We start from the raw sequence: 56083 nt of genomic DNA, 5'->3' as shown, positions 1-56083 counted from the left end.
AACGGGCTGCCGCATCTGGCAGCCACCGGTTCGCCGCTGACGGGGTGAACAAAATGCAGTTCGCTGGCATGCAGCATCAGCCGCGGCGCTCGTTCCGTGCCCGGCAACGCCAGCCCGCCATACAGATCGCAGCCCAGGATCGGGTGGCCCAGATAGTGTGCATGGATGCGTAGCTGGTGAGTTCGCCCGGTTTCCGGCGCAAATTGCACCCTCGTTAACGGTAGCTGCGCGCCATTCTCCAGCTCACGATAAAACCGCTCAATCACCTTGTAACGAGAGCGGGCGGGCTTGCCGCTGACGGCGCAAATCGACATCAGCGGAAACAGCGCCGGATCTTTGGCAATCGCCGCGTCGATCACTCCTTCCTCTTTTTCAAGATGCCCGCAAAGCAGCGCGGTATACACCTTGGCAACAGAACGCTGGCTGAACTGCTGGCAAAGCAACGCATTGACTGCCTTATTCAGCGCAATCACCATCAGCCCGGACGTGCCGAAATCCAGGCGATGCACCAGCGTGCAGCCGGGGAATATCTTCACCAGCCGATGGTGCACCGAGTCAAGATTCTGCGGGTTTTTCCCTGAAAGGCTGAGCAAGCCGGAAGGTTTATTGATCAACGCCAGATGCTCGTCCTGATAAAGAATTTCTATCTCATCAAAACAAGGCGGGGCAATAAACGTATCAATAATCGTAGACATTGGGCTGCCCGGCTAGAGAATGGAGCCGGATGATAGCGAATTTCACGAAGCCAGGCTAATTTAGCCCCGCAAAAGGGGCCATTAAGGCCCCTGTTTAAACTTATCTGGCTGAACTATTTGTCCTCGCCGGTAATATTTTTCACTTCCTCTGCCGTTGCGGCCGGCGCGCCGTTGCCCCAGGAGCCGCGCACGTAGTTCACCACGTCAGTCATCTCTTTGTCCGACAGCACGCCTTTGTAGCCTGGCATCATGAACGGAATAGTGCCCTGGGTTTGCGGCGTGTGCGCCCCGTCGGCAATCACGCGGATAAGCGAGGACGGATCTTTCGCCATTACCGCCGAGTTGCCCACCAGCGACGGCACGTTAAAGTCCGTGCCCTTCCCGTCCGGGCTGTGGCAGGTGGAACAGTAGCGCATGTAGAGGGTTTTACCGTCGGACGGTTGAGAAACCACGGCAGCATTCACCGGCGTCGCCGTTGGGTTTTGCGGCTTGAAGTTGGCGATATACAGCGCGATAGCTTCCAGGTCGGCATCCGTCAGGTACTGGGTACTTTGGGTGACCACTTCCCCCATTGGCCCAGCAATAGCGTGATGCTGGCTGCGGCCTTTGCTCAGCAAGTCTTTCACTTCCTGGATGGACATATTCATGCCGCGCAGGGAAGGCGCATACCAGCCGTCGATCATCGCCCCGCTCAGGAATTCCGGGCTGGAATCATCGTAGCCTTTCTCCTGCATCGCCATGCCGCGCGGCGTATGGCAGGCGCCGCAGTGGCCCGGCCCCTGCACCAGATAAGCCCCGCGTTTGATTTTCTCCGCGTTATCTCCGCGGGCTTCAACCACCACGCCGCCGGATTTCACGTCATCCACGAACAGGCCGTTCCAGACGCGCAGCGGCCAGCGGGCCGACAGCAGCAGCGGAATATCATTCTCTTTATTGGCGGTCGCCGCCGGGGCAACGTCCTGCATAAAGTAGTCGTACAGCGCCTTCACGTCTTCATCGGTCATTTTGGCGTAGGAAGGATAAGGCATCGCCGGGTAAAGGGCGTGGCCATCTTTGGCTATCCCCTGGCGAACCGCCTTCTCGAAATCTTCGTAGCTGTAATTGCCAATGCCGTGGGTTTTGTCCGGCGTGATGTTGGTGGCGTAGATATCCCCCACCGGCGTGGAAAACTTTTTGCCTCCGGCCATCGCCTGGCCGCCGTCTACGGTGTGGCAGGCGACGCAGTCTGACGCGCGCGCCACATACTCACCTTGCGATACGGCAGCGTAGCCGCTGGCAGAAAAGAGGATCGAGATAGCCGCTAAAATACGTTTCATTTTCTGGTTACCCCATCGCCACAAGTTCGTTGACTGCGCGCCATGCCTGGTCGATAGCCGCGTGAGCGTAAGCGCTCCAGTCTGAGTCAGAGTTAGCAATCGTGATGCGGCCTATCGGCTGGCGGGCACGGTTGATAATTTCCGGCATCTTTTCCATATCATCGCTGAGCGAGTTTGCGTAGTAGGCGTAGCCATGCGCCCAGCGGTTGACCGTGATGGCCGCAATATCGCGCTCGTGGTCAAAGCCGGTGTGGCCTAGCATCTCCTGCAGCTGAGAGCGGATCATCTGCTCGTGGGCTTCAAAGGTAGAACCCAGCAGGAATGCACGGCCCCGGCGGAACTGCTCGCGCGGAGACATGTTGCTGCCCGGATAAGTCGGCACATACACCATGTGGATACACATCGGGTCGTCCGGCGTCTGCGGGTGATGGTAATCGCCCATGCTGACCGGGTAATCTAGCTTCACGCGGCTGTACGGCGCTGCCGGGGAATAGAATTCATGCACGCCGGTGTTTTTGAAAGCACGCCAGTTGTTGACCACCACGTTGGTGTAGACCAGCGGCGCTTTGACGTTGAGGCGCAGATCTTCTTTCTGCTGCTCCGGCGCCTCCGGCACGATGTACGGGATCATCATGTTGTAGCCCGCCATGATGGCGTTGCGGCTCTTCACGCAATGCAGCTTGCCGCTCTGATTGTTGATATAGCGCACCACCACGCCGTTATCGGCATTGGCGGCGTTAATCACGCTGCTGTTGAGGCGAATGCGGGTACCGTTTTCCGGCCTGTCCAGCAGCTCGTAGTGCAGCCTTGCGGTGACGGAATCTTCCATCGTACTGCCCGGCAGCGCGTCAGGAATCAGTTTGCGCACCATCAGGCGCGTCAGCCCGGCGTTGCCATCCGGGAAGTGGTAGGTGTATGGCTCTTCGAGGTCGGCCAGCGCTTCGCCGTCCAGCGGCGGTAAATTCATCGCCTCCATGCCCGGCAGCGCGCAGGCGCGCGCGTCGCTGCAGCTCACGCCTTCAATGCCGATGGCGAAGAAGTCGTTGGTACGCTGCTGGAAATACATCAGCGCCATTTTGCTTAAGCCGACTTTCTTCTCAAGGAATTCATGATAGCTGTGGGTATCCAGCCATTCGCTTTTCTGCTCGACCGTCATGCCTGGCAGGTAATCGGCAGGGTTGACGTGCAGATCCAGCAGCGCCTTGCGGTCTGCCTCGCTCAGCGGGAAGTCATTGATAAAGGCTTCGATGCTGCGGCCATTGAGCCTGTCCGGCGGAATATCGTCCGACACCGCGCGACCGGGGTCGCCGCTAACGATTTTGGTTTCACCGAAGTTCTTTTTGTCGAAGAACACGCCGCGGCTCAGGTTCTGGTCCGGGTAGAAAGTGGCGTCAAAGCTGCTTTTCATTCGCGTGATGCTGACGCCCAGAGAATCCATCAGGCCGTGAACCACCGGGCTGAAGTTGCTGTTCGGCGACTGGAATGACTCGCTGCCGCCGTAACCGAGCAGGGTTTTACCGCCGACGTTGAACTGGTTACGCTTGGCGTGACCGCCGAAGTCGTCGTGGTTGTCGAAGATCAGGATTTTGGCCTCCTTCCCCATTTTTTCGCGCCAGAAGCAGGCCGCCGCCAGGCCGCTGATCCCGCCGCCGACAATCACCAGGTCGTACTCTTCTTCTACCGGCAGCTTACCGAAGTCGAATTTTTCGTGCTCGCGGCCAAGGGCGTGCGCCATTTCGAACGAGCCAGGGTGGTTGCCGCGCAGACCCGTTAGCCCCGGCGGGTAGTAATCTGCATTTATCACGGCGCTGCCGGGTGCTTTGCCGTTTGCCCTCACCAGTTCCAGAGGCGTTAAACCAGAGACAATTGCAATTGCCATCCCGTTAAGAAAGTCACGTCGGGTAATAGACATAGATAACCTTTTTTATCAGTCTGTTAGACATATTATTCACTAAATGATAACAAACTCACTGCCGCTTCGCTACGCGATAAGCCTGTTAACTATAGTGTCTTTTCTGGTAACGGGTTGCCGGTGCGCCGCCCGCGGGTAACGACCAGTAAGCGACGTGCTGCGGGCTATTGCCGAGGTTTGAGCTCTTCGTCGAGTTTCTTCGAGTCGTAGTAATCGCCCTGCCAGGTAATTTTGCCGTGGCTGACTTTGATAAAGCTCACGCCTTCAAATTTGATCGGGTTGTTGGTTGCCGGGCTGCCGCCCCACTCGCCGCTGTTGGTGCCGGTGAACGTCCAGCGGAAAGCGATGGTGTCGTGGTTATAAACCGGCTCGCTGGTCATCTGCCAGTGCAGATCCGGCACCGCTTTAATAAACGCGCCAATCACCTCTTTCTCGGCTTTTTCTTTCCCTTCAACCGGTGTGCCGACGGCGGCGTCGTAATAAACCATGTCGCTGGCAAGATACTGGGCCGCCTGCCCGGCCTGGTGGGCATTCCACGCGGCCATATAATTTTTCACGACGGAAAGCGGAGCGCTTTCGGCCAGTGCCAGGGTTGAAAAGAAAAACAGCGACAGCGCAACAGCATTAACTCTTTTCATCGCAGGGATCCTTATTCAGTGATGTCGCACATGATGTGTTTGATGCGGGTGTATTCGTCGAGGGAGTAAGACGAGAGGTCTTTGCCGTAGCCGGACTTTTTAAACCCGCCGTGGGGCATTTCCGCGCACAGCGGGATGTGGTTGTTGATCCACACGGTGCCGAAATCGAGACGGGTGCTAAAGCGCTGCGCCCGGCTGTGGCTGCTGGTCCAGACGCTTGCCGCCAGACCATACTCTACGTCGTTGGCTCTGCTGAGCGCTTCTTCTTCGCTGCTGAAGGACTGGATAGTCATCACCGGGCCAAAAACTTCATGCTGGATGGCCTCATCGCGCTGCTTCAGCCCGGAAACGATCGTCGGCTCAAAGTAGAAGCCGGGACCCGCGCCCTTTTTGCCGCCGGTTTCAATTTTTGCATGGGCAGGAAGCCGTTCAATAAAGCCCGTCACCTGCTCCAGCTGGTTGCGGCTGTTGAGGGCGCCATACAAAGCCTCGCGATCGTCCGGCTCGCCGAAGGTGATTGATTTGGTTTTCTGAATCAGCTTTTCAAGGAAAGCGTCGTAGGCGGAGGCTTCAACGATGATACGCGTGGCAGCGGTGCAATCCTGCCCGGCATTAGAGAAACCGGCAGCGGTTATCACCTCGACCGCTTTGTTCATGTCCGCATCGGCAAACACCACCACCGGCGCTTTGCCACCTAATTCGAGGTGCGCTTTGGTCAGGTTGGCGGCAGCAGAGGCGGCAACCTGCAGCCCGGCGCGAACGGAACCGGTGATCGACACCAGCGAGGCTTCCGGGTTGGATACCACCAGCGAGCCCGTCCCCGCTTTGCCCAGTACCACGTTGAAGGCGCCCTGAGGGAACAAAGGTGCCGCAATTTCGGCCAGAATCAGCGTACTGATAGGCGTCGTATCGCTCGGTTTCAGCACCACGGTGTTGCCCGCCGCAAGCGCCGGAGCGATTTTCCATACCGCCATCATGAATGGGTAGTTCCACGGCGTTACCTGCCCGACAATGCCCAGCGGTTCACGGCGAATGGTTGAGGTAAACCCGGCGGCATATTCCCCGGAAGCTTTTCCCTCAAGGCAACGGGCCGCCCCGGCAAAGAAGCGGATAGCGTCGCAGGACGCCGCGATTTCATCGCGCTCGATAAAGTGTTTAAGCTGCCCCGTTTCCTGACTTTGCACCTCCACAATCCGCGCGGCATTACGTTCAATTTCATCGGCAAGTTTCAGCAAGGCACGCTGCCGCTCGGACGGCAGGGAATGTTTCCATTCCGAGAACGCCGCTTTTGCCGCCGCGTAAGCCAGGTTAACTTCTTCCGCGCCGCCGTCAGGGGATTGCGCATAAACCTCGCCGTTGACCGGGCTGACCAGGTCAAACAATGTGGCTGGCTGGCCCGCCACATAGTGCCCGTTGATAAAATGCTTCAGGGTTTGCATCGCCTTCTCCTAAAGTTAAATATAAACAATATTATGTAATATCTTTTGAGTGGCGACTTTTCAATCTGCGCTTGATAGCAACATGATCAACCCCACAATTTAACAACATTTTTACATTGCAATGCCGGGAAAGCGGTGAAAACCGCCGTTTCTGGTAGCCCGTCGATGCCTTTCTTAAAGGCCCGGGCTGTGCTATCAATAACCGTTGATTCAGGGAATTTTAATCAGAGAGCACTATGATTACTCATGCAGTAATATTCGCACCTATAGGACAGGCAAGTCGATCCGATCAAATTGTGCAGCGGCTTTCAAATGCAATTATTACTGGTTTGCTTGAGGCAAATGAGCAGCTTCCAAATGAGGCTGACCTTGCCAAAATGATGGGCGTTTCCCACATAACAATACGCGAAGCCTTAAATACGCTGCGGGCCAATAATTTAATCCACACCATTCGTGGGAGAAATGGCGGCAGCTTTGTTTGCGAAAATAGCGGCGAATTTCAGACGCCACTTCACCCTTTTAAAGCCATCAGCTCCGACTATATTTCTGACCTCGGCGAAATGCATTGCGCCATCATTAGCCATAGCGCAAAGCTGGCCTCCAGGCGCATGACCGGCGCGGATATCACCCGGCTGCGGGAATTTGTTGAAGCGCTGAAATCTGCCGGCACGCCGGAGCTAAAAACTCAGGCGGATATGCGTTGCCTGCTGGCACTTTCCGCCAGCTCCCAGTCAGCCAGGCTTGCCAACCAGGAACTGCTGCTGCAGGCGGAATGGGCTTCACTGGTGGCCATTCTTTATCGCGATGAAGCCATTCATCGGGAAGTGATTGATGTTTACACCGAATTGATCGCCGCGCTGGAAACCCATCACGAGCAGGAGGCGGTGCGGTTAGCCACGCAACTCATCGACACCTTCACCTTCTATCTCATTGAAAGCAAATTAAAATATAAATAAAACTGACACAACAACACGGGCATCGCCATGAATGTACCTGCAAGCCTCATCCCTTTTACCCGTAAAATCGACGACATCATTACCACCACCATCCAGGCAACCATTGCGCTTGCCGGGCAGGTTGAGTCCACGCTGACCGCGTTTCACGGCGACGATCATAAATTGCTCCTGGATCCCGCGGTAAAAAGAGCTATCCAGGAACACATTAAAGAGACGCTGAACGAAACGCCTTACTGCTCAGGCTCCGGCTTTGCCAGCCACATTGCAGGCAGCACGGAAGAGAAAGAGTACTGGCTGCTGGAGTGGTGGTACAAAAAGGCTGACGGCGTGAAAAAGGTGAATCTCGACCTCGATCAGGCCACCCAGCAGCGGCTGGATTTCAGAACCTTTGAGTGGTTTAAAGACGCGCAGGAAAATGGCCAGGCATATATTCACGGCCCTTATGTCGATTACGTCTGTAATACGTCTTATACCTTAACGTCAGCGATGCCGGTTTATTTGCACCAGCGTTTCATCGGCGTGGCGGCAATTGATGTGCTGGTCAGCGAAGTAGAGGAAGAATTACTTCCGCTGTTCAATAACCACAAAGTTATGCTGACTAATTTAGATAAGCGGATTATTTTCTCTACTTATCCTAAATACCGCGTCGGTGAATTATTGAATACCGCTGAGGCGGCTGAAGTCTATAACACAGAATACTGCACGTTATATGAGCTGATTAAAAAAGGGCCATAAGGCCCTTAACGTTGCGGACAAAGTGGAAAAAAAGGGCCCGAGGGCCCTGGATTAATATTCGCGAGAGAGATTTAGCCGTTTGGCGTATTCTATGGCGTCATTCTCAGGCGCATCGGAGTGGCCAAACGGTCTGGCAATAGACATATAAATCAGCCCCGAGCCGATAACCAGCGCCAGGCCAATCAGCACCGTCCAGCGGTCGATAAAGGTTGCGCTGTCCGCAGGCTGGGCCAGCAGCCAGATCCCGCCGATACCGTAGGCCAGCGCCAGCACGTTCACCAGCATGCCCCATGATCCCAGCGTCCATTCTCCCGCAGGCTTCCAGCCCTTGAGGCGCTGGCGCAGCGCGGCCAGGATCACCATCTGGAAGGAGACGTAAATCCCTATCACGGCAAACGCGGTGATCCGGGCAAGGTTATCCGGCTGGAAATATACCCAGACGCAAATCACCATCGGCAGCAGGCAGCTTACCAACATCGCATTGTCCGGCACGCTATGCTTCGAGATCTTTGCCATCCACTCGCTGCCCGGTAGCATTTTGTCGCGAGAGAACGAGAAGATCAGGCGACTCAGCGCGGCCTGCAGCGACAGGATACAGGAGAGCATCGCCACAATCGCAATCACAATAAACAACGTGGCGCCCTTTTCGCCCAGCGCATCATTCAGTATCGCCGGGATCGGATCGGCTATTTTGCCGTTCACGATGTTCATCAGATCCGGGGAGGAAAGCAGGTAACCGAGGATAGAGATCACCGCTGAGATCGCCCCGAAGACAATGCTAAGGATCATCGCCACCGGGATTTTACGCCCCGGGTTTTTCACCTCTTCCGCCACGTTGCCGCAGGCTTCGAAGCCGAAAAACATAAACAGACCCATTAGCGAGGCCGACATAAAGGCCGTGCCGTAGCTGCCGTCTTTCGCCAGCGCGCCCATGGCGTCAAACACCACGGAGAAAGGCTGATTGCGGTGGAAAATCAGCAGGTAAATGCCGAGGGCAATGACGCTGATGATTTCGCACCAGAAGCCGAATCTAGCAACTCTCGCCAGGTTTTTCGTCCCGGACATGTTGACGCCCATCATGATGGTGAGCAGCACCACGGAAGTGAGCAGCATCGCAAACGGCGTGTCGCCGTAATGGAAAAGCGAGGCCACGAAGGTCGAGGTGTATTCCACGATAGACGTAATAGTCACCACCAGCGCCCAGAGGTAAATCCACGCGGCAATCCACGCGTATTTCTTCCCCCACAGCCTTCTGGCCCACGGATACAGCCCGCCGGTAATGGGATATTGCGAAGCCACCTCGCCAAACACTAAGGCAACCAGCAGCTGCCCGCAGGCGGCAATCAGGATCCACCAGATGGCTGGCGGCCCGGCGAGGGTTATCGCCAGCGCAAACAGGGAGTACACCGCGGTCAACGGTGAGAGGTAGGTAAAACCAAGCGCAAAGTTCGATACCAGGCCGATGGAGCGGTTGAACTGCTGGCCCTTCTCCGGCTGGGGATCGGTACTTTTTGTAGCAGATGTCTGTTCCATATGTCTTTCTCTTTAGGGGCATAGTTGCAGGCAATGGCTACATTTTATAAAACATATTAAGTTATATGTATATTGTGCTTTGTCACAATTTTGTTAGATATAATGTTATTGTATTGTTAAATTCAGAAAGCAAAAGAAACAGGGATGAAAGCCATCTCAGAGGTGGGAAAAGCGTCAGCCACGGTGTTCGCGGGGCACCGGTCACCCAGCACTCCGCCTGCAGCGCAAAGCGCGTTTATCTGGCAAAAGCCTGCACGCCGATTCCCTGAGAGATAAACAGGTTGCGGATTGCCTGCGCCATAGCAAGCGCCCCCGCGCTATCGCCATGAACGCAAATGGAGTCGGCCAGGATGGGGGTAAATACACCTTCGACTGACGCCACGCCGCCCTCGGTAATCAGCTGCAGCATACGCGCGGCAACCTGCCCGGCATCGTGCAGCACAGCACCGGGTTCACGTCTTGACACCAGCGAACCATCGGAGTGATAGGCCCGATCGGCAAAGGCTTCGCTGACGGTAGTCACGCCTTTTTGCTGCGCCCACGTCAGCAGCGGTGAGCCTGCCAGCACCACCAGCGGCAAAGAGGCATCAAACGCCAGAATGGCATCCAGCACCGCATCGGCCTGGCGCCTGTCATGCGCGATAGTGTTATACAACGCCCCATGCGGTTTCACATACTGAACACGCGTTTCCACTGCCTGAGCCAGCCCCTGCAACGCGCCGATCTGGTAAATGACGTCCGCCGTCAGTTCGTCGCTGGCAATATCCATATTGCGCCGCCCAAACCCGACGAGATCCGGATACGCCACGTGCGCGCCCACGGCAACGCCCTGCACTTTTGCGGCGCGTAGCGTTTCGAGTATGCCCGCAGGCGACCCGGCGTGAAAACCGCAGGCCACGTTGGCGCTGCTGACAATTCGCAGGATCGCGGCGTCATCCCCCATTGTCCACTGGCCGAAGCTTTCACCTAAATCACTGTTTAAATCGATATTTTTTTTCATAGTCAGCCTTTACGCAGCGGCTTATTTTTTATCAACAGCGCCAGGACGAAGCCCAACACCATAACGCCCGCCGAAATTATAAACACGGAATGAATCGCTGAGCCAAAAGCCTGCAAATAATCGTTACGGATCGCCGCAGGCAGTTCGTGTACCGCCTGCGCGCCAGGCTGGCGCGGCAGTGGCATCCCCGCCTGGGACGGCGAATAAGTTCGCCCTGGCGATTTGCTGAGAGTGCAAAGATACCTGCTTAACCGCCGCCTGAACTGCATCAAAACGCTGAAAAGCGATTTAATTCGTTACTGGCAAATTGATCCTGTCGCCTCGCGTTGTGGGCTGAGAGATAACCAGAAACTCAACCTCTTTATCTGAATCATTACGGGCCTGATGTTTTGCCTGCGGCGGGATCGGAATGCCCCTGCCCGCCGGCACCACGTAAGACTCTCCTTCCAGCTCCATCGTCAATTCCCCGGATAACACAAAAAAGAATTGTTGAGCCGCTGAATGGTAGTGCCTAAGCTCCGCCCGCGCCGCCGGCATACGTTCATGAATCACGCTTAGTGCAGAATCTTTTAACAGGTGCCATCCATCACAATCTCCGCCCCAAAGATAGTGTTCCGCATTTTCTTTTGAAACGATCACGATCTCTCCCTTTTAACGATAAAAATTTATAAATTTTAGGGTAAGCAAAAATACTTATTTTTAGATGAAAAATATCACTAAAAAAATCGATATATCCTAATGTTTTTAATGAAGTAAATAAGGTATCACCCACACCCAATTAAAGTTCAAAAAACAGACAACTGTCACAATTTTGAGACACTTGTTTTCATTTTTAATTTGGGAGTACATTAGCGCCGTCCGGGTAAGGTTTTACCTCCGAATACCAGATGAAGCGGCGACAAAAGCGTTTTGCGGCTTCAGCTTATTATGTACCTGTTGAGATGCGCGTCAGCGCGGAGCGATGTGAAGTGAAATATTTTCTGATGGGTATTTCTGTGATTGTTGTGTTGTGGGCCGGTACCTTCTTCCTGATGGTTGAATAAGCCTTCACAAACAGCAGCGCAAAAAGAACAGGAGCCAAAGGGCTCCTGTTTTCGTTTCATTATTCGGCGTTTTCTGCGGCATTTTTCGGCAGCGGCGGCAACAGCCCGTCAGCCCTGAACATCGCCTTAATACCGCGCACGGCCTGGCGGATACGATCCCGGTTTTCAATCAGCGCGAAACGAACGTGAGTGTCGCCGTAGTCGCCGAAGCCAATCCCCGGTGAAACGCAGACTTTCGCTTCCTGCAGCAGCTTCTTGGCGAACTCCAGCGAGCCCATCGCCGCGTACTGTTCGGGAATTTTTGCCCAGACGTACATGGACGCTTTCGGGCATTCCACCATCCAGCCCGCTTCGTGTAACCCTTTCACCAGTACGTCCCGACGGCGTTTGTATTGCTCTGCGATATCGCGCACGCACTGCTGATCGCCTTCAAGGGCGGCAATCGCGGCCACCTGCAGCGGCGTAAAGGTGCCGTAGTCGTGGTAGCTCTTAATACGCGCCAGCGCGCTGACCAGCTCCTGGTTGCCCACCATAAAACCGATGCGCCAGCCCGCCATGTTGTAGCTTTTTGACAGCGTGAAAAACTCAACGGCCACGTCGCGCGCGCCGGGCACTTCCATAATGGAAGGCGCTTTCCAGCCGTCATACACAATATCGGCGTAAGCCAGGTCATGAATCACCAGCACGTCGTACTGCTTCGCCAGCGCCACAACCTTCTCGAAAAACTCCAGCTCCACGCACTGGGCGGTTGGGTTAGACGGGAAGCCGAGGATCATCATCTTCGGTTTCGGATAACTTTCGCGAATGGCTCGCTCCAGCTCGGCAAAGAAGTCCACGCCTTCCACCAGCGGCACGGAGCGAACCTGCGCCCCGGCGATCACCGCCCCGTAAATATGAATCGGGTAGCTTGGGTTCGGCACCAGCACGGTATCCCCGTGATCCAGCGTCGCCAGCATCAGGTGTGCCAGCCCTTCCTTCGAGCCAATAGTCACAATGGCTTCGCTTTCCGGGTCGATATCCACGTCATAGCGATCTTTGTACCAGCGAGAAATGGCGCGGCGCAGACGGGGAATGCCTCGAGAAGTGGAGTACCCGTGCGTGTCTTCACGCTGCGCCACGGTGCAAAGTTTTTCGACGATGTGCGGCGGTGTCGCCCCGTCCGGGTTGCCCATGCTGAAATCAATAATGTCTTCGCCGCGGCGTCGCGCAGCCATTTTCAGCTCGGCAGTGATGTTAAAAACGTAAGGGGGCAAGCGATCGATACGCGAAAAACGACGTTTTGGACTGGAGTCAGCCATAAATTCCTCAGAGTAACGTGAGCGCCCGGACCGTCCGAGCGACGCTGCCACGCGATGTGGCCTGTTTTGAAAATAGCCTGAATAAAAATCGCCTGTCGAGGGGGAAATGAAAATATTTTTTCCGTGACACAAAATAGGAAGTTTCGAATGAAATACATCTCTATTTCATTCAATTATTCAGGCATACATTAACCAGGTAGCAACAACTCAGTAACCTACTCTCTGCCAGAGGAAGCCACCTATGCACCTGGACATTAACGATCTGCCGAAAGCTATCCGCGAGATAAAACAACAGCTGCGCCGCGATCTGCCCCACTATCAATCGGTATTTGCCGAGCTTGAAATCAATATTCGCCAGCAGATCGAGACGATCCGCGCTGAAATGGCGCGCGGCGAGAACCCTGTTCCGCAGCTCGACGCCGAGGATATTCTTCAGGGCCGCGTGAGCGAGCAACAAAAAGCGCTGATCCGCCAGCGCGGCTGCTGCACGATCCGGGGCGTTTTCCCGCAGGAACAAGCTCGTGGCTGGAATGAAGAGATCGGCCATTATCTGGCACGAAATCATTTTGTCGAACGCCTGAAAAATGCGGCAGAAGACAACTATTTCGGCACGCTTGCCGACAGTAAGCCGCAAATTTACGGCATTTACTGGTCTAAGCCGCAAACCGAAGCCCGCCAGCATGAGCGTATGAAAGCGGTGCAGGTGTTTCTCAATAATCTGTGGCAAACGGAAAGTCACGGCAGGCAACACTTCGATCCCAATCGCGTTGTTTCCTACGCGGACCGCACTCGCCGCCGCCCGCCCCGGTCAAGCTCGCTGGGGCTTTCGCCACACGTTGACGGCGGCTCGGTTGAGCGCTGGCTAGACGAGAACTTCCGCCACGTTTATCGCCACGTCTTTTCCGGCAACTGGAAAGATTACGATCCGTTTGCCGCCGAAGGCCGAACGGAAGTGAGGGAGTTCCCATCCCCTGCGGTCTGTTCGATGTTCCGTACCTTCCAGGGCTGGACGGCGCTAACGCCCCAGCGCAAACACGGCGGCACGCTGAATTTGCTACCGGTGGCTAACGCCATGGCCTGGATCCTGCTTCGTGCGCTGCAGGACGATGTGCCAGAAGAATCATTGTGCGAAGCTAAGCCAGGCAGAGCATTATCCATTAACAAAGAGTGGCATCCCCTTTTACTGACTGGGATTTCCTCAATTCCCGATATGGAGCCGGGCGATACCGTTTTCTGGCACTGCGATGTGATTCATGCCGTCGAGAACGAGCACTTCGGTGAGTTCGATAGCAACGTGATGTACATCGCGGCCGCGCCGTGGTGCGAGAAGAATGCAGAATACCTGCCTCGCCAGTGGGAAGCGTTTGTAGAGGGCAAGACGCCGCCGGATTTCGCCGCCGATGATTTTGAGGTTGATTTTATTGGCCGCGCAACCGCGCAGGATTTGACGCCTGCCGGAAAAGAACAGCTTGGTGGGAAGTGATTGACCCTCACGCTGCCAGAGTTGTCACTTAGTCATAAATATCGGCGCTTATGCAGGCCTGGATAATATTCCGTTCACTTCCAGCCCTGTTTTATATGTCATCACAGAGTCAGTGAACGTCTCAGGGGAGTCACCGTCATTCCCCTGAGAACCCGGACTCCCGGCCAAATAAATCGTCCGCGTGAGCGGCAGACCGCCGTTTTATCTCCCAGTCCTGGGTCGGCTGAGATGCGTTCCCGACGTCCGGCCCCTGGCCAGTCGGAGAGAAAACGCAGGCGATTTAAGCCGGAACCGAGCCTCGCTGTATTTCCTGGCCTGACTTAACCTGCAGAATGGCTTCCGGTTTTTTACCCTCACCCTCACCCTAATCCTCTCCCTGGAAAGCAGAGGGAATATATTGTGTTTTGTTCTGACCTGGTATTTTCTCCCTCGCTCCCCTGGGGAGAGGGCCGGGGTGAGGGGTGTCCTCAACTGGAAACCCCCGGTAAATTTCCTTATCATTGAGGCTTCCCTTCTGAGCCACGCGAGTGACCCGTGCACGAAATTTTTACTATGCTGCTGGCGGTGTTCGATCGCGCGGCGCTGATGCTTATTTGCCTTTTCTTCCTGATTCGTATTCGCCTGTTCCGCGAATTGCTGCACAAAAACGCCCATACGCCTAAAGAATTGCTGGCGGTCACCGCTATCTTCTCAATGTTTGCGTTGTTCAGTACCTGGTCAGGCGTGCCGGTTGAAGGCTCGCTGGTCAACGTGCGTATTATCGCGGTGATGTCCGGCGGGATCCTGTTTGGCCCCTGGGTGGGGATTATTACCGGGCTTATCGCCGGGACGCACCGCTACCTGATTGATATCGGCGGTATCACCGCTATCCCCTGCTTTATCACCAGCATCCTGGCCGGGATAATCTCCGGCTGGATCAACCGCAAGGTGCCCAAAGAGAAGCACTGGCGAGTCGGTATCATCGGCGGCATGCTCTGTGAAACAATGACCATGATTCTGGTGGTGCTCTGGGCGCCGAACACCGCGCTCGGCCTCGATATCGTGTCCAAAATCGGCGTGCCGATGATCCTCGGCTCGGTATCAATAGGCTTTATTATCCTGCTGGTACAAAGCGTCGAGGGCGAGAAAGAGGCCAGCGCCGCCCGCCAGGCCAAGCTTGCGCTGGATATCGCCAACAAAACGCTGCCGCTGTTCCGCAAGGTTAACAGTGAGTCTCTGCGCCAGGTTTGCCAGATTATTCGCCACGATATCGATGCGGATGCGGTGGCCATTACCGATACCGAAAAAGTGCTGGCCTATGTCGGGCTGGGGGAAAACAACTACCACGAGAACGACCAGGCTTTCAGCCCGCGCACCCGGCAGGCGCTGAAAGAGGGGCGTATCATCATTCGCAACGATGACGAAGCCTGGCGAACCCCGGAAATTCACTCCTTAATCATCATCCCGCTGTGGGAAAAAGGCGTGGTGACCGGCACGCTGAAAATCTATTACCGCCATGCCCACCAGATCACCTCCACGCTGCAGGAAATGGCCGTTGGCCTGTCGCAGATTATTTCTACCCAGCTCGAAGTTTCCCGCGCGGAACAATTGCGCGAAATGGCTAACAAAGCCGAACTCAGAGCGCTGCAAAGCAAGATAAACCCGCATTTCCTGTTCAACGCGCTGAATGCGATATCCTCTTCAATCCGTATGAATCCGGACACTGCGCGCCAGCTTATCGTCAACCTGTCACGCTACCTGCGCTATAACATCGAGCTGAACGACGACGAGCAAATTGATATCCGCAAAGAGCTGTATCAAATCAAGGATTACATTGCCATTGAGCAGGCGCGCTTTGGCGACAAGCTGACGGTGATTTATAACATTGATGAAGAGGTCAACTGCCGCATTCCCAGCCTGCTTATCCAGCCGCTGGTGGAAAATGCCATTGTGCACGGCATTCAGCCCTGTAAAGGTAAAGGCGTGGTGACGATAAGTATTGAAGAGAGCGGCAACCGGGTGCGCATTGCCGTGCGCGATACCGGCCACGGGATCGACCCAAAAGTGGTCGAACGCGTGGAGAATAACGAAATGCCGGGGAATAAAATTGGCCTGCTGAACGTGCATCACCGCGTGCAGTTGCTCTACGGCGAAGGGCTAATCATCCGCCGCCTGGAGCCCGGAACAGAAATTGCCTTTTACGTGCCGCGCTATGTCCCCACCGCCGCGCCCCGCCCACTGGAAGGGAGAGAAGCATGAAGGTCATTATCGTAGAAGATGAGTTTCTGGCGCAGCAGGAGCTGAGCTGGCTCATTAAAAACCACAGCGGAATGGAGATCGTCGCCTCTTTCGACGATGGCATGGACGTGCTGAAGTATTTGCAGCATCACGAAGTTGACGCCATTTTCCTCGACATCAATATTCCGTCGCTGGACGGCGTGCTGCTGGCGCAGAACATCAGTAAATTTGCCCACAGGCCGTTCATCGTGTTTATTACCGCCTGGAAAGAGCATGCGGTGGAAGCCTTTGAGCTGGAAGCGTTTGACTACATTCTGAAGCCGTATCAGGAATCACGCATTATTGGCATGCTGCAAAAACTCGAGGCGGCCTATCAGCAGCAAACCTCGCAGCCTGCCGCCAGCCATGAAAATCGCGACGCCACGACGATAAACCTGATCAAAGACGAGCGAATTATCGTTACCGACATCAACGATATTTATTATGCCGAAGCTCACGAGAAGATGACTTTCGTCTATACGCGCCGCGAATCTTACGTCATGCCGATGAATATCACCGAATTTTGCAGCCGCCTGCCGGAAAGCCACTTCTTCCGCTGCCACCGCTCTTATGTGGTGAACCTGAGCAAAATCCGTGAAATAGAGCCGTGGTTTAACAATACCTATATTCTACGCCTGCGTGACCTGGACTTTCAGGTACCGGTTAGCCGCAGCAAGGTGAAAGAGTTCAGGCAGCTGATGCGCCTGTAGAGAAGGGAAGCTGGCGGGCGCAATCGCAGCGCGCCCGCCCGGTATTACAGGACGTGCCCCAGCGTCTGACGCAGGTGTGCCCCGGCGCCCAGCAGCCCCGGCTGATCGTGCACGATGAGATAAACGGGAATATCCTTCACGAACGCTTTGAAGCGGCCTTTATCTTCAAAGCCGCCGCGGAAGCCAGACGCCTTAAAGAATTCCAGGAAGCGCGGCACAATACCGCCGGCAATATACACGCCGCCAAATGTGCTCATATTCAGCGCCAGGTTACCGCCGAAACGCCCCAGGATCACACAAAACAGCGACAGCGCGCGGCGGCAGTCGGTGCAGGTGTCGTCCGCGGCTTTTTCAGTAATGTCCTTCGGCTGGTAGTTTTCCGGTTCACGACCGTCGGCCTTAACGATGGCGCGGTAGAGATTCAGCAAGCCTGGTCCGGAGAGAATACGCTCGTTGGAGACGTGCCCAAGTTCGTTGCGCAGCTGCTCCAGAATAATGCCCTCTTCTTCGCTGTTCGCCGCGAAATCTGAGTGACCGCCTTCACCCGGCAGGCTGATCCAGCGTTTGTCGACGTGCACCAGGTGAGAAACGCCCAGCCCGGTGCCCGCGCCATACACCACCACCGGTTTGCCTGCCACAGGCTCGCCGCCGCCGAACTGAATCAGATGCTCTTTTTTCAGCGCCGGAATGGCCATGGAAACGCCGGTAAAGTCGTTGATAATTTCCAGATGCTCGAAGCCCAGGTTTTGCTTCATTTCAGCGGTGGAAAACGCCCAGGTATGGTTGGTCATTTCCACCCAGTCCCCGTTTATCGGACAGGCGATGGCCACACAGCCTGACTGCACGCTGATGTTATGTTCTTTGAGGTAGTGCTGAATCACCGCTTCCAGGCTTGGAAAATCAAGGCCGGAGTAAGTCTTTGCCTGTGAAATATCACCCGTATTCAAATCGCATAGCGCCAGACGTGCATTGGTGCCGCCGACATCTCCCACCAAAGCATATTTTGTCATTCTCAAACAGCTCCGCTAAAGTCAGAATAAGTTCTGGCAACACTGTAAAATTAGCCAGCCGAAACAACAACGCCCATCATTCAGGTGCGGTGCGATTGTTGAACCAGGTCACATTCTGGCTTTACCGTTTCAGCTCTATTTGCAATGCGGCTTCAGACTTTCCGCTTTTGCGTCGTGCGACTTCCTATTGTAAGGATTGACTATGCTCCATCCGCGAGCCAGAACAATGCTGGTACTTTCCATTCCGGCTCTGATTATCGGCGTCTTATCCAGCCTGGTGTTAATTGTCGTGATGAAGGTCGCCGCTGTGCTACAGGAGTACCTGTGGACGACGCTGCCCGCGGCGCGTGGGTACGATCCCCAGTCCCCGTTTTGGATCCTGCTTATTTTAACCCTGACCGGCGTCGCGGTTGGGCTCGTTATCCGGTATTTGCCGGGCCACGGCGGGCCCGATCCAGCCACCGAACCGCTTATCGGAGCGCCCGTGCCGACGATGGCTATTCCAGGCCTGGTGATGGCGCTGGTGATTGGCCTGGCCGGCGGCGTGAGCCTGGGGCCGGAGCACCCGATTATGGCGGTAAACATTGCGCTCGCGGTGGCGCTTGGCGCTCGCGTTTTACCGAAGGTCAGCCCGCTTGACTGGACTATCCTTGCCGCTGCGGGCACCGTCGGCGCTTTATTCGGCACGCCGGTGGCCGCTGCGCTGATTTTTTCGCAAACGCTGGGCGGAAATAATGACGTCCCGCTGTGGGACAGGCTCTTCGCGCCGCTGATGGCGGCATCCGCCGGGGCGCTGACCACCAGCATTTTCTTTCAGCCTCACTTTGCTCTGCCGGTTGCCAGCTACCCCGAAATGCACATTGAAGATCTGTTCAGCGGGGCCGTTGTCGCAGCTATCGCCATTGCAATGGGCATGGTGGGCGTCTGGTGCCTGCCCAGATTGCACCGCCTGATGCACCAGCTAAAACATCCGGTGCTTATACTCGGCGCTGGTGGATTTTTGCTTGGCCTGCTGGGGATTATTGGCGGCGAGGTCACGATGTTTAAAGGCCTGGATGAAATGCGCCAGCTGGCTATTTCCGACTTCTCCGTGTCGTCGCTGCTGCTGTTTGCCGTGGTGAAGCTGGCCGCGTTGATTATTGCGGCCGCCAGCGGTTTTCGGGGCGGGCGGATTTTCCCGGCGGTATTTGTGGGCGTGGCGTTAGGCATGATGCTGCACCAGCACGTTGAGGCGGTTCCCGCCGCCATTACGCTCTCCTGTGCCGTCCTTGGCATGGTACTGGTGGTGACGCGTGACGGCTGGCTAAGCCTGTTTATGGCGATGGCCGTGGTACCGGACGTCAAACTCCTGCCCTTACTGTGCATCGTGATGTTACCCGCCTGGCTCCTGCTGGCGGGTAAACCGTTAATGATGGCCGGGCGGCCAAACCGCTGACTAATGTTCCATTTCCGAGTTGCGTTTACCCAGCGAGGTGGTGACCGCCCTGAGCAGTTCGGGAATGTCCTGCTTAGGCAGCACCACTTCCACCAGCGCCAGCCTCTCCGGGCTGGCCAGTTTTTCCAGCACGGCAGCAAGCTGTGATGTTTCCGTGACGCGCCAGCATTCGGCCAGGCTATCCACGTTCATCGCCTGCGGCAGGCGGGTCCAGTCCCACGCGGCGATATCGTTGTAGCGCTGTTCCGGGCCGTGGATAGCGCGTTCAACCGTGTAGCCATCGTTATTCAGTACCATCACGACCGGCTTCTGGCCATCGCGCTGCATACTGCCCAGTTCCTGAATAGTCAGTTGGGCGGAGCCGTCGCCTATCAGCAAAAGCACGCGTCTTTTCGGCCATGCGGTTTGCGCCCCAAATGCCGCAGGCAGCGTAAAACCAATCGATCCCCACAGCGGCTGAACGATAAACGTCACTCCCGCAGGCAACGTTAGGGCGGCGGCACCAAACGCCGCCGTGCCCTGGTCAGCCAGAATGATGTCGCCGGGCTGTAGAGCATCTTGCAGAGTTTGCCAGAACGCGTGCTGATCCAGCCGGTCGCTGTCACAAACGGGAAGCTGCGGTGGCCTTTGCGTGGCCTCCGGCCAGGACGCAGCCTGTTGAGCACACAGCGGCTGCAAAATGGCAATGGCCTGAGCCATAGAGATCCCGCTAAACCAGCGTTCGCCGACGCGCACCGCCTCCGGTTGAACCTCAATCGTCTGCTGCTGACTTAGCTTTTGGCTGAAACCCGCGGTGATGGTATCGGTAAACTTCACGCCCACGCAGATAACCAGCTCCGCGCTTTCAATTCCCAGCTTTACCTGCGGCGGGCTGGCCGCCCCGCTGTAGGTGCCCAGAAAACCAGGCTGGCTTTCATCGAACAGCCCTTTCCCCATCAGCAGCGAAGCGTGGGGGATAGGCGTGCTCGCCATCCATTGCTGGAGTGTTTTTTGCTGCCCATAGCGTAGGGCCAGAAAATCGGCCAGCAGCGCCACGCTTCGGCTTTCGGCAATTTTTGCCTGAGCGCAATGACGAAACGCTTCCAGCGTTGCAGGTTCAGCCGCTGTTTCAGTTGCAATGAGTCGTTTTGAAGGCCGCGTTGCCGGTGCCTCCGCAACGTCGCTCGGCAGTAACAGGTAACCGGGGCGCTGCTGCTTGAGCGCTTCAAGAATCACGCGGTCAATTTCGCTGCAGGCATTGGCGGGGGTGAGCGAGGCCTGCGCCACAGAAACTTCTTCGGCAATGCGCAGGAAATGGCGGAAATCCCCGTCGCCTAAGGTGTGATGAAGCAGCTCGCCGCGCTGCTGAGCATGGCTATTGGGCGCGCCAACAATATGAATGACGGGGAGATGCTCGGCATAGCTGCCCGCCACGCCGTTCAGCGCGCTCAGTTCGCCCACGCCAAATGTGGTCAGCAGCGCCGCAGCGCCTTTACACCGGGCATACCCATCGGCGGCGTAGGCCGCGTTCAGCTCGTTAGCGCAGCCCACCCAGGCAAGCCTCGGATGCGCAATCACGTGATCCAGGAAAACAAGGTTGTAGTCACCGGGGACGCCGAAGAGGTGCTCGATCCCGCCTTCGTTAAGCCGGTCAACAAGATAGTCTGCCACACAGTAGCGCATAGGATTTTCCTTCTATGAGGGCTTGCTGTGAGTATTAAGTAACCGGGATCGGTGTCGAGAATATATCCGATTTAAGGGGTGGCACGTGGAATTTACAGTGGAATACGGCGTATTCTGGAGTGTGAAAGCGTATACACTAATTTCTCTGTTACCTGTAAGGATGACAATAATGACCTGGCAGCCCCACCCTGAACGCTATTCGTCTATGGAGTACCGCCGCTGCGGCCGCAGCGGCCTGAAACTGCCCGCCATTTCCCTTGGCCTTTGGCATAATTTTGGTGATGAAACGCTGCTGGAAACCAGCCGCCAGCTGCTGAGAAAGGCTTTCGATCTCGGCATTACCCACTTTGATCTTGCCAATAATTACGGCCCTCCGCCCGGTTCAGCGGAAGCAAACTTTGGGCGCATTTTGCGGGAAGATTTTCAGGCCTGGCGTGACGAGCTGATTATCTCGACCAAAGCGGGCTACACCATGTGGGATGGGCCTTACGGCGACTGGGGGTCGCGCAAATATCTGATTTCGAGCCTCGACCAGAGTCTGAAGCGCACGGGGCTTGAATACGTCGATATCTTCTATCATCACCGCCCGGATCCTGACACGCCGCTGGAAGAGACCATGCGTGCCCTCGACCATGTGGTGCGCCAGGGCAAAGCGCTGTATGTCGGGATCTCTAACTATCCGGCCGATAGAGCGGAGAAGGCCATTGATATCCTGAACGATCTCGGTACGCCTTGCCTGATCCACCAGCCGCGCTACTCCCTGTTTGAGCGCTGGGTTGAAGGCGGCCTGCTGGATCTGCTGCAGGAAAAAGGCGTCGGCAGCATCGCTTTTTCCCCTCTGGCCGGGGGCCAGCTAACCGACCGCTATCTGGGCGGTATCCCTGCGGATTCACGCGCCGCCAGCGGCAGCCGTTTCCTGAACCCCGACCAGATTACGGCAGAAAAGCTGGCAAAAGTACGCCAGCTTAACGCGCTGGCGGAGAAACGCGGGCAGAAGCTGTCGCAGATGGCGCTGGCCTGGGTACTCCGCGATGAGAAGGTCACTTCGGTGCTTATTGGCGCGAGTAAAACCAGTCAGATAGAGGACGCCGTGGGCATGCTAAGCCAGCGCCATTTCAGCGCACAGGAACGGGCGGACATAGAGGCGATCTTAGTGTAAACGTTTAACTTTCCCTCCTGGTTCACGCCAGTGACTTGTGCAATAAGTGCTATGGCCGATGATTTAGGAATTGTGTAATTCATCAGCCCGGTTGTCGGTTTGTAAGATTGTGTTAACAAGCCGCAACACGGCTCTGAGAACCAGGGAGAGAAAGTATGTTCAGGTCACTAATGCTTGCCCTTGCCTTACTGGCCGCGGCGCCGATGGTCGCAAACGCGGGTGAAATCACCCTGCTGCCGTCGGTGAAATTACAGATTGGCGATCAAGATTATCGCGGTAATTACTGGGACGGCGGCAGATGGCGCGACCGTGATTATTGGCACCGCAATTATGAATGGCGCGATCGCGGTTGGCATCGCCACCGTGGCTGGGATCGCGGCTGGGACCGCGGACGGAATAGCTATGAACGCGGCTATCGCGAAGGCTGGAACGACCGCGACGACCATCGCGGCAGAGGTCACGGACACCGTCATTAAATAAAAAAGGGCTGGATTATCCAGCCCTTTTAACGTTGTTCGGCAAGATTAGTTGCTAAAAAGCGTACTAAAAATTAACCACAGGTTGAGCGCCACCACCACCGCGACTATCGCCCAGCCAACCAGCTTAACCCAGCGCACGTTAACCAAATCACCCATCAGCTTTTTGTCGCTGGTAAACACCAGCAGCGGCACCAGCGCCAGCGCAATCCCGAAGCTCAACAGCACCTGGCTCATGACCAGAATACGCGTTGGGTCAAGCCCCATCATGATGACCACGAAGGACGGCGCCATGGTAATCGCCCGGCGAACCCACAGCGGAATATAAAAACGCACGAACCCCTGCATCACTACCTGCCCGGCAAGCGTACCCACCACCGTGGATGACAAACCGGCTGCCACCAGGCTAAGCCCAAAAATCGTGGCTGCGGCATGGCTCAACAGCGGCTCCAGCGTTTTATAGGCATCTTCCAGCTCGGCAACACCGGTATGCCCGGTGAAATGAAACGCCGCGGCGGCGGTGGCCATCATCGCCAGGTTGACGAAGCCGGCAATAGTCATCGCTATTGCCACGTCCCATTTAGTGGCGGAATAGCGCTCCGCCCGGTTGCCCGCATGCAGGTGCTGGGTCAGAGAAGAGTGCAGATAAATTACGTGCGGCATGATTGTCGCGCCCAGAACGCCGGCGGCAAGATACACCGCCTCGGACGTCGGCAGACTTGGGATCAGCATCCCTTTGCCCAGCTCAGCCACCTTCGGCTGGGAAAAAATAAGCTCAACGATGTACGCCGCGGCCACAAACAGCAGCAGTCCGCCGATAACTTTTTCCAGCGGCTTTTGCCCGCGGCTTTGCAGCATCAGAATCAGGAAAGTGGCTATCCCGGTGAGCACCGCCCCCTGGAGCAAGGAGACGCCCAGAATCAGCTTGAAGCCAATAGCCGCCCCGATAAACTCCGCGAGGTCCGTCGCCATGGCAATAATTTCCGCCTGAACCCAGTAAATCCAGACCAGCGGACGCGGGTAATGATCGCGGATTTGCTCGGCGAGGTTCTTGCCGGTAGCGATCCCCAGCTTGGCGGAGAGTACCTGAATCAGCGCCGCCATCAGGTTTGCCCACACCACTACCCACAGCAGTTGATAGCCGTAGCTCGCCCCGGCCTGAATATTGGTCGCGAAGTTACCGGGATCGATGTAGCCGATAGCGGCGATAAACGCTGGCCCCATCAACGCCAGCCGCAGCTTACGCGCGGTGCGTCCGGTATTGCTGTCAATGCGACTGCTTGTCATCTTCTGCCTCTGAGATATAGCCTTTGCTATGTTTTATGCTATCAAAATGAGAATGGTTATCAAGTTCATTTAGTGCGGGGAAATTGATTTCTCTGATAGCTGAAAACGATGTGCAGGAGGCGTGAGATAGTGAATCTGGATGCCGGTTAACGGATTAACATTTGGCCAACGTGTAAACTGTCGATGAGCCATCTTAACGTAACTTTTAGCTTCTTTACTTAACATAGCAGAAATGTATGGTGGATCACTATTTTTGCGTTCCGTCACAGGTCATCACTATAGTGTGGAATTGATCTCGTTTTCTTATTGCTTGTTACATAGAATGTGCAACGAAATTAAACCTGCCTCATATTTGGAGCAAATATGTCCCGCGTTTTGCACTTTGTTTTAGCGCTTGCTGTGGTCGCGCTGCTGGCTTTGCTGGTTAGCCCTAACCGCAAGCAAATTCGTATTCGCTTTGTCATTCAACTGTTAGTGATCGAAGTGTTACTGGCCTGGTTCTTCCTGACCTCCGACGTCGGCCTGGGCTTCGTGAAAGGTTTCTCCGAGATGTTCGAGAAACTGCTCGGCTTCGCTAACGAAGGGACAAACTTTGTCTTCGGCAAAATGAACGACGAAGGCCTGGCTTTCTTCTTCCTGAAGGTCCTGTGCCCTATCGTGTTTATTTCTGCGCTGATCGGTATTCTGCAGCACATTCGCATTCTGCCGATTGTTATCCGCGCTATCGGTACCGTGCTTTCCAAAGTCAACGGTATGGGTAAGCTGGAATCCTTTAACGCCGTAAGCTCGCTGATTCTGGGACAGTCAGAAAACTTCATCGCCTATAAGGATATTCTCGGCAAGATGTCGCGCAACCGCATGTACACCATGGCGGCGACCGCTATGTCTACCGTGTCCATGTCAATCGTGGGTGCGTACATGACCATGCTGCAGCCAAAATACGTGGTTGCCGCGCTGGTGCTGAACATGTTCAGTACCTTTATCGTGCTGTCACTGATCAACCCGTACCGCGTGGATGAGAAAGAAGAAAACCTGCAGATGTCTAACCTGCATGAAGGTCAAAGCTTCTTCGAAATGCTCGGCGAGTACATTCTGGCAGGTTTCAAGGTCGCGGTTATCGTTGCCGCAATGCTGATTGGCTTTATCGCTCTGATTTCTGGCCTGAACGCACTGTTCGCCGCCGTACTGGGTATCTCCTTCCAGGGCATTCTGGGCTACATTTTCTACCCGGTAGCCTGGGTGATGGGTGTGCCGTCCGGCGAAGCGCTGCAGGTCGGTAGTATCATGGCGACCAAACTGGTTTCCAACGAATTCGTTGCCATGATGGATCTGCAGAAGATTGCCAGTTCCCTGTCTCCACGCGCGGAAGGCATCCTGTCCGTGTTCCTGGTGTCCTTCGCTAACTTCTCTTCTATCGGCATTATCGCCGGGGCAATTAAAGGCCTGAACGAAGAACAAGGTAACGTGGTTTCCCGCTTCGGCCTGAAGCTGGTTTACGGTTCTACGCTGGTGAGTATCCTGTCCGCGTCCATCGCCGCGCTGGTTATCTGATTATTGCGTATTAAAAAGCCGGTGCTGGTCACCGGCTTTTTTTATGCCTGCGATTGTGCCTCGCCGCCCCAACACACTCTGTTTCGTCCCTGCTGCTTAGCCCTATACAAGCGAATATCCGCCTGACTCTGGATGTGTTCCAGGTCACCGTCCGGGGCTTCTTCATGGGAAGCCACACCCAGCGAGGCCGTCACCAGCAGCTCAGACTCGTCCTCCAGCCTGAGCGGCGTGTTCACCAGCATTTTGCGTACCCGCTGCGCCACGGCAATCGCCGCATGCAGATCGGTATCAGGCAGGTAGACGCAAAACTCTTCGCCGCCGATACGCCCGACAATGTCCTGGGTGCGGATCGCCTGCTGGATGCAGCGCGTGGCGTGGATAAGAACCCGATCGCCAACCTGATGCCCAAAGCGGTCATTCACTTTTTTGAAGTGGTCGAGATCCAGTTGAATCAGGGAGTAATCCACGTACTGCGGGCTGATGCGCCCGGTTGTTTCAAAGAAGCCACGGCGATTTAAAACGCCGGTCAGGTCATCGTGCAGCGCATGCCGGTGCATTTCCTGCTGCAAATGGCCCATGTTGCGAATCAGCCGACAAATCATGCGGTGTGAACCAAACAGGATAAGAATAACGGTCAGCCACATCACCACCAGCAGCACGCTAAAGCGCCCGAAGTCCTCATGCAACCCCTGCCGGATTGTCTGAACGCTGACAAGGATTGCCCCCGTCCCCGTGACATGACCGAAAGTGGCATAAGCATAGCCAAAGCGTAAAGTGCCCCGGGATTCATTGGCCAGCGTTTCCAGAATCGCCTGTCGCTGCTTATCGCTGAGTCGATAGCCATTTTGTGAGCCTACGGGGCGAGTCAGCGGATTCATCTGCTCATCAAAAAGTAGATAGGCGCTTTGTGTCTCTTCTGGCAGAGCGCTGGAGAGAAACAGCCGAAGCGTTTCGGTAGTGACGGCGAGGCCAAACAGGCCAATCCACCGGTCGTCAAAGTCCACCGGAAGAGAGCCATTGATCAACGTCTGGCCAGTATCCGCGATAATTTGTCGCGTCCAGAACGGCTCACGTTTCGGGTTTAACAGCGGTGAGCCAAGCACAAAGGATCCCTGCATCGCCAGCGGATTAGCGCTTTCAATAAGCAGTTTATTCACATCGGGGGAGAGCGACGCAATAAATGCCCCAGAGCGCGACATGTAGTAAATGCTGGACGAGAGACGGTTGCTCCCACCCGCCAGCGGAAAGAGATCCTGAATATCGCGCAGAGCCTGATATTCACGCTGCGTGAGTTTTACTCTTTCCTCTTTCGGCTTGTTTTTAAAAGGCTGAACGCTATCGGGGATCGGCAGGCTTTGTATGTGCAGCGGCGACAGCATCTCTTTATTGCTGGCCCGGGAGGCCAGCTGTGACAGCGGCGTGAACTGTGGCTCATTTAGCGTTTCAATGAACATTCGGCGGAGATAACGCAGGTTATCCATCTGATACTCAGATTTGCTTTCAAGCCGGGCGATAACGCTTTCGAGGTGGCTAAGCTGGCTGGTACGATAGCCGTGGTTGAACAGCTCCCCCTGCTGCCAGAAAAGAAAGGTAATCAGCAGAAAGAGCGACAGAAAGCACACATGGGTGATGCGCAGTGTTTTTACCATCGGCAGACGGATATGGCTAATCAGCGACGAGCTCACGGTGATTCCTTTTATGGCGCAAAGCAGAGCGTCAGTGCTTAAGCTGCTGCAAAGGCTCGGGTCTCCCCACCAGATACCCCTGCAGGAACTGGACGCCAAGCTGCAGCAGGATGTCGCGCTGCTCTTTCGTTTCGACATACTCTGCGACGACGCTGAGCTTTCTGGCCGCCGCCAGTTTGCAAATAGACTTCACGATCAGCTGATCCATCACATCGCTGGTGATATCACGGACAAAGCAACCATCTATCTTAATGATATCCGCCTGCAGCTTCTTCAGGCGCTCATAGTTAGCGTAGCCTGTTCCAAAGTCATCAATAGCAATCTTAAAACCTTTCTCACGCAACAGGGCAATATTTTGGTTAGAGGTTTCTGAGTTTGAAAATGCCTGCTCTTCCGTAACTTCAATGACGACCGCGCTGGTCGGCACTTTGTAAGCGTCAAACTGGGCAATAATCTGCTGGGCAATCTCTTTTTGCATAAGCGTGAGCGGCATCAGATTGACCGAAAAACGCGTTTGCTGCACGTTGCCAGGGTGCTTTGCAAGCCAGGTCAGCAGTATCTTCATCACCATCATGTCAAAACGGGTGCTGAGGTTAAACTCAGCGATAATCGGAATAAATTTATCCGGGGTGATGTGCTGGCCATCAATCACCAGGCGGCTGAGGATTTCGTGATAGCCCTTCCCTTCGCAGTCGACAATCGGCTGCGCGTAAAGCTGAAAAGCTTCTTCGTCGATTGCCCGCTTAATCTTTTGCAGCAGCAGCACCCGCTCGGTTGTTTGCCCTGAGACAGCCTGCTGCCTGGCATCAAGCCCAAGTACGCGCTGTGTGTCGCTGGCTTTTTCAGCCAGATAGCTTAGCTGCCCGAGCATGCGCTGCAGTTCTTTCGGTGAATCCACTATGCCCCAGGAGGCACCATATTCAATTTCCAGGGCAACATTATGCCAGGGAATTTTCTTATTATTCAGATGCTCAACAAAATAGGTAAGCCGGGCTTCTGTTTCACCTTCCCGTAAAAATAAAAGCAGCTCGCTGCCCGGCAGCTGAAATATCTTCTCCCCTTCCAGCAGCCAGGGTTGTAATTCTCTGGCAATGGTTTTTTTGCAGTAAATACGCATCATCATGCCGTAATGTCGGCTAAGAAACTCAAAGTTCGCCATTCTCAGGCAGCAAAGAGCGCCGGTTGGCCAGGTCACGATATGTTCTTCAAGTGCACGTAAATTCGGTAATTGCGTTAATGGATCGGTCTGTGCCTGAAGATGATAAACACGCTTCATCCATTCATTTTTATGGTAGGACGTCGCCATATACAACAGACATACGGTAAAGGAAATAAAGACGGACAGAATAAAGGAAAGAGCATATTGCGTATTTACGCCCTGTAAAAAACCCGTGTTGTATGTCAGTAATACCCATGCCGAAATCCCCCACAGCAGAGAAACAAGCCTCGCTCCAAGGCGGCGGATCCCCAGGGTAAGCAGGACAAAGATCAGCGGAACCAGATAGCCTGAAATCAGTTCGCTATGCCACGGCGAACACATCAGCATCAGGTATACCATCCAGGTAACCAGCCAAAGCGGCGTATAAAATCGGTTTTTATCCTGCCTGTAGTGCCGGACACAGCGCCGCCAGAAGCCGACCGCAAAATGCGGGTTCAACAACATACGCAGCGGGTAATAGAAAAGCGTTGTAAAGATGAGCGAGGCCACGACAAGGTTCAGCACATCGACAATCATATAGATAATGGAACCGCCACCAAAGAATGGCGCCAGTTCCGGTGGGTAGTCAATCACATTGCCTGTGAGATACATCAGCAGTTTGATGGTCAACGGGGCGGCAAAGCCAAGCCAAAAAATACGCTGCCCCATGCCTTGATTAGGCAACCCAAAACGCCAGCGGCGGCCCACATAACGGCGGGTAATTAAACTGGCAATCAATAAGGGGAATAGCAGGCAGAAAATAAAAGCCACCAGCGGCACAACGGCTAAATCAAGTAGCCAACTGTAAATAACCAGCGACCCTAGCGTGAGCGGAATAATCGCAGACCGGCCATAAATAATAATCATTGCCATTATAAAGCTGAGGGGCAGATAGGCGAGGTAAGTTTTATGTCCATCAACAACGGTTGTCGGTGAAATATAACGAGAAAAGGGAATGAGGAGTAAACATAACGCCAGGGCAATCGCTATTTTTCTTATCATTTTGTAAATAATCATAGGCCCTGGTGTTAATTTTATGTGATTGCTTAACAAGTAATTTTCGCCGGCAAGATTACGTTTATTTATTGAGCGAATCAAGTTTCAGGCCTGCACAAAAGCAGAACTTACCGTACAGCAGAAATAATAGAACAAGCGGACATAAGTTGAGGTTTTTTTACCGAGGGTAGCCAAAAGCAGGTGTGTTTGGGTCTGAAAAGCAAAAACCCCCGCCTAAGCGAGGGTTTTAAATTTTGGTGGAGCTAAGCGGGATCGAACCGCTGACCTCTTGCATGCCATGCAAGCGCTCTCCCAGCTGAGCTATAGCCCCACGGACAGGTGCTTATTTTACGGTACCCAATCTGCTGGTGAAGATTTGGTGGAGCTAAGCGGGATCGAACCGCTGACCTCTTGCATGCCATGCAAGCGCTCTCCCAGCTGAGCTATAGCCCCAAACCGTAAAGACCTTGTCGTGTTGACGGGCGGCATAATATGAAACCCCACATAGCGTGTCAACGGCAATTTGTTCTTCCGCGATCAATCGCCTAAAAAGCCATCGCCTTTGGCAATTCTCGGTTGCATATCATCCCGTTGTAGTTAATTCTGTCACAGTTTCGCCTTAGTCAGTTCAATAAAATGAACCACTAACAAAGCCGTTTCGGCCGCAATGAAAAGGAATCACTGTGCTCAAGGAAAGAATGACACCCGAAGAACTGGCCGTTATCACCGGCTACAGCCGCCAGACCATCAATAAGTGGGTACGTAAAGAAAATTGGGAAACCTCACCTAAACCCGGCGTTCAGGGCGGCAAAGCGCGGCTGATACATATAGATGAGCAGGTCAGGGAATTTATTAACAGCACCCGACGAGTGACGGAAAGTACAGCCCGCTACAGCACAACGGATGCCTCCCTGGAAAATCTGCTGATCAACTCCGTTCAGCAAATGTCCGACAGCGAACAGAAAAAGATGTCTGCCATGCTGCTGCGGGACGGCATTGCCGGTTTACTTACGCGGCTGGGTATCCGCGATCGCGAGTAATTGCCCGGCTGTTTCCTGCCGGCGTCAGGAAAAATAAAGGATTACAAATGTTCAAGGAAAAGATGACCACCGATGAACTGGCAGAGATGACGGGTTACACCCGCCAGACTATCAATAAATGGATACTGAAACATAACTGGGAAACCAGTGAAAAACGAGGCGTTCCAGGCGGTAAAGCAAGATTTGTTTATATCTCCGAGCAGGTCAAAACGTTCCTTTATAACACCAGCAAAATGAACGAAAAAGTGGCATCTTATAGCGTCCCTCGCACGCCACTGGAACAGCTGATGCTAAACGCCCTGCGTACCTTATCCGAAGAAGAACAGCATAAAATGACCGCAATCCTTGAGCGTGAAGGCAGTGAAGGTCTGCTGAACCGCCTCGGAATTCAAAAGAATGAGTAAATAAAAAAGCCGGTGGCTAAGCACCGGCTTCAGACAGCAGACAAACCTCTGACGCGAGAAGTAAAATCAGACGGCTCGTTAAAAAAACAGGAAAATCAATTCATTGATTTTCGGCTGATAACTACACTGGGGGAAAAACCACGCTTTTTTCCCCTTTGTCAGCAATTTTAAGCCGGTGGCTAAGCACCGGCTTTTTACATTTTGCGACGTTTACTGCTGAGCTTCACGCTCGCTGATAAAATCGAGCGCTTTATTGATGCGTGCCACGGAACGCTGTTTGCCAATGGCATGTACGGTGACATCAAGGCCAGGAGACTGACCTGCACCGGTCACTGCAACACGCAGCGGCATCCCCACTTTGCCCATCCCAACTTCCAGCTCATCGGCCGTGGCCTGTATAGCGTGATGAACATTTTCGGCGGTCCAGTCGCTCAACGCGGCCAGTTTATCACGCACCACTTCCAGCGGCTGACGCGCAACCGGGCGTAAATGCTTTTTCGCGGCGTCAGCATCAAACTCGCTGAAATCTTCGTAGAAGTAGCGGCAGGTCTGCGCCATCTCTTTCAGGGTTTTGCAGCGTTCACCCAGCAGTTTCACCAGTTCAGACAGCTGCGGACCGTTACGCGTATCAATATTTTCCTGCTCGATGTGCCATTGCAGATGCGTTGCCACATACTCTGGCTCCAGCGTATTGATGTAATGGTGGTTGAGCCACTGAAGTTTTTCAGTATTGAAGGCGCTGGCTGACTTGCTTACCGCGTTCAGGCTGAACATCTCAATCATCTCTTCGCGAGAGAAGATTTCCTGGTCACCGTGGGACCAGCCCAGACGCACCAGATAATTGAGCAACGCTTCCGGCAGGTAGCCGTCGTCGCGGTACTGCATCACACTCACCGCCCCGTGACGCTTAGACAGCTTTTTACCGTCGTCGCCGTTGATCATGGAAACGTGGGCATATAGCGGAACCGGCGCGTTCAGCGCCTTCAGGATGTTGATCTGGCGCGGCGTGTTGTTGATATGGTCTTCACCACGGATCACGTGGGTGATCTCCATATCCCAGTCGTCCACCACTACGCAGAAGTTATAAGTTGGAGAGCCATCGGTACGGCGAATGATCAGGTCGTCCAGTTCCTGGTTACTGAATTCGATCGGGCCACGGATCTGATCATCAAAGATGACGGAACCTTCCTGCGGGTTGGCGAAACGCACAACACACGGTTCGTCATCAGCATGGTGCTCATGGCTATGGCGGCAGCGACCGTCATAACGAGGTTTCTCGTTATTGGCCATTTGCTCTTCACGCAAGGCCTCAAGGCGCTCTTTAGAGCAATAGCACTTATACGCCGTGCCCGCAGCCAGCATTTCGTCGATGGCCTGGTTGTAACGATCAAAACGCTTGGTCTGATAGTACGGGCCCTCATCCCACTGCAGGCTCAGCCAGTTCATCCCGTCCATAATCGCTTCGATGGCTTCCGGGGTTGAACGCTCGAGGTCGGTGTCTTCTATACGCAGCACGAACTCGCCTTTGTTATGACGAGCAAACAGCCAGGAGTAGAGAGCAGTACGGGCACCGCCAACGTGCAGATAGCCTGTTGGGCTTGGCGCAAAGCGAGTTTTGATTTTCATTAAACGGCCTTAGTTACACATATTTGCCGGCAAAGCGGCAATTGCCAGGGAAAATTAACAGGCAACATTCTATCACTGTGCGCTAATTCCTCAATGTTGATGCCTGTAGATAGCGGGAAAGCAGAGAATTTGATGATAAATCAAACGCCAATGCCTGTTTCTTGATCGCATCGTTTAATTTTAAGACGAACGAATAAAAACTTTAGAAAATGCGTTGACTCATTTTCAACTGTCCCTATAATGCGACTCCACAAACCGGGGGTGATTAGCTCAGTTGGTAGAGCATCTCCTTTACACGGAGGGGGTCGGCGGTTCGAGCCCGTCATCACCCACCACTCTTTAGAGTGACCCGGAATGTGAAGTAAGAGATTTAGAGATGGGTGATTAGCTCAGTTGGTAGAGCATCTCCTTTACACGGAGGGGGTCGGCGGTTCGAGCCCGTCATCACCCACCATCTCCTCTTACGAAATTAGCAGTACCGAAGTTTGGGTGATTAGCTCAGTTGGTAGAGCACCTCCTTTACACGGAGGGGGTCGGCGGTTCGAGCCCGTCATCACCCACCATCGGGTCGTTAGCTCAGTTGGTAGAGCAGTTGACTTTTAATCAATTGGTCGCAGGTTCGAATCCTGCACGACCCACCAATGTGGAAAGGCGCCCTAAAGGCGCCTTTTTGCTATCTGCGATTCGGGCAGGGTTCGAGCCTGCAGCAGGTTCGACAAAATCGCTTTTGATTTTGCGCGTCGCTTGCGACGAGCCCGCAGGGCAATACCATCCTGCACGACCCACCAATGTGGAAAGGCGCCCTAAAGGCGCCTTTTTGCTATCTGCGATATCTGAAAATCCCATCGTCAAAAAATTATCAACTTCCTCGCGGCCAGGCCGATAACTCCCTTACCATTCCATCAAAGGAGTTATGATGACTACAATATCCAGTAATGCTCTTCAGGGCTCTCAGCTGACCACCGGCACAGCTACCGGGTCCTCTTCTGCCTCCGGCAGCACTGATAACAGCACAGCCGCGCAGATTGCCCAGATCAGTAAAAAAATTACCCAGCTGACGGAGAAACTGAGAGAAGCCTCCAGCACGCCGGATCGTCCAGCTGAAGAGAAAAAGAAACAGGTCGAGTTACTTCAGACCGAGATAAAAATGCTGCAGGCCCAGCTGGCTCAGCTTCAGCGCAAGCAGGCTGAGGAAGCTCAGCAGAAACAGGAACAGCAGCAGATCAAGGCCACCGGCGTGAACAAACCTTCCGACGATCACCAAATTGATATTTATATCTAGTCGTCCATAAATAACGGGTCGCCAACACGGGCCAGGGTTAACAGCCTGGCCTGCTCCCGCACCTCCTGCCAGATAGCTTCCGCCGCACGAGAAAGCGATCTATTTTTTCGCCTGACCAGCATCAGTTGTCGGTTTATTACCGGCGTTAACCGCTTAACCACCAGCGGTCTCCCTTCTGGCAAAGGCAGTGCCAATGCGGGCAACACGCTTAAACCAATCCCGGCTTCAACCATCGGGTACAGCGTTGCGGGGTGCCCAATCTGCTGGACAACATTCACTTCGATTCCCTGCCGGATAAAAGCCTCATCAATCAATGGGCGGCTGCCTGAGGCATAGTCCTGCAGCACCAGCTTTTGCCCCTGCAGCGCCTGCCAGTCAATCTGCTCCCTCTCAGCAAATGGATGATCGCTGCGGCACAACAGCAGAAAAGGCTCAGACAACACCGTTTCGCACTCCAGATCGCTGGCCTGTACCGGATCGATAACTACGCCAAAATCAACTTCGCCCTGGCGGATACTCTGCAAAACCCATTGCTGTGAAGCATCATGCAGCATAAATCGAATATTCGGATACGCCTCCGCGCTGGCAGCGATAGATTGCGGCATCAGGTGCGCGGATAGCGTCTGGCTGGCGGCCACGCGAACCGTGCCGCTAAGCTGATGCCCAACCACACGTGCATCCAGCAGCGTTGTGGTCAGCTCTTCCAGCAGCCGCTCAAGGCGAGGAGCCAGCAACTCTCCCGCAGGCGTAAGCACCACTTCCCTGGTAGTACGGTCAAGCACCTTCACGCCCAGCTCGGCTTCCAGCTCCTTCAGACTGTGGCTTACGGCTGACTGGCTAAGCCCAATACTCTCCCCTGCCCGACTGAAACTGCCGGCATGGGCCACGGCAACGAACACGCGAAGCTGACGCAGGGAATAATTCATCTATTTTCTTCATCAATGCATTTAATAAATCAATTTTATTTCTGAAATCAGCAGAAACACAATAGCGCTCTTCACCTTTGAGGAATGGCTATGAAATTGCTCCGCATTGTCGACCCTTTTACGTTAACGCTGGTGTGTACCGTCCTGCTGGCCTCTTTCTTTCCGGCACAAGGCAGTTTTGTCGGTTTCTTCGAGGGCCTGACTACCGCTGCCATTGCTCTGTTGTTCTTTATGCATGGGGCAAAACTGTCTCGCGAGGCGGTGATCTCCGGCGGTAGCCACTGGCGGCTACATCTGTGGGTAATGTGCAGCACGTTCGTCCTGTTCCCGATACTTGGCGTCCTGTTTAGCTGGTGGAAACCAGTCAATGTCAGCCCTGAGCTTTACAGCGGGTTCCTTTATCTGTGCATTTTGCCCGCCACGGTGCAATCGGCCATCGCCTTTACTTCTATTGCCGGGGGCAACGTCGCGGCGGCCATTTGTTCAGCCTCTGCATCAAGCCTGCTGGGCATTTTTCTTTCGCCGTTACTGGTTGGCCTGGTTATGCATGTTCAGGGTGCAAGCGGCAGCCTGCATCAGGTGGGCAGCATTATGCTGCAACTTCTGGTGCCGTTCGTGGCCGGGCATCTGATGCGGCCCTGGATTGGCGCCTGGGTGGCAAAAAACAAGAAATGGATCGGCAAAACTGACCAGACCTCGATTCTTCTGGTGGTCTATTCCGCCTTTAGCGAAGCCGTCACGCACGGCATCTGGCACAAAGTCGGGGCTGGTTCGTTACTGTTTATCGTGGTGTCCAGCCTCGTGCTGCTGGCTATTGTAATAGCGGTAAATATCTTTGTGGCGCGGCGCTTTGGCTTTAGCAAGGCGGATGAAATTACGATTGTTTTCTGCGGCTCGAAAAAGAGCCTGGCCAACGGGATCCCCATGGCCAATATTCTGTTTCCTGTGGCTGCCGTAGGAATGATGGTGCTGCCGCTGATGATCTTCCACCAGATCCAGCTGATGGTGTGCGCCGGTATGGCCCGACGTTACCAAAGAAAAGCGGCTGCAGCCGGTGAAAAGCAGACCGCATCCATCAGAACCTAGTGTCGCTTGAGGGGCCTGACCAGATTGTCCAGCCCTTCCACTTTAATCAGCAGCGTCAGGGCCATCAGCTCACCGAGATGGCCCGCGGGAAACTCTCCTTTGCGGGAAAACCACAGCAAATACTCCTCCGGTAAATCAATCAGCATCCGGCCTTTGTATTTACCAAACGGCATGGCCGTGTTGGCTATCTCAATGAGCTGTTCTTTGTCCATTTAATCACCCAGCAAACGAATCATTTCCGCTTCGTCGATAACCTGAATGCCCAGCTCCTGCGCCTTAACAAGCTTAGAGCCGGCCGCTTCCCCGGCAATAACCAGATCGGTTTTTTTCGACACGCTTCCGGCCACTTTTGCACCGAGCGCGGTCAGCCGGTCTTTGGCTTCGTCACGGGAAAGAATGCTCAGCGAACCGGTCAGCACCACGGTTTTACCGGCAAACGGGCTGTCGATCTCTTCCGCTTTGATAACCACAGGCGCAGGCCAGTGGACCCCGGCCTCTTCGGTGAGCTGACGGATAACATCCCGGTTGCTCTCTTCCGCAAAGAAGTTAAAGGTGTGCGTCGCCACAACAATGCCGACATCCGGCACTTTTTGCAGTTCCTCAATGCTGGCAGAGATAAGCGCATCCAGCGTACCGAAGTGCGCGGCCAGCCCTGCGGCGGTGGCTTCACCGACTTCACGAATGCCTAAGGCATACAGGAATCTCGCAAAAGTTGTCTCTTTGGCTTTTGCCAGCGCATCAACAACGTTTTGTGCCGATTTAGGCCCCATGCGATCCAGCCCGGTGAGCTTGCCCGCCGTCAGCTTGAACAGATCGGCTGGCGTGTGAACGTACTCTTTCTCCACCAGTTGATCGATGATTTTGTCGCCCATACCGTCAACATCCATCGCACGGCGGGACACAAAGTGCTTCAGCGCCTCTTTGCGTTGGGCACCACAGATCAGGCCCCCGGTACAGCGGGCGACGGCTTCGCCTTCCACACGCTCCACGTCTGAACCGCAAACCGGGCACTGCGCAGGAAAGATAATTTCCTGGGTATTTTCCGGACGTTCAGATTCCACCACGCCAACAACCTGCGGGATAACGTCCCCGGCGCGACGGATCACGACTCTGTCGCCAATGCGCAGGCCAAGGCGCTCTATTTCATCGGCATTGTGCAACGTCGCGTTACTCACCAGCACTCCGGCAACCTGCACCGGCTCCAGACGAGCAACGGGCGTAATGGCGCCGGTACGGCCAACCTGGAACTCAACGTCCCGCACCGTGGTCATCTGTTCCTGTGCCGGGAATTTAAACGCAACGGCCCAGCGCGGCGCTCTCGCCACAAAGCCCAGCGTTTCCTGCAGCGCAAGCGAGTCAACTTTGATAACCACGCCGTCAATATCAAAGCCCAGCGTTGGGCGATCGGCCTCTACCTGATGGTAAAACGCCAGCACTTCTTCCGGCGTGCTGCACAGGCGGATACGGTCGCTGACCGGCAATCCCCAGGCTTTAAACTGCTGTAAGCGCCCCATGTGGCTGGCTGGCAGTTCACCGCCCTCCAGCAGCCCCACGCCATAGCAGAAGAAGGTCAACGGGCGTTTCGCGGTAATACGTGGATCCAACTGGCGCAGCGAACCTGCCGCCGCATTACGCGGGTTGGCAAATACTTTCCCGCCCGTGCGGCGCGCCTCTTCGTTGATTTTTTCGAAGCCTGCCTGCGGCAAGAAAACTTCGCCACGCACCTCAAGGCGACGAGGAATATTGTCCCCGTGAAGTTTAAGCGGTATTGCGCGAATGGTCCGGACGTTAGACGTGATATTTTCACCGGTTGTACCGTCGCCGCGCGTTGCCGCCCGCACAAGGATCCCATCCTCATACAGCAGGCTTACCGCCAGGCCATCCAGTTTCAGTTCACAGCAAAACGTCAGGGCATCAGTGCTTTTCAGCCTGTCCATCACGCGTTTGTTGAACGCCAGATAACTTGCTTCATCGAAAACGTTATCCAGGGACAACATCGGCACTTCATGTCGCACCTGGGTAAACTCACTGAGCGGCGCAGCCCCAACCCGCTGGGTCGGTGAATCCTGGGTGATCAATTCCGGATGCGCTTCTTCGAGCGCACGGAGTTCGCGCATCAGCCTGTCGTATTCCGCATCGGGAATTTCGGGATTATCCTGCACATGGTACAGATATTCATGATGGCGAAGCGTGGTTCGCAGGTGGTTAAGTTGTTGTTCGATTGAGTCCATATCGCACCATCAATGATAAAAAACCCCCGACAGGCGGGGGTTTAGGGGAAAGATTCAGGCCATGATTCAGGCGTTGGCTTCAACAACCTCGCGGATCCTGTCCTGGTACTCGCGCAGCTTTTGCGGAGTCATCATGCGACGCTGATCGTCGAGCACCACGCCGCCGACTTCATCGGCGATGTGCTGCGCGGACTGCAGCATCAACTTGAAGTTTTGCGCTGCATTGCCGTAGGACGGCACCTGCATAAAGATAGTCACGCCTGGCGTGGCGAAATCGGCCATATTCTCAGGGTCAAAAGACCCAGGTTTAACCATGTTCGCAAGGCTAAACAGTACCGGGCCGCTGCCATCGGGGCTGAGATGGCGGTGGAAAATATTCATTTCACCAAACTTGAAACCGGCCTGCTGAATGCTGTTCAACAGCAGCTCACCGTTCAACATCGTGCCAGCGTGGGCAGCGACGTTCATCACGATCACCGTCTCTTTTTTCACCGGTGCATGCTGCGGCGCTGGTTCAGCAGCAACAGGCTCTGGTACCGGTTCTGCGGTGAACTGTGGCGCAGGCTGAGCAGGAGCAGCCGGCTGTGGCTCAGGCACTGCCGCCGGGGCTGGCGCAGGAGACGCAACGGGACGCACAGGTTCAACCTGCTGAGGCGCGGGCTCAGCGTGGCGCGGGGTAACCGGCTCAGGCTGGCGCGGCTGCGGAGCAGGACGAGGTTCTGCTGACGCATACGGCGGCTCATAATTGTGCTGAGGTGCCTGAGGCTGACGTGGCGCATTCGCTTCACGAGAGGCAGATTCCGGCACGGGCGCAGTACGACGCACGCGCACTTCACCGACGCCTTCTTCTTCCTCATCATCCTCTTCTTCGTATTCGTCACGCTTCGACTTCATACGTTTCAAAGGGCGATCGCGGAACACGGAAGAGCGTTCCTTACGACTGGTCCACAGACCGTGTACCAGTAAGGCTATTATGGCGATTGCGCCAACAATGATTAATATCAGACGCAAATCCTGCATCATTATATTCTCTGTTGTTCTAACACCTTGCCACCGCGGCAAACATTTACTCACTAAGAGTATTTGCCCATCTGCTCAAGTGCAAGTGCGAGCACGATTTTCTCATCATAAAGATAGCTTAAGTGCACCTTTTTGATGATTTTTCGAACAATTCCTGGCGAGTTTTTCTGAATGCAGTCAGTTATGATAGCCAGGTAGCTAACTGCATTGACCTGATAAGGAGTCTGCTCAGATTATGGTTTCATCTTCCGGAACCCCGCCGCGTAGTGGCGTGTATTATTTTTCCCAGGGCTGGAAACTGGTCCGCGAACCCGGCATCAAGCGTTTCGTTCTGCTGCCGCTGTTGGTCAATATCATCTTACTTGGCGGCGCTTTTTGGTGGCTTTTCACGCGTCTTGATGTCTGGATCCCGTCAATGATGAGCCACGTACCGGACTGGCTGCAATGGCTGAGTTACGTGCTCTGGCCGCTGGTGACGCTCTCAGTGTTATTAGTGTTTGGTTACTTCTTTTCGACAATCGCAAACCTGATTGCCGCGCCGTTTAGCGGTCTGCTGGCAGAGCAGCTTGAAGCTCGCCTCACGGGTGCAACCCCGCCTGATACGGGCGTGCTCGATATAATGAAAGATCTGCCGCGCATCATGAAGCGCGAGTGGCAAAAATTGGCCTGGTATCTGCCGCGCGCGCTAGTCCTGCTTCTACTCTACTTTATTCCGGGTATCGGCCAAACCGTCGCCCCGGTCTTGTGGTTCCTGTTCAGCGCCTGGATGCTGGCTATTCAATACTGCGACTACCCTTTTGATAACCATAAAGTGCCGTTTAAACAGATGCGAGTGGCGCTTCGCGAGAAAAAGGTCGTCAACATGCAGTTTGGCGCGCTGGTGAGCCTGTTCACGCTGATCCCGGTTCTGAACCTGTTTATCATGCCGGTTGCCGTCTGCGGCGCGACGGCCATGTGGGTGGACTGCTACCGGGCAAAACACGCAATGTGGAAATAATGTCTTCAGGAAGGGGAAGCGGCTTATGCCATTGCTTATTCCATGTTGTATTGGCTTATTTCCCTTCCACATATAGATATGCTATTTCCTTACTTCCGCATATTTCCTGAGCGGGTATGCTGGACCGGTATCCCAAAATTCAGACAGTTAAGGACGAGCCATGAGCAAAATTTATGAAGACAACTCCCTGACAATCGGCCACACGCCGCTGGTTCGCCTGAACCGTATCGGCAACGGACGCATTCTGGCTAAGGTGGAGTCCCGTAACCCAAGCTTCAGCGTCAAATGCCGTATTGGTGCCAACATGATTTGGGATGCCGAAAAACGCGGCGTGCTGAAGCCTGGCGTGGAGTTAGTCGAACCTACCAGTGGCAACACCGGTATCGCTCTGGCCTACGTCGCGGCAGCGCGCGGCTATAAGCTAACGCTGACCATGCCCGAAACCATGAGCATCGAACGCAGGAAGCTGTTAAAAGCCCTGGGTGCAAATCTAGTGCTGACCGAAGGCGCAAAAGGCATGAAAGGCGCCATCCAGAAAGCCGAAGAAATCGTCGCCAGCGATCCGGCTAAATATCTGCTGCTTCAGCAATTCAGCAACCCGGCAAACCCGGAAATTCACGAAAAAACCACCGGCCCGGAGATCTGGGAAGATACCGACGGTGAAGTAGATGTGTTTATCGCCGGCGTCGGTACCGGCGGTACGCTGACCGGCGTGAGCCGCTACATCAAAAATACCAAAGGCAAAACCTCACTGATTAGCGTGGCGGTAGAGCCAACGGATTCTCCGGTGATTACTCAAGCGCTGGCGGGTGAAGAGCTGAAGCCTGGTCCGCATAAAATTCAGGGGATTGGTGCCGGCTTCATTCCTGGTAACCTCGACCTTAAGCTAATCGACAAAGTCGTTACCATCAGCAATGACGATGCCATTTCCACCGCTCGCCGCCTGATGGACGAGGAAGGCATTCTGGCCGGTATCTCATCTGGTGCAGCCGTTGCCGCGGCGCTGAAACTTCAGGAAGACGAAGCCTTTACCAATAAGAATATTGTGGTTATCCTTCCGTCCTCCGGGGAGCGCTATTTGAGTACTGCTTTGTTTGCCGATCTGTTCACTGAGAAAGAGCTGCAACAGTAATGCCAGTATTTGATATATGCTTAAAAAAGCACCCGTGAGGGTGCTTTTTTGTGGCCTGCATCAAACTTTCACCCTCATCGGCATTGCGCTTACCCCCGCAGGTCTGGTATTTAACCAGCAATTATTTTGATGCGCGAAATTAATCAGGCTGTGAGATGCGCCTGCTGAATCGATTTAACGATTTGGTGCCTGTCTGCTTTTCACGGCATAATGATGAAGAATCTGTGAAACGCTGTTGGCGTTTTTTTCACGGTTCCCATGCATCCGGTGCCTCGTCCCTTTGACGATAGCGCTAACGATACAGGCTAAAGTGTAGCCGCCAGGCTAGACTTTAGTTCCACAACACTAAACCTATAAGTTGGGGAAATACAATGTTCCAGCAAGAAGTAACTATTACCGCTCCGAACGGTCTGCATACCCGCCCTGCTGCTCAGTTTGTTAAAGAAGCTAAAGGCTTCACTTCCGAAATCACTGTGACTTCCAACGGCAAAAGCGCCAGCGCTAAGAGCCTGTTCAAACTGCAAACTCTGGGCCTGACTCAGGGTACCGTAGTGACGCTCTCCGCCGAAGGTGAAGATGAGCAGAAAGCCGTTGAGCATTTAGTAAAACTGATGGCTGAACTCGAGTAAGTTCTGGGTTCTTCGTAAATATCAGTCACAAGTAAGGTAGGGTTATGATTTCAGGCATTTTAGCATCCCCGGGTATCGCTTTCGGCAAGGCACTTTTGCTGAAAGAAGATGAAATTGTCATCGACCGGAAGAAAATTTCTGCCGACAAAGTTGAGCAGGAAGTTGAACGTTTCCTCAGCGGGCGCGCCAAAGCATCCGAGCAGTTAGAAGCGATCAAAATTAAAGCTGGCGAGACCTTCGGTGAAGAAAAGGAAGCTATCTTCGAAGGCCACATTATGTTGCTGGAAGACGAAGAGCTCGAGCAGGAAATCATAGCCCTTATCAAAGACAAGCTGGTCACCGCAGACGCTGCGGCCTACGAAGTGATTGAAGGCCAGGCAACGGCTCTGGAAGAGCTGGATGACGAATACCTGAAAGAACGTGCGGCTGACGTGCGTGACATCGGTAAACGCCTGCTGCAGAACATTCTCGGCCTGAACATTATCGATTTAAGCGCAATCAAGGATGAAGTTATCCTGGTTGCCAAAGATCTGACCCCGTCCGAAACCGCACAGCTGAACCTGAAAAAGGTGCTGGGTTTCATCACCGACATCGGTGGGCGTACCTCCCACACCTCCATCATGGCGCGTTCCCTTGAGCTGCCAGCGATTGTGGGCACCGGTAGCGTCACCTCCGACGTGAAAAACGACGACTATCTGATTCTCGACGCGGTTAACAACAAAGTTTACGTTAACCCAACCAACGAGCAGATCGAAGAGCTGCGCGCCGTTCAGCAGCAGGTTGCCTCTGAGAAAGCAGAGCTGGCTAAGCTGAAAGACCTGCCAGCTATCACCCTCGACGGCCACCAGGTCGAAGTGTGTGCCAACATTGGTACCGTGCGTGACATCGACGGTGCTGAGCGTAACGGCGCAGAAGGTGTTGGTCTGTATCGTACCGAATTCCTGTTCATGGACCGCGACTCACTGCCAACCGAAGAAGAGCAGTTTGCCGCGTACAAAGCCGTGGCTGAAGCCTGTGGCTCTCAGGCGGTTATCGTCCGTACCATGGACATCGGCGGCGACAAAGAGCTGCCGTACATGAACTTCCCTAAAGAAGAGAACCCGTTCCTGGGCTGGCGTGCTATTCGTATCGCCATGGATCGCAAAGAGATCCTGCGTGACCAGGTTCGCGCCATCCTGCGCGCCTCTGCTTTTGGCAAGCTGCGCATTATGTTCCCGATGATCATCTCTGTTGAAGAAGTGCGCGCACTGAGAAAAGAGATTGAGATCTTCAAGCAGGAACTGCGTGACGAAGGCAAAGCGTTCGATGAATCTATCGAAATCGGCGTGATGGTCGAAACCCCTGCGGCCGCGACGATTGCTCGTCACTTGGCCAAAGAAGTCGACTTCTTCAGCATCGGCACCAACGATCTAACTCAGTACACCCTGGCAGTTGACCGCGGTAATGATATGATTTCACATCTTTACCAGCCGATGTCACCGTCCGTACTGACTCTGATTAAGCAAGTTATTGATGCTTCTCATGCAGAAGGTAAATGGACCGGTATGTGTGGTGAGCTTGCGGGTGACGAACGTGCTACACTTCTGTTGCTTGGGATGGGCCTGGACGAATTCAGTATGAGCGCCATTTCTATCCCACGTATCAAGAAGATTATTCGTAACACGAACTTCGAAGATGCGAAAGTGTTAGCAGAGCAGGCTCTTGCTCAACCGACAACGGACGAGTTAATGACGCTGGTTAACAAGTTCATTGAAGAAAAAACAATCTGCTAATTCACGAGATGCTGCCCAAATTACTGCTTAGGAGAGAAGGCTAATGGGGTTATTTAGTAAACTGTTCGGTGACAAAGGCAATAGCGACACCGGAACCATTGAGATCGTTGCTCCACTGTCTGGCGAAATTGTTAACATTGAAGACGTGCCGGATGTCGTGTTTGCCGAAAAAATCGTTGGTGATGGAATTGCTATCAAACCAACTGGCAACAAAATGGTTGCTCCAGTTGACGGCACCATCGGTAAAATCTTTGAAACCAACCATGCCTTCTCTATCGAATCCGATAGCGGCATTGAGCTGTTCGTTCACTTTGGTATCGACACCGTTGAGCTGAAAGGCGAAGGCTTCAAGCGCATCGCTGAAGAAGGCCAGCGCGTGAAGAAAGGCGACGTGGTTATTGAGTTCGACCTGCCGCTGCTGGAAGAGAAAGCCAAGTCTACCCTGACCCCGGTTGTTATCTCCAACATGGACGAAATCAAAGAGCTGATCAAACTGACGGGTAGCGTGACCGTGGGCGAAACCCCGGTTATCCGCATCAAGAAGTAAGATTCATGCAGAAAAAAAGGCACCTCTGGTGCCTTTTTTATTGGCTGCGATTCAGCGAGGTAGAATCAGCTCATCTGAGCGCTGTCCCTGAGTCCAGGTCATCACGTCAAACACCCGGTGCGCAGCTTCTCCTGCGGCAACCGCCACTGCTTTACCTTCCAGCATTCGGCTTACCAGCTCGGCGCAGAATAAATCCCCGGTGCCTTTCAGGTCGGTTACCACACGCGCATGGCTGGTCACATCAACGTCATGCGCGGTTACGGTCACCACGGAAATCGTATCCGCACTGTTCCCCGGCGCGCTGGTTATCACCACCCAGCGCAGCGTTTCAGAAAGAAGGCTTCTGGCCGCGATCGCCGCCTGCTCAAGCGTATCGCAGGGCATCCCGGTCAGAATATGCAATTCAAAGAGATTCGGCGTGATCCCCTGCGCATGGGGCAACAGCGCCGTGCGATAAGCTTCAGGAATACCCGCCTTGACGTAAACACCGCTGTCGGTGTCCCCCATTACCGGGTCGACAAGTATCAACAGTTCAGGATGGCTGTTGCGTCTTTGGCGCAGCCACTCCGCCAGCAGATGGATTTGTTCAGCACTGCCCATGTAACCCGTTGTCACGGCCTTCAGTTCACGCAGCGCATCCCGTTCTTCCAGCGCGCGCAGATAACCGCTAAACCAGTCCGCCGGGATCACCCCGCCATAAAACGTATCGTAATGCGGCGTGTTGCTGAATAACACCGTTGGCACCGCCATGACCCGCCAGCCATGCTGCTGAATCGCCGGAACCGCGATACTGTTCCCGACGCTGCCATAAACAACCTGAGATTGCACCGCCACAATATCGGCCTGCAGCGCCCGGCCTGCATCGTGAAACAGTACAGACTGTATATCGTTATCCTGACTCATATTTTCCCCTTGCCCGCCAGACAGCGAAGGTCTGAATTGCGAAGCGGCCATTATAGCCAGACCTGGGCGGCACAACCACGAGAAGAACAACCTCTTTATTCCGGCAATAGCTGATATGCCTCTGCCATCATTCATATTTATCGAATCAATGACAAAAGTAATATTTTATTTCCTTCGTAATATTTTGAAGATATATCACCTGAATGATGAACAAAACATTATTACCGATTAGTGCTGGATACCTGGCGATTAATAATACTCACGTAAACATTTCATCAACGACATCTTCATCATCTCTGGATAATGTATCTTCACCCACCTCTTTTTACATTATAGAGATCTGCCTGCCTTACAATTTTACAAGGTGAAATTTCATAAGTTCACCTATAACAAAAATTCCCTCCGGAGAATAAACCTCACTCTGCATGAAATAAGGAAGCTATTATATGAAAGATATATCCAGAAGAAGCTTCATGGCCTTTGCCGCAGGCGGTACCGTCGTATTAGCAGCCGGGCAGGCCCATGCCCACGATGACAAAGTAAAATCCTACCCGGCAAGCGTGCGGGATCCCGGCCCCCACGATCCCATCCGGGAAGCTGAAAACCCTGACATTGTTAACCCGCCTGCGACCGACAGCGGCACGCTGCCAAACCTGCGTTACTCCTTCAGCGACGCCCATGTCAGAAAAGGCACCGGCGGCTGGACAAGGCAGGTGACCAAACGCGAGCTGGGGATTTCAACCACCATCGCCGGGGTGGATATGCGCCTTAATGCCGGAGGCATCCGCGAACTTCACTGGCACAAAGAGGGTGAATGGGCCTACATGACCTACGGCAATGCGCGGGTAACGGCCTTCGATGCAAAAGGCGGCTGGTTTGTGGATGATATCGGCGTCGGTGATTTATGGTATTTCCCGCCGGGCATTCCTCACTCTATTCAAGGTATCGGGCCTGACGGCTGTGAATTTCTTTTGGCCTTCGACGACGGCGGATTTGATGAAGACAGTACGTTCCTGTTATCTGACTGGTTTAAACATATTCCCCCAGAAATATTAGCGAAAAACTTCCAGGTGCCGGTTTCCACATTTTCTAAACTGCCTTCACCTGCCGATGAATATATTTTCGCGGGTACCGTGCCCGGCAGCCTTGCCTCAGACAGTATTAATGGCGCGGCTAAATCAGAGATTAATTTCACCCACCATATGCTGGCGCAGGATCCCATCAAAGCTCCTGGGGGCACCGTCAGAATAACGGATTCATCTAATTTCCCGGTGTCGAAAACTATTGCGGCAGCACTGGTGGAAATAGAGCCCGGCGGGCTGAGAGAACTTCACTGGCACCCAAATAACGATGAATGGCAGTACTATCTTGAAGGGGAAGGCAGAATGGGCGTTTTCGCCTCTTCGGGCCAGGCCAGAACCTTTGATTACCGCGCCGGGGATGTCGGCTACGTTCCCTTTGCGATGGGGCACTATATTGAGAATACCGGCACCACGACCCTGCGCTTCCTTGAACTGTTTAAAAGTGACTATTACGCGGATATTTCCCTCAACCAGTGGTTGGCCAGCACGCCGCCTGAGCTGGTTAAACAGCATTTACAGCTTGATGATACCTTTATGAAGGCATTGAACCTGCATAAAAACCCGGTTGTGAAGTAAGCCTGCTCTCAGGAAAAGATCGCCTCAGGCGACCTTTTCCTGGCTTACAGCGTCAGATCCCCGCGCCCTGAACGTAGCTCTCCTCACCGAATACGCCGGTAGAAAGATAGCGATCGCCCCTGTCGCAAATAATCGCCACCACTACGGCCCCCGGATTTGCTTTGGCTACGCGCAAGGCGCCTGCCACCGCCCCGCCAGAGCTTACGCCGCAGAAAATTCCCTCTTCCATCGCCAGGCGGCGCATCGTCTGCTCGGCTTCCGTCTGTGCCATGTCGATGACTTCATCCACCAGCGTCGGGTTGAAAATTTTCGGCAACCACTCTTCTGGCCAGCGGCGGATACCCGGAATGCTGCTGCCCTCTTCCGGCTGCAGTCCGACAATTTTCACCGGCTTGCTTTGCTCACGCATAAAGCGACTCACGCCTGTAATCGTGCCCGTCGTGCCCATGCTGGAGACAAAATGCGTGATTCGTCCTTCGGTCTGTCGCCAGATCTCTGGCCCGGTCGTCGTGTAATGCGCCAGCGGGTTATCCGGATTATTAAACTGGTCGAGAATTTGACCTTCGCCGCGGTCGGCCATTTGCTGAGCCAGCTCGCGCGCGCCTTCCATGCCCTGAGCTTTGCTGACCAGAATCAGCTCCGCGCCGTAAGCCTGCATCGCCGCCTTGCGCTCCATGCTCATGTTGTCCGGCATCAGCAGCTTAATACGGTAGCCTTTGAGCGCAGCGATCATCGCCAGCGCAATGCCGGTATTGCCGCTGGTTGCCTCAATCAGCGTATCGCCGGGTTGAATTTCCCCACGCTTTTCCGCCTGAACAATCATCGACAGCGCCGCGCGATCTTTTACCGAACCTGCAGGGTTGTTGCCCTCGAGTTTCACCCAGATTTCGCTGCCGTTTGTCAGCCCGCTGCGCTGCAGCCGGACCAGAGGAGTATTGCCAATTGTGCTTTCTAAAGTGATCACTTGCCTGCCCGCAATAAATGAAAAAGCGGCCTCGGTGGGCCGCTGGTGCGTGTCCTGTTGGGGTAAATTATCAGGCAGACTGCGCCAGGTCTACACCCTGAATACGGTTGGCTCCTTCGTACAGGCGCGCGTTTTGTAATCCCACAAACAGACGCTCTCCGCGCTGCGGAATCTGCTGCTCTTTCAAAACCACCGTCAGCGGTTCGTCATACCAGCCCAGCGGCTGTACGACTAACTGCATGTAATGCCCGCGCGGGCTGACTTCCAGCACTTGCACCGGCAGCGGTGAATCAAGATTCGTGCGGCGGCTGACGTCCACTTCCCACGGGCGTAAGAACAAATCAACGTCACCCTGATAGGCCGGCGTGAACCCCAGCGGCCAGCGATGCGCGCCGACGTGGAACTGGCTCCCGCGGATCACGCCCTTCATGCGGTTAACCTCGCCGAGGAACTCAAGCACAAAGCGGGTCGCGGGCTCACGCCAGACCTGCTCAGGCGTATCGACCTGCTCGATATTGCCCTGGCTCATCACCACCACGCGGTCGGCAACTTCCATCGCTTCTTCCTGATCGTGCGTCACAAACACGCTGGTGAACTTTAACTCTTCGTGCAGCTCGCGCAGCCAGCGGCGCAGCTCTTTACGAACCTGTGCGTCCAGAGCGCCAAACGGTTCATCCAGCAGCAGGATTTGCGGCTCCACGGCCAGCGCACGCGCCAGGGCAACGCGCTGCTTCTGTCCGCCGGACAACTGCGCCGGGTAGCGGTCGGCCAGATGGGAAAGCTGCACCATTTCCAGCAGTTTCGTCACTTTCTGTTTGATCGCCGCGGCGGAAGGCCGTTCGCGACGCGGCAGCACCGTTAAGCCAAAGGCGATATTGTCGAATACCGACATATGGCGGAACAGCGCATAGTGCTGAAACACAAAGCCGACTTTGCGATCGCGGGCATGCATCCGGCTGACGTCGGTGCCGTGGAAGCTGATGCGACCGCTGTTCTGGTGCTCCAGCCCGGCAATAATACGCAGCAGCGTAGTTTTACCCGAGCCGGACGGACCAAGCAGCGCCACCATCTGACCAGAGGGGATATCCAGCGAGATATCGTTCAGCACCTGGGTGCGTCCAAATGACTTCTTAATATTGGCAATATCAATGCTCATGATTTTCCTCCTGCTTCAGGCGTTTTTCCTGATTATTCAGACGCCACTGCACCGCACTCTTTAAGAACAGGGTCAGGACTGCCATCAGGGTCAACAACGCGGCGGCGGTAAACGAACCCACGGTGTTGTAATCCTGCTGCAGCAACTCAATCTGTAACGGCAGCGAGAACGTCTCGCCGCGAATCGAACCGGACACCACCGATACCGCGCCAAACTCACCGATAGCGCGGGCGTTGGTCAGCACCACGCCATAAAGCAGCGCCCAGCGAATATTGGGCAGCGTCACGCGGCGGAACATCTGCCAGCCGGAAGCGCCCAGTAAAATCGCGGCTTCATCTTCCTGACTGCCCTGGCTTAGCATCACCGGCACCAGCTCACGCACCACAAACGGGCAGGTGACGAAGATAGTCACCAGCACCATGCCCGGCCAGGCAAACATGATTTGCAGGTTGTGGGCATCCAGGAACCCCGCCAGCGGGCCGTTAGAACCATAAAACAGCAGGTAAACCAGGCCAGCAACCACCGGGGAAACGGCAAATGGGATATCCAGCAGCGTCAGCAACAATTGGCGGCCAGGGAAGTTAAAACGCGTCACCAGCCAGGCCAGCAGCGTGCCGAACACCAGGTTTACCGGCACGGTAATCAGCGCAATCATCACCGTCAGCCAGATGGCGTGCAGCATGTCCGGGTTAGCGATATTTTGCAGCGCGGGCATCAGCCCTTTGGAAAAGGCTTCTACAAAGATAGAAGCGACCGGCACCACCAGAATCAGGAAAGAGACCAGCACGCCGATAGCGATCAGCGCCCATTTTCCCCAGTTGATGCGGGAGCGGGTATGGTTTTTCAAAGCAGTGATGTCCGTCATCAGTGACCTACCACGCGTCGACCAAAGCGACTCTGCAACGTGTTAATGGTGAACAGCAGCAGCAGCGACGCCGCCAGAATCACTGACGCAATGGCGCTGGCCGCCGGGTAATCAAACTCCTGCAGGCGCACGAAGATCATCAGCGAGGTGACTTCCGTCTTCCAGGCGATGTTCCCGGCGATGAAGATAACCGCGCCAAACTCCCCCAGGCTGCGGGTGAAGGAGAGCGCCACGCCCGCCATCAGTGCCGGAGAAAGCTCCGGCAGCACTACGCGGCGGAAACTCTGCCAGCGAGTCGCGCCGAGCGTTTCAGCGGCTTCCTCGTACTCTGGCCCCAATTCTTCCAGCACGGGCTGAACGGTGCGCACCACAAACGGAATGCTGGTAAACGCCATCGCGACGGCAATACCCAGCCAGGTGTAAGTCACCTTAATGCCAAACTGCGCCAGCCACTCACCGTACCAGCCGTTCACGGAAAACAGCCCGGCGAGGGTTAAACCCGCCACCGCGGTGGGCAGCGCAAAGGGTAAATCCATCAGCGCATCTAGCAGGCTGCGCCCCGGAAACTGGTAACGCGTCAGGATCCACGCCATTAACAGGCCAAACACGCCGTTAAACACCGAGGCCAGCGCGGCGGAAAGCAGCGTGACTTTATACGCCGCGACCACTTGGGGATTGGTAATCACGTCCCAGTACTGGGAGAACGACATTTGTGCCAGCTGCATCACCAGCGCGCTCAGCGGCAGCAGCAGGATCAGGCAAACAAACAGCAGGCTGGTGCCGAGGCTTAGCGTAAAGCCCGGCAATACGCGTTTTGAACGGCTGGCAAACATCAACTACGCCCCGCCGCTAACAGCTTGTCCAGCTCCCCGCCGGTGGCAAAATGCGTTTTCATCACTGCAGGCCAACCGCCGAACGCTTCTTCCACGCGGAACAGCTCGGTCTGTGGGAATTTATCTTTCAGCTTGTCCATTACCTGCGGGTTATTCACGCGGTAGTAGTAATCCGTAATGATCGTCTGTGCCTGTGGGCTATAGAGATAGTTCAGGTAGGCTTTCGCCGCCTTCTCCGTCCCGTTGGCCTTCACGTTTTTATCCACCCAGGCAACCGGGAACTCGGCCAGAATGTTGACCTTCGGCACTACGACTTCATAACCGTCTTTGGCGTACTGATTGCGAATGTTATTCACTTCTGACTCGAAAGAGATCAGTACGTCGCCCAGGCCACGCTCGACAAAGGAGGTTGTCGCCCCGCGGCCGCCGGTATCAAACACTTCGACGTTTTTCAGGAATTGCGTCATGAACTGCTCGGTTTTGGCTTTATCGCCGCCGTCAGCTTTGTCTGCCGCACCCCAGGCTGCCAGATAGGTATAGCGAGCGTTGCCGGAGGTTTTTGGATTCGGGAAAATAAGCTTCACGTCCGGGCGCACAAGATCGCTCCAGTCGTGGATGTTCTTTGGGTTGCCCTTGCGCACCAGGAAAGCCATGGTGGAGTAGAAAGGCGAGCTGTTGTTCCCCAGGCGGCTCTGCCAGTCCGCCGGGATCAGGTTGCCTTTGTCGTGCAGGATCTGCACATCGGTCACCTGGTTATAAGTTACAACGTCAGCTTTTAAGCCCTGCAAAATGGCCAGCGCCTGTTTTGATGACCCGGCATGAGATTGTTTTATCGTCAGCTTGTCGCCGTTATTCTCCTGCGCCCACTGTTTTTCAAACGGCGGGTTAAGCGCGGCAAACAGCTCGCGGGACACATCATAAGAGCTATTCAGCAGCTCTGTTGCATGGGCAGAGCCTGCCAGCAGCAAAGAGACAGCGAGCGCGTTCCATACTTTTTTAACTGACCTGATTGCCATGCTTCGCCCTTATAAATGTGATGAATGCCATAAATGTCATGACAGTCAGTGTATTTATAACGAGCGATAAAGCTGTAACGCTTTTATATACCGTTTGGCGATTTACAAGAAGAAAGGGATATAAGAAAGCGGCGTAGCAAAGGCCACGCCGGAGGGGGATTACAGGCTCAGTAATTTATCGAGCGATGGGGCAAAATAGTAGCCGCCGGTCACCGGCTTAGTGAAGCGCAGCATACCGTCACGCTTGCCGTCAGCGTCGCCAAACATACTCAGCAACTGCTGCTCAATGTTATGCAAACGCGCACAATAGGCGATGAAATAGAGACCGTGCACGCCGCTGGCGGTGCCGTAAGGCAGGCTCTGACGCACAATTTTCAGCCCCTTACCGTCTTCTTTCAGATCGACCCGGCTCAGGTGAGACGTGGCTGGCCGCGCGTCGCCGTCGATCTCTTCGTTTTCCTGTTTGGTACGGCCGAAGATCATCTCCTGGTCGTGCACGCTCAGGCGGTTAAGCTGCTTGAGATTATGCTCCCAGCGCTGAACCAGCACGTAGCTGCCGCCGGCATCCACGCCTTCGTTGATCACCGCCACCTGGCGACGATTCTCTTCGCCCTGCGGGTTTTCTGTTCCATCAACGAAGCCGCTAAGATCGCGCTCTTCTACCCAGCGGAAACCGTGAATCTCTTCTTCAATTTTCAGCGCATCGCCGAACGCGGCCAGCGCGGCCTGAGCCACGGAGAAGTTTACGTCATGGCGCAGAGAAAGAATGTGGATCATCACATCGTGCTGGGTTGCGGGCGCCAGACCTTTGCCCAGTGGCGTAAAGTTTTTCAGCTCTGCGGCACTTTCGCCTTTGCTAAGGTCGCGCCACAGATCGTGCCCGAAGCCAACGGTCGCTCCCAGCATCGCGTCAGGGAATTGTTCCTGGAAAGCATTCAACGCTTCAATAAAGGTTTTGCACCCTGCGCTCAGCGCGCTGAAGTCGCCCTGGACAGAAGCTTCCAGCCAAACGGCGGCACGACAATGTTCCGGCAGAATGCCGCTTTGAACCCGAGACATGATTCCTCCTGAAAAAAATGCCACCAAAGGTGGCACATAACTATGATGACTCCGAACGGAGGCATTTATCGGGCTATTCTAACCTGATTTATTCACGCCGACTTGCGACGGCGCAAACCCGGCGCAAATTTTATCGACGCCAGATAATTTTGTTAAGCGTCCATTTCTTCAGCGTATCATCCGACGGCATCAATCCTTCCGGCCCGTGCCACTCGCCTGTAAACAGATAGCTGATGTGCTGGCTGTTCGGCGCCTGGCAGAGAACGCCTGCCGCATCGTCGCCGGTCGCTTTTTCGCAGACCCCAAACGCTTTCTGATACAGATCGCTGAAAGGCGTGCCGATTTTCACGCCGCTGGCGGTTTTGATGTCAGCATCCATCACATCTACGCGACTCACGGTGCCTTTTTCGCCGTTCACCACCAGCTTAACGTCTTTGTCTTTCATCGCCTCAAAGTAGCGCACGATGGTGCCGTTTTCAGTTTTCATGCCGCTGCGCAGACGATAATTGTCATTCAACCCTTCACTCACGGCCTTCTCATCCATCGCGGTGGCTGAAGTCAGTTTCCCCACGCCCTGCTCGCTCACCTCAATGGAAGAGCCAAACCAGTTCCACGGATAAGCCGCAGACCAGTTAACGGAGGACAGCGTGGAACACCCGCTCAGAACCAGCGGCAGGCCTAGCATCATCAGGCGCAGAGATTTCATTGGTCATTCCTTTTCAAAAAATGGTAACGGCCTTTGGAGTACGGGGACGTCAAAAAGTGCCGCTTAACTCGTTTTTCAGGGCGAAGTAATCCCGCAGCCGGCGGTTAGCCAGCAGCCACCAAAGCGCGAACAGATCGACCATCAGTAAAACAATTGTGGTACCGGTCAGCGTTTCATCCCCGGCCAGCAGCGCCAGTTGCCACGCCAGCAGCCCAACCTGGGCGGCAATCAATATCCAGCGAAACGCCCGCCAGAACCGGGGCCAAAGGTGGCGACGTCCGCTGAGCAAAAAGGCCAGCGCAGCCGGAATACCGGGGATCAGCCCCAGCCAGAAGTTATCGCGATCGGGATAAAACAGACCCAGCAGCGCATCGCCCTGCTGACGAGAAGCTCCCGCCAGCACCAGCAAAACCCAGGTACGAGCCTGTAACAACAACACCGCCCAGAACAGCAGCGGTGCTTTTAAGTTGCCCTGCGAATCATAATCAGCTGGCAAATACATGGCATAGACACATTTAAAAATTAATATTCCTGATCTTCTATCAGCCGTTTGCCGAGCAAAATGGTGTCCTGATGCTCGTAATCGAGCTTTTCATAGAGCCCGATAACCAGATCGTTCTCTTCGCGCACCATGATGTGGATCTTCGGACAGCCGCGGGCAATCAGTTTTTTTTCCAACCGGTTCAGCAAGGCGTTCGCAATACCGCGGCCGCGAAACTCCGGGTGCACGCCCAGGTAATAGGCCGATCCCCGATGACCGTCATACCCGCCCATCAACGAACCGACGATTTCACCGCCCACTTCAGCGACTAAAAACAGGTCCGCATCGTGATGCAGCTTACGTTCAATGTCCATTTCCGGATCATTCCATGGGCGCAGTAAATCGCAGCGCTCCCAAAGGGTAATGACCTCTTCGAAATCTTCCTGGCGAAAAACGCGAATTTCCATGGTATTAGCCACCTTAAACCGTAAAAGGTTGATTATGGCGTTAACCGTCCGTTAAGCCAATAACTGCCGCAAAAGTGCGAAAAAAATGGCATAATCGCCAGCCAGTCACGAAATGAAACGAATGGATATACATTTCTGACGCCAGAGTGTCGTTTGCATGCTGCCGATACGTTATAACTTCCCATCTGGACTCCATAAGATAAATAATTCATCCGCATGAGCAAAATTAAATCGCTAACGCAACTTACGACGCGCCGCCAGGTCCTGCTCACGGGTTTAGCAGCGTTGACGTTAACCGGTATGAACAAAGCGCTGGCAAAGGAAGAAGCCAAATCGCTGAAAACCACCAATTCCCACAGTAAAGTGGCTAAAAAATCCGGGGCAAAGCGTATTGTTATGCTCGACCCGGGCCACGGTGGGATTGATACCGGTGCCATTGGCCACAACGGGTCGAAGGAAAAACACGTGGTTCTGGCCATTGCCAAAAACGTGCGCAGCATCCTGCGCAGTAACGGGATCGACGCCAGGCTGACCCGCACCACGGACGAATTTATTCCGCTGTACGATCGCGTTGAAATCGCCCACCAGCACGGCGCAGATCTGTTTATGTCGATTCACGCGGATGGCTTCACCAGCCCCACCGCCGCAGGCGCTTCGGTATTCGCCCTGTCCAATCGCGGCGCAAGTAGCGCCATGGCGAAATATCTTTCTGACAGAGAGAACGCCGCCGATGACGTAGCAGGCAGCAAAGTTAAAGATAAAGATCACTACCTGCAGCAGGTGCTGTTTGATTTGGTGCAGACCGATACGATTAAAAACAGCCTGACGCTCGGCTCGCATATTCTGAAACAGATAAAGCCGGTGCATAAGCTGCACAGCCGCAACACGGAACAGGCAGCCTTCGTGGTCCTGAAGTCGCCGTCCATTCCGTCCGTGCTGGTTGAAACGTCGTTTATCACCAACCCGGGCGAAGAAAAGCTGCTCGGCACGACCGCCTTCCGCCAGAAGATTGCCACCGCCATTGCCTCCGGTGTAATGAGCTATTTCAACTGGTTTGATAACCATAAAGTCCACGGTAAGAAGCGTTAATTTTTATGACTGAGCCCGATATCCACGCCGTAAAACAGTTCCTGCTCTCCCTGCAGGATACGATATGCCAGCAGCTTTCCGCCCTTGATGGCGCCGTCTTCCAGGAAGACAACTGGCAACGAGAAGGCGGCGGCGGCGGGCGCAGTCGGGTTTTACGCGGCGGCGCGGTGTTTGAACAGGCTGGCGTTAACTTTTCTCACGTTCACGGCGACGCCATGCCGGCATCGGCCACGGCCCACCGCCCGGAACTGGCGGGCAGAAGTTTTCAGGCGATGGGCGTTTCGCTGGTGGTGCACCCGAACAACCCTTATGTGCCGACCAGCCACGCCAACGTGCGTTTCTTTATTGCCGAAAAACCTGGCGCCGATCCGGTCTGGTGGTTTGGCGGCGGCTTCGACTTAACGCCTTACTACGGCTTCGAAGAAGATGCGGTTCACTGGCACCGTACGGCGCGTGACCTGTGCCAGCCGTTTGGTGATGACGTATTCCCGCGTTATAAAAAGTGGTGCGATGACTACTTCTTTATCAGACACCGCAACGAGCAGCGCGGTATCGGCGGGCTGTTCTTCGACGATCTGAACAAGCCAGACTTTGACTACGGCTTCCGCTTTATTCAGGCCGTCGGACAGGGATTCCTGGACGCTTATCTGCCGATTGTTGAACGCCGCAAGGATCACCCCTTCGGCGAGCGCGAACGTGACTTCCAGCTGTATCGCCGTGG

At 54.5% G+C, this 56083-nt stretch carries 52 protein-coding genes and 6 tRNA genes (2 of these 58 running past the window's edge); 26 read left to right on the top strand and 32 right to left on the bottom strand.

Annotated elements, in window-relative coordinates; genetic code table 11:
- From F3J29_RS01620 to F3J29_RS01600, 5 genes are all read right to left on the bottom strand, one after another.
- Positions 1-695, bottom strand: partial view of an RluA family pseudouridine synthase gene (locus tag F3J29_RS01620; protein ID WP_166862490.1) — the 5' portion only. The gene continues 4 nt to the left of window position 1, outside the view; the window shows 695 of its 699 coding nt (coding positions 1-695); its start codon is at positions 693-695; its stop codon lies beyond the left edge, outside the window.
- Positions 696-808: 113 nt separating this feature from the next.
- A complete protein-coding gene (locus tag F3J29_RS01615) occupies positions 809-2011 on the bottom strand; it encodes a cytochrome c (protein ID WP_166862488.1) in 1203 nt (400 codons plus the stop codon).
- Between the two features lie 7 nt (positions 2012-2018).
- On the bottom strand, positions 2019-3923 hold the full coding sequence (locus tag F3J29_RS01610) for an NAD(P)-binding protein (protein ID WP_166862486.1): 1905 nt from the start codon (positions 3921-3923) through the stop codon (positions 2019-2021).
- A gap of 164 nt (positions 3924-4087) precedes the next feature.
- Positions 4088-4561, bottom strand: a complete 474-nt coding sequence (locus F3J29_RS01605) for an ester cyclase (protein ID WP_008459641.1) — start codon at positions 4559-4561, stop codon at positions 4088-4090.
- 11 nt (positions 4562-4572) lie between these two features.
- Entirely contained in the window at positions 4573-6000 is a 1428-nt protein-coding gene (locus F3J29_RS01600) for a gamma-aminobutyraldehyde dehydrogenase (RefSeq protein ID WP_166862484.1), read from the bottom strand.
- A gap of 236 nt (positions 6001-6236) precedes the next feature.
- Here F3J29_RS01600 and F3J29_RS01595 point away from each other — a divergent pair, with 236 nt between their 5' ends.
- Both F3J29_RS01595 and F3J29_RS01590 read left to right on the top strand, forming a co-directional pair.
- Positions 6237-6956, top strand: a complete 720-nt coding sequence (locus F3J29_RS01595; protein ID WP_166862482.1) for a FadR/GntR family transcriptional regulator — start codon at positions 6237-6239, stop codon at positions 6954-6956.
- A gap of 27 nt (positions 6957-6983) precedes the next feature.
- On the top strand, positions 6984-7691 hold the full coding sequence (locus tag F3J29_RS01590) for a cache domain-containing protein (protein ID WP_166862480.1): 708 nt from the start codon (positions 6984-6986) through the stop codon (positions 7689-7691).
- Positions 7692-7742: 51 nt separating this feature from the next.
- Here the strand turns inward: F3J29_RS01590 and F3J29_RS01585 are convergent, their stop codons facing one another.
- From F3J29_RS01585 to F3J29_RS01570, 4 genes are all read right to left on the bottom strand, one after another.
- Positions 7743-9224, bottom strand: a complete 1482-nt coding sequence (locus tag F3J29_RS01585) for an APC family permease (RefSeq protein WP_166862478.1) — start codon at positions 9222-9224, stop codon at positions 7743-7745.
- A 235-nt stretch (positions 9225-9459) separates the two neighbouring features.
- Complete coding sequence (locus tag F3J29_RS01580) at positions 9460-10224, bottom strand: LamB/YcsF family protein (protein ID WP_166862476.1); 765 nt, start codon at positions 10222-10224, stop codon at positions 9460-9462.
- Positions 10225-10226: 2 nt separating this feature from the next.
- Positions 10227-10409, bottom strand: a complete 183-nt coding sequence (locus F3J29_RS01575) for a hypothetical protein (protein WP_502706543.1) — start codon at positions 10407-10409, stop codon at positions 10227-10229.
- 103 nt (positions 10410-10512) lie between these two features.
- Complete coding sequence (locus F3J29_RS01570; RefSeq protein WP_166862474.1) at positions 10513-10863, bottom strand: cupin domain-containing protein; 351 nt, start codon at positions 10861-10863, stop codon at positions 10513-10515.
- A gap of 248 nt (positions 10864-11111) precedes the next feature.
- On the opposite strand from F3J29_RS01570, the gene ypdK reads away from it, so the two are divergent.
- Positions 11112-11267, top strand: a complete 156-nt coding sequence (gene ypdK / locus F3J29_RS22635) for a membrane protein YpdK (protein ID WP_205246623.1) — start codon at positions 11112-11114, stop codon at positions 11265-11267.
- A 59-nt stretch (positions 11268-11326) separates the two neighbouring features.
- On the opposite strand, the gene alaC is transcribed toward ypdK, so the two are convergent.
- Positions 11327-12565 (bottom strand): alanine transaminase, encoded by a 1239-nt coding sequence (gene alaC, locus F3J29_RS01560; protein ID WP_154188715.1) that lies wholly within the window; start codon positions 12563-12565, stop codon positions 11327-11329.
- A gap of 241 nt (positions 12566-12806) precedes the next feature.
- On the opposite strand from alaC, the gene F3J29_RS01555 reads away from it, so the two are divergent.
- The 3 genes from F3J29_RS01555 (at position 12807) to F3J29_RS01545 (ending at position 17014) form a co-directional block, all read left to right on the top strand.
- Positions 12807-14048 (top strand): DUF1479 domain-containing protein, encoded by a 1242-nt coding sequence (locus F3J29_RS01555; RefSeq protein ID WP_166862472.1) that lies wholly within the window; start codon positions 12807-12809, stop codon positions 14046-14048.
- 534 nt (positions 14049-14582) lie between these two features.
- Positions 14583-16286 carry a LytS/YhcK type 5TM receptor domain-containing protein gene (locus F3J29_RS01550; protein ID WP_166862470.1) on the top strand — a complete coding sequence of 568 codons (1704 nt, stop codon included), beginning with the start codon at positions 14583-14585 and terminating at the stop codon, positions 16284-16286.
- Complete coding sequence (locus tag F3J29_RS01545) at positions 16283-17014, top strand: LytR/AlgR family response regulator transcription factor (protein ID WP_166862468.1); 732 nt, start codon at positions 16283-16285, stop codon at positions 17012-17014. The genes F3J29_RS01550 and F3J29_RS01545 overlap by 4 nt, the downstream gene beginning before the upstream one ends.
- Before the next feature lie 44 nt (positions 17015-17058).
- Here the strand turns inward: F3J29_RS01545 and glk are convergent, their stop codons facing one another.
- A complete protein-coding gene (glk, locus tag F3J29_RS01540; RefSeq protein WP_166862466.1) occupies positions 17059-18024 on the bottom strand; it encodes a glucokinase in 966 nt (321 codons plus the stop codon).
- Positions 18025-18226: 202 nt separating this feature from the next.
- Between glk and F3J29_RS01535 the strand changes: the two genes are divergently transcribed.
- On the top strand, positions 18227-19459 hold the full coding sequence (locus tag F3J29_RS01535; protein ID WP_166862464.1) for an ion channel protein: 1233 nt from the start codon (positions 18227-18229) through the stop codon (positions 19457-19459).
- Here the strand turns inward: F3J29_RS01535 and F3J29_RS01530 are convergent, their stop codons facing one another.
- Positions 19460-21121, bottom strand: coding sequence for an alpha-keto acid decarboxylase family protein (locus F3J29_RS01530; protein WP_166862462.1), 1662 nt, complete (start codon positions 21119-21121; stop codon positions 19460-19462).
- A gap of 169 nt (positions 21122-21290) precedes the next feature.
- Between F3J29_RS01530 and mgrA the strand changes: the two genes are divergently transcribed.
- Positions 21291-22280 carry an L-glyceraldehyde 3-phosphate reductase gene (mgrA, locus tag F3J29_RS01525; protein ID WP_166862460.1) on the top strand — a complete coding sequence of 330 codons (990 nt, stop codon included), beginning with the start codon at positions 21291-21293 and terminating at the stop codon, positions 22278-22280.
- A 155-nt stretch (positions 22281-22435) separates the two neighbouring features.
- A complete protein-coding gene (locus tag F3J29_RS01520; protein ID WP_008459618.1) occupies positions 22436-22756 on the top strand; it encodes a DUF2502 domain-containing protein in 321 nt (106 codons plus the stop codon).
- Between the two features lie 48 nt (positions 22757-22804).
- Here F3J29_RS01520 and F3J29_RS01515 read toward each other — a convergent pair whose 3' ends face one another.
- Positions 22805-24061, bottom strand: a complete 1257-nt coding sequence (locus F3J29_RS01515; RefSeq protein WP_353620540.1) for an Nramp family divalent metal transporter — start codon at positions 24059-24061, stop codon at positions 22805-22807.
- 345 nt (positions 24062-24406) lie between these two features.
- On the opposite strand from F3J29_RS01515, the gene F3J29_RS01510 reads away from it, so the two are divergent.
- The gene (locus F3J29_RS01510) at positions 24407-25594 is read left to right on the top strand and encodes a NupC/NupG family nucleoside CNT transporter (protein ID WP_166862457.1); all 1188 of its coding nucleotides are present in this window, start codon (positions 24407-24409) and stop codon (positions 25592-25594) included.
- A 41-nt stretch (positions 25595-25635) separates the two neighbouring features.
- Here the strand turns inward: F3J29_RS01510 and F3J29_RS01505 are convergent, their stop codons facing one another.
- From F3J29_RS01505 to F3J29_RS01490, 4 genes are all read right to left on the bottom strand, one after another.
- Positions 25636-27279, bottom strand: a complete 1644-nt coding sequence (locus F3J29_RS01505) for a diguanylate cyclase (protein ID WP_166862455.1) — start codon at positions 27277-27279, stop codon at positions 25636-25638.
- 31 nt (positions 27280-27310) lie between these two features.
- Positions 27311-29479 (bottom strand): EAL domain-containing protein, encoded by a 2169-nt coding sequence (locus tag F3J29_RS01500; protein ID WP_502706542.1) that lies wholly within the window; start codon positions 29477-29479, stop codon positions 27311-27313.
- Between the two features lie 249 nt (positions 29480-29728).
- Positions 29729-29804 (bottom strand) — tRNA-Ala (locus tag F3J29_RS01495).
- Between the two features lie 46 nt (positions 29805-29850).
- A tRNA-Ala gene (locus F3J29_RS01490) sits at positions 29851-29926 on the bottom strand.
- 230 nt (positions 29927-30156) lie between these two features.
- On the opposite strand from F3J29_RS01490, the gene F3J29_RS01485 reads away from it, so the two are divergent.
- Together F3J29_RS01485 and F3J29_RS01480 are read left to right on the top strand one after the other, a co-directional pair.
- Entirely contained in the window at positions 30157-30513 is a 357-nt protein-coding gene (locus F3J29_RS01485; protein ID WP_166862451.1) for a YfeC-like transcriptional regulator, read from the top strand.
- Between the two features lie 47 nt (positions 30514-30560).
- Positions 30561-30917, top strand: coding sequence for a YfeC-like transcriptional regulator (locus F3J29_RS01480; RefSeq protein ID WP_166862449.1), 357 nt, complete (start codon positions 30561-30563; stop codon positions 30915-30917).
- Between the two features lie 210 nt (positions 30918-31127).
- Here the strand turns inward: F3J29_RS01480 and gltX are convergent, their stop codons facing one another.
- A complete protein-coding gene (gltX, locus tag F3J29_RS01475; protein ID WP_008459604.1) occupies positions 31128-32543 on the bottom strand; it encodes a glutamate--tRNA ligase in 1416 nt (471 codons plus the stop codon).
- A 259-nt stretch (positions 32544-32802) separates the two neighbouring features.
- On the opposite strand from gltX, the gene F3J29_RS01470 reads away from it, so the two are divergent.
- From F3J29_RS01470 to F3J29_RS01450, 5 genes are all read left to right on the top strand, one after another.
- A tRNA-Val gene (locus F3J29_RS01470) sits at positions 32803-32878 on the top strand.
- A gap of 43 nt (positions 32879-32921) precedes the next feature.
- Positions 32922-32997, top strand: a tRNA-Val gene (locus F3J29_RS01465).
- Positions 32998-33030: 33 nt separating this feature from the next.
- A tRNA-Val gene (locus tag F3J29_RS01460) sits at positions 33031-33106 on the top strand.
- A gap of 2 nt (positions 33107-33108) precedes the next feature.
- Positions 33109-33184 (top strand) — tRNA-Lys (locus tag F3J29_RS01455).
- Between the two features lie 275 nt (positions 33185-33459).
- Positions 33460-33825, top strand: coding sequence for a FlxA-like family protein (locus F3J29_RS01450; protein ID WP_166862447.1), 366 nt, complete (start codon positions 33460-33462; stop codon positions 33823-33825).
- On the opposite strand, the gene F3J29_RS01445 is transcribed toward F3J29_RS01450, so the two are convergent.
- Positions 33822-34751 (bottom strand): LysR family transcriptional regulator, encoded by a 930-nt coding sequence (locus F3J29_RS01445; RefSeq protein WP_166862445.1) that lies wholly within the window; start codon positions 34749-34751, stop codon positions 33822-33824. The two genes, F3J29_RS01450 and F3J29_RS01445, sit on opposite strands and share 4 nt — an antisense overlap.
- Before the next feature lie 90 nt (positions 34752-34841).
- Here F3J29_RS01445 and F3J29_RS01440 point away from each other — a divergent pair, with 90 nt between their 5' ends.
- Complete coding sequence (locus F3J29_RS01440) at positions 34842-35837, top strand: bile acid:sodium symporter family protein (protein WP_166862443.1); 996 nt, start codon at positions 34842-34844, stop codon at positions 35835-35837.
- On the opposite strand, the gene F3J29_RS01435 is transcribed toward F3J29_RS01440, so the two are convergent.
- The 3 genes from F3J29_RS01435 to zipA all read right to left on the bottom strand — a co-directional run bounded on the left by F3J29_RS01435 (position 35834) and on the right by zipA (position 39091).
- Entirely contained in the window at positions 35834-36049 is a 216-nt protein-coding gene (locus tag F3J29_RS01435; protein ID WP_039295779.1) for a DUF3820 family protein, read from the bottom strand. The genes F3J29_RS01440 and F3J29_RS01435 overlap by 4 nt on opposite strands.
- Entirely contained in the window at positions 36050-38068 is a 2019-nt protein-coding gene (ligA, locus tag F3J29_RS01430; protein ID WP_166862442.1) for an NAD-dependent DNA ligase LigA, read from the bottom strand.
- 66 nt (positions 38069-38134) lie between these two features.
- Positions 38135-39091, bottom strand: a complete 957-nt coding sequence (zipA, locus tag F3J29_RS01425) for a cell division protein ZipA (RefSeq protein WP_205246621.1) — start codon at positions 39089-39091, stop codon at positions 38135-38137.
- A gap of 232 nt (positions 39092-39323) precedes the next feature.
- Between zipA and cysZ the strand changes: the two genes are divergently transcribed.
- From cysZ to crr, 5 genes are all read left to right on the top strand, one after another.
- Positions 39324-40085, top strand: coding sequence for a sulfate transporter CysZ (cysZ, locus tag F3J29_RS01420; RefSeq protein WP_166862438.1), 762 nt, complete (start codon positions 39324-39326; stop codon positions 40083-40085).
- Positions 40086-40245: 160 nt separating this feature from the next.
- Positions 40246-41217 carry a cysteine synthase A gene (gene cysK / locus F3J29_RS01415; RefSeq protein WP_061275148.1) on the top strand — a complete coding sequence of 324 codons (972 nt, stop codon included), beginning with the start codon at positions 40246-40248 and terminating at the stop codon, positions 41215-41217.
- Positions 41218-41588: 371 nt separating this feature from the next.
- Entirely contained in the window at positions 41589-41846 is a 258-nt protein-coding gene (gene ptsH, locus F3J29_RS01410) for a phosphocarrier protein Hpr (RefSeq protein WP_002913505.1), read from the top strand.
- 44 nt (positions 41847-41890) lie between these two features.
- A complete protein-coding gene (gene ptsI, locus F3J29_RS01405; RefSeq protein WP_045783391.1) occupies positions 41891-43618 on the top strand; it encodes a phosphoenolpyruvate-protein phosphotransferase PtsI in 1728 nt (575 codons plus the stop codon).
- A gap of 43 nt (positions 43619-43661) precedes the next feature.
- Positions 43662-44165, top strand: coding sequence for a PTS glucose transporter subunit IIA (gene crr, locus F3J29_RS01400; protein ID WP_008459580.1), 504 nt, complete (start codon positions 43662-43664; stop codon positions 44163-44165).
- A 51-nt stretch (positions 44166-44216) separates the two neighbouring features.
- Here the strand turns inward: crr and pdxK are convergent, their stop codons facing one another.
- Positions 44217-45068, bottom strand: a complete 852-nt coding sequence (pdxK, locus tag F3J29_RS01395; protein WP_166862436.1) for a pyridoxine/pyridoxal/pyridoxamine kinase — start codon at positions 45066-45068, stop codon at positions 44217-44219.
- A 446-nt stretch (positions 45069-45514) separates the two neighbouring features.
- Here pdxK and F3J29_RS01390 point away from each other — a divergent pair, with 446 nt between their 5' ends.
- On the top strand, positions 45515-46726 hold the full coding sequence (locus F3J29_RS01390) for an oxalate decarboxylase family bicupin (protein ID WP_039305338.1): 1212 nt from the start codon (positions 45515-45517) through the stop codon (positions 46724-46726).
- 52 nt (positions 46727-46778) lie between these two features.
- Here the strand turns inward: F3J29_RS01390 and cysM are convergent, their stop codons facing one another.
- The 9 genes from cysM to F3J29_RS01345 form a co-directional block, all read right to left on the bottom strand.
- On the bottom strand, positions 46779-47690 hold the full coding sequence (cysM, locus tag F3J29_RS01385; RefSeq protein WP_166862434.1) for a cysteine synthase CysM: 912 nt from the start codon (positions 47688-47690) through the stop codon (positions 46779-46781).
- Between the two features lie 70 nt (positions 47691-47760).
- Positions 47761-48846, bottom strand: a complete 1086-nt coding sequence (gene cysA / locus F3J29_RS01380; RefSeq protein ID WP_166862432.1) for a sulfate/thiosulfate ABC transporter ATP-binding protein CysA — start codon at positions 48844-48846, stop codon at positions 47761-47763.
- Positions 48836-49711, bottom strand: coding sequence for a sulfate/thiosulfate ABC transporter permease CysW (cysW, locus tag F3J29_RS01375; protein WP_166862430.1), 876 nt, complete (start codon positions 49709-49711; stop codon positions 48836-48838). Before cysW ends, cysA begins: the two co-directional genes overlap by 11 nt.
- Positions 49711-50544 (bottom strand): sulfate/thiosulfate ABC transporter permease CysT, encoded by an 834-nt coding sequence (gene cysT, locus F3J29_RS01370; RefSeq protein ID WP_008459572.1) that lies wholly within the window; start codon positions 50542-50544, stop codon positions 49711-49713. The genes cysW and cysT overlap by 1 nt, the downstream gene beginning before the upstream one ends.
- Positions 50544-51560 carry a sulfate ABC transporter substrate-binding protein gene (locus tag F3J29_RS01365; protein WP_166862428.1) on the bottom strand — a complete coding sequence of 339 codons (1017 nt, stop codon included), beginning with the start codon at positions 51558-51560 and terminating at the stop codon, positions 50544-50546. Before F3J29_RS01365 ends, cysT begins: the two co-directional genes overlap by 1 nt.
- A gap of 159 nt (positions 51561-51719) precedes the next feature.
- Positions 51720-52619: a Dyp-type peroxidase gene (locus F3J29_RS01360; protein WP_166862426.1), complete on the bottom strand. Its 900-nt coding sequence runs from the start codon at positions 52617-52619 to the stop codon at positions 51720-51722.
- A 130-nt stretch (positions 52620-52749) separates the two neighbouring features.
- Positions 52750-53325, bottom strand: coding sequence for an RpoE-regulated lipoprotein (locus F3J29_RS01355; protein WP_166862424.1), 576 nt, complete (start codon positions 53323-53325; stop codon positions 52750-52752).
- 49 nt (positions 53326-53374) lie between these two features.
- A complete protein-coding gene (locus F3J29_RS01350) occupies positions 53375-53827 on the bottom strand; it encodes a DUF2919 domain-containing protein (RefSeq protein ID WP_166862423.1) in 453 nt (150 codons plus the stop codon).
- Between the two features lie 20 nt (positions 53828-53847).
- The gene (locus tag F3J29_RS01345; protein WP_008459564.1) at positions 53848-54273 is read right to left on the bottom strand and encodes a GNAT family acetyltransferase; all 426 of its coding nucleotides are present in this window, start codon (positions 54271-54273) and stop codon (positions 53848-53850) included.
- Positions 54274-54489: 216 nt separating this feature from the next.
- Between F3J29_RS01345 and amiA the strand changes: the two genes are divergently transcribed.
- Positions 54490-55362 carry an N-acetylmuramoyl-L-alanine amidase AmiA gene (gene amiA / locus F3J29_RS01340; RefSeq protein WP_039295821.1) on the top strand — a complete coding sequence of 291 codons (873 nt, stop codon included), beginning with the start codon at positions 54490-54492 and terminating at the stop codon, positions 55360-55362.
- Positions 55363-55367: 5 nt separating this feature from the next.
- Positions 55368-56083 carry the 5' portion of an oxygen-dependent coproporphyrinogen oxidase gene (gene hemF, locus F3J29_RS01335; protein ID WP_166862421.1) on the top strand. The gene runs 187 nt beyond the window's last position, so only the first 716 of its 903 coding nucleotides appear in the window; it begins with the start codon at positions 55368-55370; its stop codon lies beyond the right edge, outside the window.

The sequence above is a fragment of the Enterobacter sp. Cy-643 genome, from assembly GCF_011752815.1.
In the GTDB taxonomy this organism is placed as follows: Bacteria; Pseudomonadota; Gammaproteobacteria; order Enterobacterales; family Enterobacteriaceae; genus Cedecea.
Note: the sequence above shows the minus strand (reverse complement) of the source record. Positions and strands in the feature narration are given on the sequence as shown.

Excerpts from the sequence above, each read along its gene's own strand:
- F3J29_RS01360 (WP_166862426.1), bottom strand. The coding sequence starts at position 52,619 with ATGTCTCGGGTTCAAAGCGGCATTCTGCCGGAACATTGTCGTGCCGCC.
- ypdK (WP_205246623.1), top strand. The coding sequence starts at position 11,112 with ATGAAGCGGCGACAAAAGCGTTTTGCGGCTTCAGCTTATTATGTACCT.
- F3J29_RS01500 (WP_502706542.1), bottom strand. The coding sequence starts at position 29,479 with ATGATAAGAAAAATAGCGATTGCCCTGGCGTTATGTTTACTCCTCATT.
- cysK (WP_061275148.1), top strand. The coding sequence starts at position 40,246 with ATGAGCAAAATTTATGAAGACAACTCCCTGACAATCGGCCACACGCCG.
- F3J29_RS01440 (WP_166862443.1), top strand. The coding sequence starts at position 34,842 with ATGAAATTGCTCCGCATTGTCGACCCTTTTACGTTAACGCTGGTGTGT.
- cysZ (WP_166862438.1), top strand. The coding sequence starts at position 39,324 with ATGGTTTCATCTTCCGGAACCCCGCCGCGTAGTGGCGTGTATTATTTT.
- F3J29_RS01355 (WP_166862424.1), bottom strand. The coding sequence starts at position 53,325 with ATGAAATCTCTGCGCCTGATGATGCTAGGCCTGCCGCTGGTTCTGAGC.
- F3J29_RS01445 (WP_166862445.1), bottom strand. The coding sequence starts at position 34,751 with ATGAATTATTCCCTGCGTCAGCTTCGCGTGTTCGTTGCCGTGGCCCAT.
- ptsH (WP_002913505.1), top strand. The coding sequence starts at position 41,589 with ATGTTCCAGCAAGAAGTAACTATTACCGCTCCGAACGGTCTGCATACC.
- F3J29_RS01585 (WP_166862478.1), bottom strand. The coding sequence starts at position 9,224 with ATGGAACAGACATCTGCTACAAAAAGTACCGATCCCCAGCCGGAGAAG.
- ligA (WP_166862442.1), bottom strand. The coding sequence starts at position 38,068 with ATGGACTCAATCGAACAACAACTTAACCACCTGCGAACCACGCTTCGC.
- F3J29_RS01600 (WP_166862484.1), bottom strand. The coding sequence starts at position 6,000 with ATGCAAACCCTGAAGCATTTTATCAACGGGCACTATGTGGCGGGCCAG.
- F3J29_RS01480 (WP_166862449.1), top strand. The coding sequence starts at position 30,561 with ATGTTCAAGGAAAAGATGACCACCGATGAACTGGCAGAGATGACGGGT.
- amiA (WP_039295821.1), top strand. The coding sequence starts at position 54,490 with ATGAGCAAAATTAAATCGCTAACGCAACTTACGACGCGCCGCCAGGTC.
- F3J29_RS01595 (WP_166862482.1), top strand. The coding sequence starts at position 6,237 with ATGATTACTCATGCAGTAATATTCGCACCTATAGGACAGGCAAGTCGA.
- F3J29_RS01610 (WP_166862486.1), bottom strand. The coding sequence starts at position 3,923 with ATGTCTATTACCCGACGTGACTTTCTTAACGGGATGGCAATTGCAATT.
- pdxK (WP_166862436.1), bottom strand. The coding sequence starts at position 45,068 with ATGAGTCAGGATAACGATATACAGTCTGTACTGTTTCACGATGCAGGC.
- alaC (WP_154188715.1), bottom strand. The coding sequence starts at position 12,565 with ATGGCTGACTCCAGTCCAAAACGTCGTTTTTCGCGTATCGATCGCTTG.
- cysW (WP_166862430.1), bottom strand. The coding sequence starts at position 49,711 with ATGACGGACATCACTGCTTTGAAAAACCATACCCGCTCCCGCATCAAC.
- F3J29_RS01450 (WP_166862447.1), top strand. The coding sequence starts at position 33,460 with ATGACTACAATATCCAGTAATGCTCTTCAGGGCTCTCAGCTGACCACC.
- F3J29_RS01545 (WP_166862468.1), top strand. The coding sequence starts at position 16,283 with ATGAAGGTCATTATCGTAGAAGATGAGTTTCTGGCGCAGCAGGAGCTG.
- F3J29_RS01520 (WP_008459618.1), top strand. The coding sequence starts at position 22,436 with ATGTTCAGGTCACTAATGCTTGCCCTTGCCTTACTGGCCGCGGCGCCG.
- F3J29_RS01435 (WP_039295779.1), bottom strand. The coding sequence starts at position 36,049 with ATGGACAAAGAACAGCTCATTGAGATAGCCAACACGGCCATGCCGTTT.
- mgrA (WP_166862460.1), top strand. The coding sequence starts at position 21,291 with ATGACCTGGCAGCCCCACCCTGAACGCTATTCGTCTATGGAGTACCGC.
- gltX (WP_008459604.1), bottom strand. The coding sequence starts at position 32,543 with ATGAAAATCAAAACTCGCTTTGCGCCAAGCCCAACAGGCTATCTGCAC.
- F3J29_RS01615 (WP_166862488.1), bottom strand. The coding sequence starts at position 2,011 with ATGAAACGTATTTTAGCGGCTATCTCGATCCTCTTTTCTGCCAGCGGC.
- F3J29_RS01530 (WP_166862462.1), bottom strand. The coding sequence starts at position 21,121 with ATGCGCTACTGTGTGGCAGACTATCTTGTTGACCGGCTTAACGAAGGC.
- crr (WP_008459580.1), top strand. The coding sequence starts at position 43,662 with ATGGGGTTATTTAGTAAACTGTTCGGTGACAAAGGCAATAGCGACACC.
- F3J29_RS01390 (WP_039305338.1), top strand. The coding sequence starts at position 45,515 with ATGAAAGATATATCCAGAAGAAGCTTCATGGCCTTTGCCGCAGGCGGT.
- zipA (WP_205246621.1), bottom strand. The coding sequence starts at position 39,091 with ATGATGCAGGATTTGCGTCTGATATTAATCATTGTTGGCGCAATCGCC.
- F3J29_RS01605 (WP_008459641.1), bottom strand. The coding sequence starts at position 4,561 with ATGAAAAGAGTTAATGCTGTTGCGCTGTCGCTGTTTTTCTTTTCAACC.
- F3J29_RS01510 (WP_166862457.1), top strand. The coding sequence starts at position 24,407 with ATGTCCCGCGTTTTGCACTTTGTTTTAGCGCTTGCTGTGGTCGCGCTG.
- F3J29_RS01590 (WP_166862480.1), top strand. The coding sequence starts at position 6,984 with ATGAATGTACCTGCAAGCCTCATCCCTTTTACCCGTAAAATCGACGAC.
- F3J29_RS01580 (WP_166862476.1), bottom strand. The coding sequence starts at position 10,224 with ATGAAAAAAAATATCGATTTAAACAGTGATTTAGGTGAAAGCTTCGGC.
- glk (WP_166862466.1), bottom strand. The coding sequence starts at position 18,024 with ATGACAAAATATGCTTTGGTGGGAGATGTCGGCGGCACCAATGCACGT.
- F3J29_RS01350 (WP_166862423.1), bottom strand. The coding sequence starts at position 53,827 with ATGTATTTGCCAGCTGATTATGATTCGCAGGGCAACTTAAAAGCACCG.
- F3J29_RS01535 (WP_166862464.1), top strand. The coding sequence starts at position 18,227 with ATGCTCCATCCGCGAGCCAGAACAATGCTGGTACTTTCCATTCCGGCT.
- F3J29_RS01575 (WP_502706543.1), bottom strand. The coding sequence starts at position 10,409 with ATGCCACTGCCGCGCCAGCCTGGCGCGCAGGCGGTACACGAACTGCCT.
- F3J29_RS01365 (WP_166862428.1), bottom strand. The coding sequence starts at position 51,560 with ATGGCAATCAGGTCAGTTAAAAAAGTATGGAACGCGCTCGCTGTCTCT.
- ptsI (WP_045783391.1), top strand. The coding sequence starts at position 41,891 with ATGATTTCAGGCATTTTAGCATCCCCGGGTATCGCTTTCGGCAAGGCA.
- cysT (WP_008459572.1), bottom strand. The coding sequence starts at position 50,544 with ATGTTTGCCAGCCGTTCAAAACGCGTATTGCCGGGCTTTACGCTAAGC.
- F3J29_RS01345 (WP_008459564.1), bottom strand. The coding sequence starts at position 54,273 with ATGGAAATTCGCGTTTTTCGCCAGGAAGATTTCGAAGAGGTCATTACC.
- cysA (WP_166862432.1), bottom strand. The coding sequence starts at position 48,846 with ATGAGCATTGATATTGCCAATATTAAGAAGTCATTTGGACGCACCCAG.
- F3J29_RS01555 (WP_166862472.1), top strand. The coding sequence starts at position 12,807 with ATGCACCTGGACATTAACGATCTGCCGAAAGCTATCCGCGAGATAAAA.